The 57,671-nt window shown below is 42.1% G+C and carries 48 protein-coding genes (1 of these 48 running past the window's edge); 25 read left to right on the top strand and 23 right to left on the bottom strand.

Annotation, left to right across the window (positions count from 1 at the left end; genetic code table 11):
• Positions 1–181 precede the first annotated feature (181 nt).
• Positions 182–481 (top strand): hypothetical protein, encoded by a 300-nt coding sequence (locus H6G92_RS41225; RefSeq protein WP_390666756.1) that lies wholly within the window; start codon positions 182–184, stop codon positions 479–481.
• 31 nt (positions 482–512) lie between these two features.
• On the opposite strand, the gene H6G92_RS24045 is transcribed toward H6G92_RS41225, so the two are convergent.
• Positions 513–2,204: a M3 family oligoendopeptidase gene (locus H6G92_RS24045; protein ID WP_190896491.1), complete on the bottom strand. Its 1,692-nt coding sequence runs from the start codon at positions 2,202–2,204 to the stop codon at positions 513–515.
• A 329-nt stretch (positions 2,205–2,533) separates the two neighbouring features.
• Between H6G92_RS24045 and H6G92_RS24050 the strand changes: the two genes are divergently transcribed.
• Positions 2,534–3,016, top strand: a complete 483-nt coding sequence (locus H6G92_RS24050; RefSeq protein WP_190896493.1) for a hypothetical protein — start codon at positions 2,534–2,536, stop codon at positions 3,014–3,016.
• A gap of 62 nt (positions 3,017–3,078) precedes the next feature.
• Here H6G92_RS24050 and H6G92_RS24055 read toward each other — a convergent pair whose 3' ends face one another.
• A complete protein-coding gene (locus H6G92_RS24055) occupies positions 3,079–7,743 on the bottom strand; it encodes a GAF domain-containing protein (RefSeq protein WP_190896495.1) in 4,665 nt (1,554 codons plus the stop codon).
• 225 nt (positions 7,744–7,968) lie between these two features.
• Here H6G92_RS24055 and H6G92_RS24060 point away from each other — a divergent pair, with 225 nt between their 5' ends.
• The 5 genes from H6G92_RS24060 (at position 7,969) to cbiE (ending at position 13,964) form a co-directional block, all read left to right on the top strand.
• On the top strand, positions 7,969–8,292 hold the full coding sequence (locus H6G92_RS24060) for a YnfA family protein (RefSeq protein ID WP_190896497.1): 324 nt from the start codon (positions 7,969–7,971) through the stop codon (positions 8,290–8,292).
• A 546-nt stretch (positions 8,293–8,838) separates the two neighbouring features.
• Entirely contained in the window at positions 8,839–10,191 is a 1,353-nt protein-coding gene (locus H6G92_RS24065) for an ammonium transporter (RefSeq protein ID WP_199344952.1), read from the top strand.
• A 114-nt stretch (positions 10,192–10,305) separates the two neighbouring features.
• Positions 10,306–11,172: an SGNH/GDSL hydrolase family protein gene (locus H6G92_RS24070; protein WP_190896501.1), complete on the top strand. Its 867-nt coding sequence runs from the start codon at positions 10,306–10,308 to the stop codon at positions 11,170–11,172.
• A 110-nt stretch (positions 11,173–11,282) separates the two neighbouring features.
• Positions 11,283–12,491, top strand: coding sequence for a 4-hydroxy-3-methylbut-2-enyl diphosphate reductase (locus H6G92_RS24075; RefSeq protein WP_190896503.1), 1,209 nt, complete (start codon positions 11,283–11,285; stop codon positions 12,489–12,491).
• A 252-nt stretch (positions 12,492–12,743) separates the two neighbouring features.
• Complete coding sequence (cbiE, locus tag H6G92_RS24080) at positions 12,744–13,964, top strand: precorrin-6y C5,15-methyltransferase (decarboxylating) subunit CbiE (protein ID WP_190896505.1); 1,221 nt, start codon at positions 12,744–12,746, stop codon at positions 13,962–13,964.
• A 62-nt stretch (positions 13,965–14,026) separates the two neighbouring features.
• On the opposite strand, the gene H6G92_RS24085 is transcribed toward cbiE, so the two are convergent.
• Positions 14,027–14,758 (bottom strand): ABC transporter ATP-binding protein, encoded by a 732-nt coding sequence (locus H6G92_RS24085; protein WP_190896507.1) that lies wholly within the window; start codon positions 14,756–14,758, stop codon positions 14,027–14,029.
• A 177-nt stretch (positions 14,759–14,935) separates the two neighbouring features.
• On the opposite strand from H6G92_RS24085, the gene H6G92_RS24090 reads away from it, so the two are divergent.
• Positions 14,936–15,799 (top strand): DUF4351 domain-containing protein, encoded by an 864-nt coding sequence (locus H6G92_RS24090; RefSeq protein ID WP_190896509.1) that lies wholly within the window; start codon positions 14,936–14,938, stop codon positions 15,797–15,799.
• A 2-nt stretch (positions 15,800–15,801) separates the two neighbouring features.
• Here the strand turns inward: H6G92_RS24090 and H6G92_RS24095 are convergent, their stop codons facing one another.
• From H6G92_RS24095 to H6G92_RS24125, 7 genes are all read right to left on the bottom strand, one after another.
• The gene (locus H6G92_RS24095) at positions 15,802–16,593 is read right to left on the bottom strand and encodes an ABC transporter ATP-binding protein (protein ID WP_190896511.1); all 792 of its coding nucleotides are present in this window, start codon (positions 16,591–16,593) and stop codon (positions 15,802–15,804) included.
• Between the two features lie 9 nt (positions 16,594–16,602).
• The gene (locus tag H6G92_RS24100) at positions 16,603–17,541 is read right to left on the bottom strand and encodes a branched-chain amino acid ABC transporter permease (protein ID WP_190896513.1); all 939 of its coding nucleotides are present in this window, start codon (positions 17,539–17,541) and stop codon (positions 16,603–16,605) included.
• Positions 17,508–17,684, bottom strand: a complete 177-nt coding sequence (locus tag H6G92_RS24105) for a hypothetical protein (RefSeq protein WP_390625492.1) — start codon at positions 17,682–17,684, stop codon at positions 17,508–17,510. The genes H6G92_RS24100 and H6G92_RS24105 overlap by 34 nt, the downstream gene beginning before the upstream one ends.
• A 14-nt stretch (positions 17,685–17,698) precedes the next feature.
• Positions 17,699–18,649: a branched-chain amino acid ABC transporter permease gene (locus H6G92_RS24110; protein WP_190896515.1), complete on the bottom strand. Its 951-nt coding sequence runs from the start codon at positions 18,647–18,649 to the stop codon at positions 17,699–17,701.
• Between the two features lie 7 nt (positions 18,650–18,656).
• The gene (locus tag H6G92_RS24115) at positions 18,657–19,919 is read right to left on the bottom strand and encodes an ABC transporter substrate-binding protein (RefSeq protein WP_190896517.1); all 1,263 of its coding nucleotides are present in this window, start codon (positions 19,917–19,919) and stop codon (positions 18,657–18,659) included.
• 260 nt (positions 19,920–20,179) lie between these two features.
• Positions 20,180–20,503 (bottom strand): DUF6464 family protein, encoded by a 324-nt coding sequence (locus H6G92_RS24120; protein WP_190896519.1) that lies wholly within the window; start codon positions 20,501–20,503, stop codon positions 20,180–20,182.
• A gap of 205 nt (positions 20,504–20,708) precedes the next feature.
• Positions 20,709–21,194 (bottom strand): hypothetical protein, encoded by a 486-nt coding sequence (locus H6G92_RS24125; protein WP_190896522.1) that lies wholly within the window; start codon positions 21,192–21,194, stop codon positions 20,709–20,711.
• Between the two features lie 802 nt (positions 21,195–21,996).
• Between H6G92_RS24125 and H6G92_RS24130 the strand changes: the two genes are divergently transcribed.
• Complete coding sequence (locus tag H6G92_RS24130; RefSeq protein WP_190896523.1) at positions 21,997–23,343, top strand: erythromycin esterase family protein; 1,347 nt, start codon at positions 21,997–21,999, stop codon at positions 23,341–23,343.
• Between the two features lie 110 nt (positions 23,344–23,453).
• Here the strand turns inward: H6G92_RS24130 and H6G92_RS24135 are convergent, their stop codons facing one another.
• Positions 23,454–23,642 carry a hypothetical protein gene (locus H6G92_RS24135; protein ID WP_190896525.1) on the bottom strand — a complete coding sequence of 63 codons (189 nt, stop codon included), beginning with the start codon at positions 23,640–23,642 and terminating at the stop codon, positions 23,454–23,456.
• A gap of 14 nt (positions 23,643–23,656) precedes the next feature.
• Here H6G92_RS24135 and H6G92_RS24140 point away from each other — a divergent pair, with 14 nt between their 5' ends.
• Together H6G92_RS24140 and H6G92_RS24145 are read left to right on the top strand one after the other, a co-directional pair.
• Positions 23,657–24,118, top strand: a complete 462-nt coding sequence (locus H6G92_RS24140; RefSeq protein WP_190896527.1) for a GNAT family N-acetyltransferase — start codon at positions 23,657–23,659, stop codon at positions 24,116–24,118.
• Positions 24,119–24,590: 472 nt separating this feature from the next.
• The gene (locus H6G92_RS24145) at positions 24,591–26,480 is read left to right on the top strand and encodes a transketolase (RefSeq protein WP_190896529.1); all 1,890 of its coding nucleotides are present in this window, start codon (positions 24,591–24,593) and stop codon (positions 26,478–26,480) included.
• 150 nt (positions 26,481–26,630) lie between these two features.
• Here the strand turns inward: H6G92_RS24145 and H6G92_RS24150 are convergent, their stop codons facing one another.
• On the bottom strand, positions 26,631–27,659 hold the full coding sequence (locus tag H6G92_RS24150; protein ID WP_190896531.1) for a 1-acyl-sn-glycerol-3-phosphate acyltransferase: 1,029 nt from the start codon (positions 27,657–27,659) through the stop codon (positions 26,631–26,633).
• Positions 27,660–28,436: 777 nt separating this feature from the next.
• Here H6G92_RS24150 and H6G92_RS24155 point away from each other — a divergent pair.
• From H6G92_RS24155 to hpxZ, 3 genes are read left to right on the top strand one after another with little or no spacing between them, the layout of a single operon-like run.
• Complete coding sequence (locus tag H6G92_RS24155; RefSeq protein WP_190896533.1) at positions 28,437–28,691, top strand: helix-turn-helix domain-containing protein; 255 nt, start codon at positions 28,437–28,439, stop codon at positions 28,689–28,691.
• A gap of 1 nt (position 28,692) precedes the next feature.
• Positions 28,693–32,451: a PAS domain S-box protein gene (locus tag H6G92_RS24160; protein ID WP_190896535.1), complete on the top strand. Its 3,759-nt coding sequence runs from the start codon at positions 28,693–28,695 to the stop codon at positions 32,449–32,451.
• A 7-nt stretch (positions 32,452–32,458) separates the two neighbouring features.
• Positions 32,459–32,845 (top strand): oxalurate catabolism protein HpxZ, encoded by a 387-nt coding sequence (gene hpxZ, locus H6G92_RS24165; RefSeq protein WP_190896537.1) that lies wholly within the window; start codon positions 32,459–32,461, stop codon positions 32,843–32,845.
• 26 nt (positions 32,846–32,871) lie between these two features.
• Here the strand turns inward: hpxZ and hisC are convergent, their stop codons facing one another.
• Complete coding sequence (gene hisC / locus H6G92_RS24170; protein WP_190896539.1) at positions 32,872–33,942, bottom strand: histidinol-phosphate transaminase; 1,071 nt, start codon at positions 33,940–33,942, stop codon at positions 32,872–32,874.
• A gap of 243 nt (positions 33,943–34,185) precedes the next feature.
• The gene (locus tag H6G92_RS24175; RefSeq protein WP_190896541.1) at positions 34,186–34,434 is read right to left on the bottom strand and encodes a hypothetical protein; all 249 of its coding nucleotides are present in this window, start codon (positions 34,432–34,434) and stop codon (positions 34,186–34,188) included.
• Between the two features lie 146 nt (positions 34,435–34,580).
• Between H6G92_RS24175 and H6G92_RS24180 the strand changes: the two genes are divergently transcribed.
• From H6G92_RS24180 to H6G92_RS24200, 5 genes are all read left to right on the top strand, one after another.
• Entirely contained in the window at positions 34,581–34,973 is a 393-nt protein-coding gene (locus H6G92_RS24180) for a hypothetical protein (RefSeq protein ID WP_190896544.1), read from the top strand.
• Between the two features lie 236 nt (positions 34,974–35,209).
• Positions 35,210–35,536 carry a DUF3040 domain-containing protein gene (locus tag H6G92_RS24185; RefSeq protein ID WP_190896546.1) on the top strand — a complete coding sequence of 109 codons (327 nt, stop codon included), beginning with the start codon at positions 35,210–35,212 and terminating at the stop codon, positions 35,534–35,536.
• Between the two features lie 16 nt (positions 35,537–35,552).
• On the top strand, positions 35,553–37,634 hold the full coding sequence (locus tag H6G92_RS24190; protein WP_190896610.1) for a dynamin family protein: 2,082 nt from the start codon (positions 35,553–35,555) through the stop codon (positions 37,632–37,634).
• A 56-nt stretch (positions 37,635–37,690) separates the two neighbouring features.
• Complete coding sequence (locus H6G92_RS24195; protein WP_190896548.1) at positions 37,691–39,937, top strand: dynamin family protein; 2,247 nt, start codon at positions 37,691–37,693, stop codon at positions 39,935–39,937.
• Positions 39,938–40,055: 118 nt separating this feature from the next.
• The gene (locus H6G92_RS24200; protein ID WP_190896550.1) at positions 40,056–40,730 is read left to right on the top strand and encodes a DUF305 domain-containing protein; all 675 of its coding nucleotides are present in this window, start codon (positions 40,056–40,058) and stop codon (positions 40,728–40,730) included.
• A 160-nt stretch (positions 40,731–40,890) separates the two neighbouring features.
• Here the strand turns inward: H6G92_RS24200 and H6G92_RS24205 are convergent, their stop codons facing one another.
• The 7 genes from H6G92_RS24205 to H6G92_RS24235 all read right to left on the bottom strand — a co-directional run bounded on the left by H6G92_RS24205 (position 40,891) and on the right by H6G92_RS24235 (position 47,625).
• Entirely contained in the window at positions 40,891–42,372 is a 1,482-nt protein-coding gene (locus H6G92_RS24205) for a site-2 protease family protein (RefSeq protein WP_190896612.1), read from the bottom strand.
• A gap of 400 nt (positions 42,373–42,772) precedes the next feature.
• Positions 42,773–43,795, bottom strand: coding sequence for a spore photoproduct lyase family protein (locus H6G92_RS24210; protein WP_190896614.1), 1,023 nt, complete (start codon positions 43,793–43,795; stop codon positions 42,773–42,775).
• Between the two features lie 103 nt (positions 43,796–43,898).
• The gene (locus tag H6G92_RS24215; protein WP_242059296.1) at positions 43,899–44,267 is read right to left on the bottom strand and encodes a hypothetical protein; all 369 of its coding nucleotides are present in this window, start codon (positions 44,265–44,267) and stop codon (positions 43,899–43,901) included.
• Positions 44,268–44,458: 191 nt separating this feature from the next.
• A complete protein-coding gene (locus H6G92_RS24220; RefSeq protein WP_199344950.1) occupies positions 44,459–45,229 on the bottom strand; it encodes a lipoate--protein ligase family protein in 771 nt (256 codons plus the stop codon).
• Positions 45,230–45,329: 100 nt separating this feature from the next.
• On the bottom strand, positions 45,330–46,541 hold the full coding sequence (coaBC, locus tag H6G92_RS24225) for a bifunctional phosphopantothenoylcysteine decarboxylase/phosphopantothenate--cysteine ligase CoaBC (RefSeq protein ID WP_190896552.1): 1,212 nt from the start codon (positions 46,539–46,541) through the stop codon (positions 45,330–45,332).
• Between the two features lie 111 nt (positions 46,542–46,652).
• Positions 46,653–46,865, bottom strand: coding sequence for a protein IsiD (isiD, locus tag H6G92_RS24230; protein WP_096539503.1), 213 nt, complete (start codon positions 46,863–46,865; stop codon positions 46,653–46,655).
• A 154-nt stretch (positions 46,866–47,019) separates the two neighbouring features.
• The gene (locus H6G92_RS24235; protein ID WP_313889992.1) at positions 47,020–47,625 is read right to left on the bottom strand and encodes an alpha/beta hydrolase; all 606 of its coding nucleotides are present in this window, start codon (positions 47,623–47,625) and stop codon (positions 47,020–47,022) included.
• 571 nt (positions 47,626–48,196) lie between these two features.
• Between H6G92_RS24235 and H6G92_RS24240 the strand changes: the two genes are divergently transcribed.
• The 5 genes from H6G92_RS24240 (at position 48,197) to H6G92_RS24260 (ending at position 56,325) form a co-directional block, all read left to right on the top strand.
• Positions 48,197–49,273 carry an iron ABC transporter substrate-binding protein gene (locus H6G92_RS24240; protein WP_190896554.1) on the top strand — a complete coding sequence of 359 codons (1,077 nt, stop codon included), beginning with the start codon at positions 48,197–48,199 and terminating at the stop codon, positions 49,271–49,273.
• A gap of 155 nt (positions 49,274–49,428) precedes the next feature.
• The gene (locus H6G92_RS24245) at positions 49,429–50,439 is read left to right on the top strand and encodes an iron ABC transporter substrate-binding protein (protein ID WP_242059297.1); all 1,011 of its coding nucleotides are present in this window, start codon (positions 49,429–49,431) and stop codon (positions 50,437–50,439) included.
• Positions 50,440–50,442: 3 nt separating this feature from the next.
• On the top strand, positions 50,443–52,080 hold the full coding sequence (locus tag H6G92_RS24250; RefSeq protein ID WP_190896556.1) for an ABC transporter permease: 1,638 nt from the start codon (positions 50,443–50,445) through the stop codon (positions 52,078–52,080).
• Positions 52,081–52,140: 60 nt separating this feature from the next.
• A complete protein-coding gene (locus H6G92_RS24255) occupies positions 52,141–53,181 on the top strand; it encodes an ABC transporter ATP-binding protein (protein WP_190896558.1) in 1,041 nt (346 codons plus the stop codon).
• Positions 53,182–53,691: 510 nt separating this feature from the next.
• Positions 53,692–56,325: a sensor histidine kinase gene (locus H6G92_RS24260; protein WP_190896560.1), complete on the top strand. Its 2,634-nt coding sequence runs from the start codon at positions 53,692–53,694 to the stop codon at positions 56,323–56,325.
• Positions 56,326–56,431: 106 nt separating this feature from the next.
• On the opposite strand, the gene H6G92_RS24265 is transcribed toward H6G92_RS24260, so the two are convergent.
• Together H6G92_RS24265 and H6G92_RS24270 are read right to left on the bottom strand one after the other, a co-directional pair.
• Positions 56,432–56,860 carry a hypothetical protein gene (locus tag H6G92_RS24265; RefSeq protein ID WP_190896562.1) on the bottom strand — a complete coding sequence of 143 codons (429 nt, stop codon included), beginning with the start codon at positions 56,858–56,860 and terminating at the stop codon, positions 56,432–56,434.
• A gap of 72 nt (positions 56,861–56,932) precedes the next feature.
• Positions 56,933–57,181: a hypothetical protein gene (locus H6G92_RS24270; protein WP_190896564.1), complete on the bottom strand. Its 249-nt coding sequence runs from the start codon at positions 57,179–57,181 to the stop codon at positions 56,933–56,935.
• 375 nt (positions 57,182–57,556) lie between these two features.
• Here H6G92_RS24270 and H6G92_RS24275 point away from each other — a divergent pair, with 375 nt between their 5' ends.
• Positions 57,557–57,671, top strand: partial view of a hypothetical protein gene (locus H6G92_RS24275; protein ID WP_190896566.1) — the 5' end (the start) only. 239 nt of this gene lie beyond the right edge of the window; only the first 115 of its 354 coding nucleotides appear in the window; the start codon lies at positions 57,557–57,559; its stop codon lies off the right edge, out of view.

Here is a 57,671-nt window from a genome sequence, read left to right on the forward strand (position 1 = left end):
CGCCTCTGGAGACATCGACCTCTGCATTGGTGGGGAAACTCCTCAATGTAAGCCGAGTCGTGGAAAGAGGAAACCCAAAGAGTGATCTTTGGAATCACCGTGGCTAAAGCTACAGTGAGGATGTCAACAAACTCTGCGGGTTGAAGTAAAGAGCAAATAACAAGACGTTCGGCTCCGGCTGATCTTTACTTGCTGCCACCCAGCACTGGCGATCGAGGCACAGGTTGCTTTGACGCTGGGGATGCTAGGCGAACTTGAGACGGATGAAATTGCGCGGGCGTTTCTCGTACCCACGGCAACGATAGCGCAACGCTTTGTGCGTGCCAAGCGCAAGATTCGGGATGCAGGTATTCCCTATAAAGTGCCGGACACAACCGATCTGTCTGTGCGGGTAGACGCAGTGCTGACGGTGATCTATCTAATTTTTAATGACAGCGAACGCCGCTTTCTGGAGCGGCGGCTACGCGAAATTCAACCCTAAGTTTCTGATAGCTTTCATCAGCTTTGCTCAATCAGCCAACCTTCAAAGTTTGACGCACTTTTTCAACGACTTTAGTAAGTGCGCCAGGTTCAAACGGAGAAATGAGATTTGCCGATCGCACTAATTCTCGAAAGGACGCAGAACCACCGCGATCGCATAACGCAATATAATCCGCTAGCGCCTGCGAATAATCTTCTTCTGCTTTGATCCAAAACTGCAACGCGCAACACCCCGCCAAGGTGTAATCTATGTAGTAAAACGGCGAACAGTAGATATGCTGTTTGTCTTGCCAGAGTCCGCCTTTGTTGAGGTAGTTCAAATCTCCATATTGCCGCCAAGGCAGATAACGAGCTTCCATCTGTTGCCACATTTGATGTCGTTCTTGGGGGGTTGCTTCTGGGTTGGCATAGACCAAATGCTGAAAATGATCCACTGCCACGCCATAAGGCAGAAACAGAATCGACCAAGCTAGATGCTGCCGACGAAATCGCTCGGCTTGATCGCCGAAAAACTTTTCCATCTGCGATCTGGTGAGAAACTCTAAGCTCATGGAGTGAATTTCACATGATTCTAGGGTGGGCCACAGGTAATCGAAAACTGGCAAATGGCGACTTCGCCACATTTGGAAGGCGTGACCGATCTCGTGAACGAACACCTGCACATCGTTTTTTGTCCCATTGAAATTTGCGAACACGTAGGGCATGTCATAGGTTGCAAAGCTTGTACAGAATCCGCCTCCTGCTTTTCCCGGACGGTTTTGCAAATCCAGTAAATGCTGCTCAACCATCATGCTGAAAAAACCACCTAGCGATGGATTCATGGCATCAAACATTTTTTGTGCCCGTTCCAACATCCAGTCATGATCGCCAATTGGAGCCGGACTGCCTTCTGCATCAAAGACGGACTCATCCCAGAAATAAACGGTGTCTAGGTTGAGCCGTTGAGCCTGTTGCCGAATTAGCTTGATCGCTAAGGGAACGACCTCTTGAACCACTTGATCTCGATAGCGCTCGACATCGGTTTGATCGTAATCCACCCGCCGCATTCGGCGATATCCTAGCGCAATGTAATTCTCATAGCCCAATTTTTTTGCCATGCGATCGCGCAGTTTCACCAACCGATCAAACAGTTGATCGAAGCGGTCTTGATTCTGCTCAAAAAACTGCCAGCGACACTGTTCTGCTTGGTGGCGAATGTCTCGATTTTTACTTTGCAGATAGGGTTGCAAACCCGATAAATTCACCTGCTCACCCTGGAACTCTAACTTTGCCAAGGCGATCAGTTCGGTGTACTCATTGGTGAGTTTGGATTCTTCGACTAAATTTGCCGCGATCGCTTTTTCAAAAGTCGTGATGTCTGCTTCCCACAGCAAAAAGGCTTGTCTTCCAAAACTTTGTTCTAACTCGGCGCGATCGGGGCTTTGGATCAGTTGCCGTTTTAGGTCTACTTCAAGGGCGGTCAGAGATGGCGAAAGTTCACTGCAATAGTCCAAGGCAGTTTTGTACTCTGGGTTTTGCGTATCTTGGTGAAAGTGCAGTTGTGTGAGTTCCCTCCACGTACTGAGTCTGCGTCGCAAGGCATCCCACTGCTCTATCACGATCTTTCGTTGCTCAGAGGTTTGAGCCTGGTTCAACTGCGTCTGAATAACTTGGTATTCGGCGGTCACGCTTAAGAGCGTTGGAGTTTCTGCTGTGATGTCGGCAAAATCTACTGGAGCTTGCATCAATTATTACCCTCAGTGATAAGACATTCAGTGATCAGGCGACTTCTGGAAAGTTTTTATTTGGGGAAATCGCCAACTTTCATTTTTTCAAAAATCTATTAAGACATCAACAATGAAATCTAAGTGCCTTAATAAACAGACCTTCTTTAATAATGTTACTCAAAGTATTCGCTCACCTTATTTAGGCATGACGCTTAATGAATTCGCGGCACTAATACAAAGCCACAAACATCAAGTTCAGGAGTGTTAGTACAAGCTTGCCTGACTGGAGCTAGAAATATTCAAGCCCAGATACTGGAATTTAAGTAAATAAATATACTGAGGATTTATTGCCGACTGAGATAGTAAACTATTCAAAACATCAAAACAAAACTAATGAAAAAACTATTTGCACTTTTAATATTTTGGTATTTTTATTGCCCTTAACTGCTGTAGCTAGCAGCCCAGATGACGATTTGTCATTCTTCGAGAGCAATAAAAATTTGATTATCGCACTGGACAACAAGACTAATACTGCATGTTCTTTCAACACCAAGACTAATTCAGTCGTTAAAATGTCTGGCGTTAAGTTTACTAATACCCGAATGATTGGGGCCTCTTACTGGTGGGGAAAACTAAGCGGCAACTTGAACAATTTTCTTAATCCTAAAACATTAAAGATTAGCGAAATTAAAGGTAAATGGAGTGACAACAACGTAATGTTAATTAAGATACAATATTACAAAGACCACGGTGCTTACACTGAAAGCCTCGGTGCAACTTGTGTTAAGGAAGGCGGGTTAAACGAATTAGCTAAGAAGATGAGAAGCTAAGTTAGCTTATGGCGAAAAGTAAAACTACGGTGAAAGCTTACTGAAGGTAGTTATTGGCGAGACTACAAAGCTAAAAAGTCTTGAATGCAGTTGACAAATTCTTTTAACTCTAAAATTAACTTACTAGCATCTCTAAGCTCTTGATGGTAAGCTAATTGTTCTAATTTGTCAGCTGCTAAGTACATAGCTGTGGCTCCAATGTTGGCACTAGCGCCTTTAAGGTGATGAGCTTCTCGCACAATTTGCCCAAAGTCATGAGCCGCGATCGCTGCTTTAATTATTTCTAATCGGGGTTTAATATCTTCAACGCATACTTGCAATAGATTTAATTCAAATTCTCTGTCATTTCCCGATATCCGATGCAAGTGTTCCCAATCAATTGCAAGTTCAACTGTACCTTTTTTTGTGGTGGAAAATGTCTGTTCATACACAACTGCCTCTTCTTGCGAGAGGATCACGCCTGTCCAATGCTCTAGAGTCGCAGCCAATTTTTCTTTAAATACTGGCTTACTCAGATAGTCGTCCATTCCAGCATTGAGACACATTTCTTCGTCTTCTTTCATCGCATTAGCCGTCATCGCAATCACCACAGGACGACGACGTAGAGCAAAAGTGTCCTCTTGCCAACGATGAATTTCTTTTGTGGTTTCCAAACCATCGAGAATTGGCATTTGACAATCCATTAGAATCAAATCGTAAGGAATTTTTTCTAATAACTGCAAAACTTCCTTTCCATTAGCAACAACATCGGCTTTATAGCCCAAACTCTGGAGTTGCCTCAGGGCTACTTTCTGATTTACCAAATTATCTTCAGCTAACAGAATTCTTAACTTGGATTTATTAGCGGGGTTAGGGGAAGAAATAAGAATGTTTGAAGTTTCTATACTCTGGATTTCTTCAGTAGCCTCTAGCTTCCAGTCTTTAGCCCCTGGTTCTGATTCAGACTGAGTTTCTAAAATAGTCATAATGGCATCTAGGAGTCGTGATGGCTTAATGGGTTTAACCAAATAAGCAGCAAATCCCATTTTGAGCGCCTGCTGTACTTCATCCCGTTGATTAGTAGAGGTGAGCATAATCAAAGGTATGTCAGCAATTATAGAATTGGCTTTAATTTGTTCTCCTATTGTCATGCCATTTTTTAGATCAACCAAGGCGACATCATAGGATTTCCCCTGCTCATAAGCTTTCTGAATAACTTTGAAGGCAGCAGTGATACTGTCAGCTTGATCTACCTGCATTCCCCAATGAGTAGCTTGATGGGAGATAATTTTGTAATTAGTAGCGTTGTTATCCACCAATAACAAGCGGCGATTGTTCAAAAGTCCGCGTTCGTATTTTGGCAAAACAGGCTCAATTTGCTTCGTAAAAAGCACCTCAAACCAAAACTTAGATCCTTTCCCCATCTGACTTTCTACCCCAATTATTCCTCCCATCAAGGTTACTAGTTGTTTACAGATGGCTAATCCCAAACCGGTACCACCATACTTACGAGTGGTCGAAGCATCTACTTGGGTAAATGGCATAAAGAGTTTGCGTTGGTCTTCAGGGCTAATGCCAAGACCTGTATCTGTAATGGCAAAATGGATGGTGGCTGTAGTAGAGGAAAGCGAACGTAATTCGGCTTGCACAAATACTTCGCCAGCGCTAGTGAACTTGATAGCATTGCTGATTAAGTTCATGAGAATTTGCCGCAGCCTACCAGCATCTCCTTTGACGTGGGTGGGAACGTTGTGCTCAATCAGTGTGGCAATTTCTAATCCCTTGTTATGGGCTGAGGGAGCTAATAATTCCACCACTTCTTCCACACAAGTGGATAAATCAAAATCTAGAGTTTCGAGAGCCATCTCTCCAGCCTCAAGTTTAGAAAGATCCAAAATCTCGTTGATTAAACTTAAAAGAGCGTCTCCACTACTACGAATTATTTCAATAAATTCTCGCTGTTCTGGGTCTAAGGAAGTATCTAACACCAAACTGGTCATTCCTAATACAGCGTTCATCGGAGTGCGAATTTCATGACTGATATTTGCCAAAAAGGCACTTTTAGTCTGAGAAGCTAATTCAGCTTGGCGACGGGCAATTTCAAGTTCTTGTCGCTGACGAGTTTCTGCTTCTAATAGTTGGGCTTGGGCTAAGGCAATACCTACTTGGTCGGCTATTTGCCGCAAAAGATGAGTTTCAAAGCTAGACCAGTGGTGGGAATCATCGCATTGATGAACTATGAGCAAACCACGAACTTCTTCTTTGACAAGAATAGGCACAACCAAATTGACTTTGACCCCAAACTGTTGCATTAATTGCAGATGGTTTTGTTCAACTTCTAGCAGATCCAAATTAGCCAGCCCTAAAATCTGTCCTTGACGGTACTGCTGTAAATAGTGTTGTTGTAGATATTCCGCTTGGAAGTAGGGATGAGTAATGCTTTGCTCTTTGATTGCTGGTAAGCCAGAAACTACTGCTTCAATCACGGTGGTTGCAGGCTCATCTGGTAAAAGCTGATAGATTAAAACTCGGTCAGTCTTGAGAATCTTTTGTACCTCCTCGACGGTGATTTGGAGAATTTCTTCGATTTGCAAAGACTGGCGAATTTTGAGGGTGATTTCGGTAAATAATTGCGATCGCAAGTTTTGGCGTTGTATTTCTTCTTCAGCCTGTTTACGCTGGATAAATTGCCCCACTTGCTCACCAATCGAATTCATCGTTTTGATCAAATCTTGGTCAGGCGGTTGGATCTCACGGTTAAAGCAGGTAATCACACCAAGGATTTTTTGTCCGCTGCGGATCGGAAAACCAAAAGCTGCGTGTAGTCCTACTTCAGCAGCAATTTTGAAGTTAGGCAAATTAATATCTTTAAGGATGTCAGCGAGCCAAACAGGTTCAGAAGTCGCCCAAACCCGTCCAGGGAGTCCAATTCCTGGTGCAAAAGTGGTTTGCCGCTTCAGTGCTTCAAACTCTTGCACATCAAGAGATGCCTTATGCCACATATCGAGAAAACGCAGCACATTTGCTTGCTGATCTACTATCCAAATTTCACCCAAATCCCATTCCAAACTCTCGCAGATCCCTTGCAGCATTTTGCGAGTAGCTTCGCCAGTCGTGGCGGACTCCGCTAAAACGCGGGTTGCAGCATATTGTACAGTCAGATGCTTTTGGGCGCGTTTGCGTAAGCGAAGCTCGTTGGAGACATCGGTGATATCAATGCCAGTGCCAACAATGTATTCTACTGATCCCTCATAGTCTTTTAAGAAGGTATTCGACCAAGCAATCAGTCGCCGACTGCCATCCTTCATTACCCAATAGTTTTCGTGTTGTAAAAAGTTTCTACCAGTTAGCAATTGCTCAAAAACTGCTTTGACTGACTCCACCTCTTCAGGAAGTAAGAACAAGTTCCAGAAATATCTACCCCTCACCTCATCGAAGGAGTAACCTGTTGTTTGCTCACAAGCTTGATTGAAGCGAACAATTTGCCCCTGGGAGTCAGCAACTATTACTAAAGCGCTGGCTGTATCCAGGACTGCTGAGATAAAGTTGCGTTCCTGATTTAAGGTTTCTTCTGTCCTCTTGCGCTCAATCACCTCACGATAGATGAAGTAGTAGACTACAGCAAGAACGATAAAACTTAGGCAGATGGCGATCGCAAGTGTCAAAATTGTATTGCGACTCATGGCTTTTTTTGCTTGTGACTGCTGCTGGAGTTGTCCCCTTTCCTCGTTTTCTATCTCATTGATCACCTTACGGATATCATCCATGAGATTTTGTTCATCATTTCTCTGTAGTACTTGCAACGCCGTCTCTAATCCCTTGTTCTGACGCAAGTCGATAATCTGTTTGAGTTCAGTAAATTTAGCCGTTATCAGAGATTCAAGGGTTGTTATCTGCTGTCGTTGGTTAGGTCGATCTGCTGCTAAAATCTTCAGCTTGGCAATTTCTTGATCGACGTTAATAAGTGCTACTTGATAAGGTTTGAGATAAATTTGTTTTCCAGTGAGGATGTAACCATTTTGTTTTATCTCAGCATCTTTGAGGTGAGACAGTAGTTTTTCTAAACTGGTGATTTTTTTATAAATATTTTTGACTATACTGCGATTATTAGTAGTTACTCTAGTATTTTGATAAGAAACCACACCAATCAAAACTAAAATTGCCGACGCTAAACCAAAACCTACTGCAATCTTTTTGAAAAATTGCTTGCGTACTCTCTGTGCCTGTTTGCCTTTCTTGGTCACAAGTACCAAACTTGCTAAATTTCGGCGCAATTCTAGTTGCTTGATGACATGACGGCCTAAGGTTCGTAATGCCTCTATCTGATCTGGAGTAAGTTCTCGTGGTACGTAGTCAATTACACATAAGGTTCCTAGTGCATATCCCTCAGGATTAATCAGAGGTACACCAGCATAAAACCGAATATTTGGGTCAGATGTTACCAGTGGGTTTGTGGCGAACCTTTCGTCATCTGTTGCATCAGGCACAACAAGAACATCAGGCTGGAGAATAGCATGGGCGCAGAATGCAAAATCTCGATGTGTTTCTAGGGCTTCCATTCCGACTTTTGATTTGAACCACTGGCGATTTGTATCAATTAAGCTAATTAAGGCAATAGGAGTCTGACAAATATACGAGGCTAAACGGGTGAGGTCGTCAAAGGCGGCTTCAGATGGCGTATCGAGAATTTTATACTCCAAAAGCCTCTCGATTCTCTGTGCTTCGTTATCAGGTAATGGTGCTTTCATCCTTAAGCCTTATCTACATTTTGGGGATTGGGGAAGAAGCAGAGAGAGGGGCAAAAGGGCAGTGGGAAAGAAAATAAATAACCAATGCCCAATGCCTAATGCCCAATGCCTAATGCCTAATGCCCAATGCCCAGTTCAACAAACTTACTTTAATTAATGACAATAGTTTAGTTAAAAGCGTTAGCGTAATTTCACTGAGTTCGACCTTATTAAAAAATCTGTCAAATGATTAAGTCCCTACTGTATTTTTTGTGGGCTGGTTTATTTGAAATCGGGGGCGGCTACTTAGTCTGGTTGTGCTTGCGCGAAGGTAAGCCGTTTTGGTGGGGAATATTGGGGGGAATCGCTTTAGCGTTCTATGGAATTATTGCAACTCTCCAATCGGCAAATTTTGGCAGAGTTTATGCTGCTTACGGCGGCGTGTTTATCGTAATAGCAATGCTTTGGGGGTGGAAGGTAGACGGGGTAACTCCAAATCGCTACGACTTAATCGGAGCTTGTTTAGCTTTAGTGAGTGTTTTAATTATTATGTTTGCACCCAGGGCTTGAGTAAAATTTCTATATTATTTTCGGCAAATAACTTTTATATTATTCCCTTTTAAACAGATAATAACTTCACAGAAAATGGCAAAGTTTTTTAGCAACTAAGCTCTGAGAAGCAGCTATGTGGATATCTACGCGTTTATGCGGAAGATATCAAGATAACTCCTGACATATTTGTAGAAATTCTCAGAGAATACTGGCGATAATTTCCAATACTTGTCAATTTTCAGAATTCTCTTGGTTTGTAACAGTAAGTAACTAAAAATTTTGAATTTTGTAGCGCTTGAATAAAATGCTTTTTTTCAAAAAAAAGATGCAATGATTGCATATGCACACCCTTATTCCAATCTTGGCAACTACAATCAGGATTATATTTTTGTTAACATTTTCAGAAATTTTAGGTTAAGTAACTTTCAAGACAAAAATGTGTAACTAAAAGTAATCAAATGTAGTTAAGTATACAAATCATTGGTGCTTAGGAAGAACAAACAAGTGTTGAAGAAAGTTGTGATGATCGGGGCTATCAGCCTACTGTTTTTGGGAGGCCCGTTAATGGGCAATGCTTTTGCCCAAACACCATCTGCTGCGCCTGCTGCTGATACAGGAGATACGGCGTTTATGCTGATTTCAGCAGCACTTGTGCTGTTAATGACACCAGGATTAGCGTTCTTCTATGGTGGATTTGTGCGATCGCGCAATATCCTAAACACATTGATGATGAGCTTTGTGTTAATGGCGATCGTGGGAGTTAGCTGGATTCTCTGGGGCTATAGTCTTTCCTTTGCGCCAGGGTTGCCATTCATCGGTGGATTGCAATGGCTCGGTTTGAATGGTGTCGGGCTAGAAACAACCGATTATCTTAGAGGGTCAAATCCGGTAGAAATTGTGTCTTATGCGGCGACAATTCCCCACCAGACATTCATGATCTACCAAGCCATGTTTGCCATTATCACCCCAGCCTTAATTTCTGGAGCGATCGCAGAACGGATGAGTTTCCGCGCTTATTGTCTGTTTGTGCTACTGTGGTCGACCTTTATTTACGCCCCCCTGGCACACATGGTATGGGCTAAAGGCGGATTCTTGGGTTTGGCTGGTGGATTGGGTGCCCTCGACTTTGCAGGTGGTACAGTAGTTCACATTAGTTCTGGCGTTTCAGCCCTGGTAGCAGCGATCGTCCTTGGGCCTCGAAGAACCCACCCTGACCGCCTTAGCCCACCACACAATGTTCCGTTTATTTTGCTGGGTGCTGGCTTGCTGTGGTTTGGCTGGTTCGGTTTCAACGCTGGCAGTGCCCTATCCGTTGCTAGTGGAACTTCTGGTAACTTAGTCACAAATGTGGCAACAACAGCCTTTGTCGCCACCAATACAGCGGCGGCGGCGGGTGCATTAATGTGGCTAATTTTGGAAGGGGTATTACGAGGTAAACCAACCGCCGTAGGAGCAGCTACCGGAGCAGTTGCTGGTTTGGTAGGTATCACTCCCGCCGCCGGATTTGTCACACCGCTATCAGCGATTTTAATTGGTTTTATTACTGCCTTTGTTTGCTTCTATGCTGTGAGTTTCAAGCATAAGACGCAAATTGACGATGCTTTAGATACCTATCCCGTACATGGCGTTGGTGGTACAGTCGGGGCCATTTTAACGGCAGTCTTTGCCACAACTCAAGTCAACGGAGGAGGTAAAGACGGATTACTGCGTGGTAATTTTGGTGAGTTGGGAGTTGAACTAGTAGCAATTGCCATTGCCTATGCGATCGCAGGTGTTGGTACGTGGATTATTCTCAAGGTTATCGATGCTACAGTCGGGCTACGAGTCAAAGAGGAAGCAGAATTGCAAGGTTTGGATATCAACGAACACGGCGAAGAAGGTTACAATTCTGAGTTTGGCGATCGTCCCACTTCGTAAAGAGGACTGAGTTAGGAGTTGGGATTTTTCTTTCAATACAAAATCCAAAATTGGGCTGATTTGCGATCGCTAGCGTTAAAATTTGATTCAAATAATTGGTAAATTCCGCTAGTCGTGTCTACATCTGCAAAAACCTTTCCTATCTGGGCATTTTTCTCGCTGTTAACCAACGGCATCCTAATGTTGGCGGTCATCCTGCTAATTTGGCAACAGCAGAGATTGGCCGCTTTTTTTGGGATAATAACATCCCCAGAACTAATCAGCCTGAACAACTCACCGCAAATTACTACACCTGATTTAGGTCGCCGTCACCAACTCACTTACCAAGAGTGGGTGGACATCCTCAAGCAAGAAGCCAAGGTCGCTGCTGACCAACGTCCTCCCAATTTAACCATCCTGGCGGGAGATTCTCTGAGTTTGTGGTTTCCCCCTGAGTTATTACCTGAAGGTAAAAATTGGCTCAATCAAGGAATTTCTGGCGAAACCAGCAATGGACTCTTGAAAAGATTGAAGATATTTGACCGCACCCAGCCAGAGGTCATTTTTGTGATGATTGGCATTAATGACCTGATTCGAGGGATGAGTGATGGGGTAATTTTAGATAATCAGCGGCAAATTATCAATTACCTACGAAAGACGCATCCTACAGCGCAAATTATTGTCCAATCGATTTTGCCACATGGGGCAGAAGAAGCAACCTGGAAAGGACGAGATAAACTTCTAGCTGTTGCCAATAGTCGCATTAGCAAGTTGAATCAGCAACTGCAAAGCCTTTGTACCAGAAAAGGAGTCAAATATCTCGATTTATATCCCTTGTTTACCAACAAGCAAGGAAATCTCCGCCGCGAATTTACTACTGATGGCTTACATTTAAGCCCTGAAGGCTATATAGTTTGGCGTTCTGCATTGCAGATTTATAGCGAGATCGAATTAAAACCCCAGCAAGAAAAAGAGGGAAAAAGGGAAAAGTTTAAAGGGTAAAAGGCATTAAATCCTTTTACCCTCTCTGGTAATATCTTTGAATACAAGTCTGTATAAATCTCGTCTTGGCGCGAGAAAATAAGAAATAGTGGTTTAAATAGACAAATCTAATGGATACAAAAGCTTTTAAACGCAGCCTGCAACATTCAGAAAATTACAATCGCAAAGGCTTTGGTCATCAAGCTGAAGTTGCGACCCAGTTGCAATCTGAGTATCAGAGTAACTTGATTCAGGAAATTCGCGATCGCAATTACACCTTACAACGAGGTGATGTGACAATCCGACTAGCACAAGCCTTTGGCTTTTGCTGGGGTGTAGAACGAGCTGTGGCAATGGCCTATGAAACCCGTCAGCACTTCCCTACAGAACACATCTGGATTACTAACGAGATTATCCACAACCCTTCTGTAAATCAGCGAATGCAGGAAATGGAAGTAGAATTCATCCCCATTGAAGGAAAGAATAAAGACTTTTCTGTTGTGGGAACTGGTGATGTAGTGATATTACCTGCTTTTGGGGCTAGCGTTCAAGAAATGCAGATACTTCACGATAAAGGCTGCAAAATTGTTGATACAACTTGTCCTTGGGTATCTAAAGTTTGGAATACAGTAGAAAAGCACAAAAAAATCGACTATACATCAATAATTCACGGTAAATATAAGCACGAAGAAACAGTTGCGACTAGTTCCTTTGCTGGCAAGTATTTGATTGTGTTGAATTTACAAGAAGCACAATATGTTGCTGACTATATTATCAATGGTGGAAACCGTGAAGAATTTCTGACAAAATTTGCTAAAGCTTGTTCAGCAGGATTTGATCCCGATCAAGATTTAGAACGAGTTGGCATTGCCAACCAAACTACGATGCTTAAAGGCGAAACTGAGCAAATCGGCAAGCTTTTTGAGCGGATTATGTTACAAAAGTATGGCCCCACCGAGTTAAATCAGCATTTCCAAAGCTTCAATACTATTTGTGATGCCACTCAAGAACGGCAAGATGCCATGTTGGAGTTAGTGGAACATAATTTAGATTTCATGGTAGTAATTGGTGGGTTTAATTCATCCAATACTACTCAGTTGCAACAAATTGCTTTTGAGCGGGGAATTCCTTCTTATCATATTGATACTGTTGAACGGATTAAATCAGGAGATTCCATAGAACATCGGCAACTAAATGGGCAGTTAATAACTACAGAAAACTGGTTACCAGATGGAGAAATTGTCGTGGGAATTACTTCTGGTGCTTCTACGCCAGATAAGGTAGTAGAAGATGTTATTGAGAAGATTTTTGCGATGAAAGCAACAGCAGCACTAGTTTAACAGTGAGCAGTGATTGATTTCATCTCTTGGCGAAACACCACACCAATATCAGTTATCAAGTAAGCAAGTTCGTAGTAAGGAATTTAGTCCTTACTACGAACTCTCAAAACTAGCTCGACAAAGTATTAGTATTCACTGCTAACTGATAACTGCATCGGCTAAAGCGTGAAGGCTGAAGCAGCAATATTCTGATCCAATTAGCGTCAAATCTTAGTTATGAAATAGTAATTATTAATTTAATCATGAATTAGCATGACAGAGAAATGGCTTTCTATCGTCGGCATTGGGGAAGATGGATTACAGGGGTTAAGCGCGATCGCTCTTTCCCTAATCACTCAAGCTAAAGTAATTGTGGGAGGCGATCGCCATTTAGCAATGCTCCCTACAGATGATCAACGTGAAAAACTAGTCTGGACATCCCCTATAAGCACTTCTGTAGAAGAAATCATCCAGCGTCGCGGTCAGTCAATTTGTGTACTCGCAAGCGGTGATCCCATGTGTTATGGCATTGGTGTCACCTTGATGCGGCGAATTCCCGTCTCTGAAATGACAATTATTCCCGCACCTTCAGCTTTCAGCCTCGCCTGTGCCAGGATGGGATGGTCTTTAACTGAGGTGGAAACCTTGAGTTTGAATGGTCGTCCATCCTCTCTACTCCAGTCTTACATCTATCCAAAAGCGCGACTATTGATTTTGAGTGAAGGGAAGGACACACCCGCCATTGTTGCCGAAATTTTGACAAATCGCGGCTATGGTAGCAGCAAAATCACCGTATTGGAGCGTATGGGCGGCACTCATGAAAGAATTGTGGAAGGTACGGCTGCATCTTGGAGTGAAACTGAAATTGCTGCTTTGAATGCGATCGCAGTTTATTGTATTGCTGATGCTGGGGTTGTCCCATTACCAAGATTACCAGGACTACCAGATAACGCCTATCACCATGATGGACAGTTAACTAAACGTGAGGTTAGGGCAATTACCCTAGCAGCTTTGGCACCCACGCCGGGAGCGTTGTTATGGGATGTTGGTGCGGGTTGTGGTTCAATTTCTATTGAATGGATGCGAAGCCATGCTCGGTGTCGAGCGATCGCGATCGAACAAAACTCATCTAGACTGCTTTACATTGCCGATAATGCCGCCACTCTCGGTACTCCAAATCTGCAAATCATTGAAGGTAAAGCGCCCTATGCCCTGAAAGACTTGCCTGCACCAGATGCTATTTTTATTGGTGGTGGGGTGACAGCAACAGGAATTTTTGATATTTGCTGGGAAGCATTGCGGCCGGGTGGACGTTTGGTGGCAAATGTTGTGACGGTACAAGGCGAGCAAACTTTATTTCAATGGCATGAACGAGTCGGTGGCGATTTGACTCGTGTTGCAATCCAGCGGGCGGAACCTATTGGTAAATTTTTGGGCTGGCGAGCAATGGCACCAGTGACGCAATGGATAGTTGTGAAGTCTGAAACTAAATGATCGCATTTGTAATTGTGCTTGTACCTCCCAAGTTTTCAGAGGGATACATGTCAATTAATTAATCACCCCAAATAAGCTTTTTTAACTCGTTCATCACTAATTAATTCTGATGCTGCGCCTGTTAAAGTTATAGAACCAGCTTCCAAAACATAACCGCGATCAGCAATTTGTAGTGCAAGATTAGCGTTTTGTTCAACTAACAAAATAGTTACGCCTGTATCACGAAGATTTTCAATAATTGAGAAGATTTCCCGGACGATCGCAGGTGCTAAACCTAAACTAGGCTCGTCTAAAAGTAAGAGTTGTGGTTTACTCATGACAGCGCGAGCGATCGCTAACATTTGCTGTTCACCGCCACTGAGGGTTCCTGCTAGTTGATTGCGTCTTTGTGACAAACGGGGAAATAACTCAAATTGGCGCTGAATATCTGCTTTTACCTCGGCTTGATTGGAGCGAATATAAGCACCCAAAAGTAAATTATCAAATACTGTTTGCCGCGCTAATACTCTGCGTCCTTCAGGACAGTGGGCGAGACCAAGTTGTACAACTTCGTGAGTTTGGCGGCGGGTAATATTATGTCCATTATAGATAATTACACCACTCTTAGGATTAACTACTTTAGATATGGCGCGGAGTGTAGTAGTTTTACCAGCACCATTAGCACCAATTAGAGTAACTACCTCGCCTTTTTGAATAATTAAATTAATCTTTTTCAGAGCTTGGATGCCGCCATAATTAACATCAAGTTCTTGAACTTCTAAAATTGTATAGTTTGGTCTACTATCGGCATTCATTGGCGGTTTACATCCAGAAATGTTGATTCAAAACCTAACATACATCAATCATACATTTCTTAAAACAGTGTGTAGGCGTACCCCATCGTAGAGATTGCTTCAACTTAAAAACCAACGCCAGAATAATGCAATCTTTGTGGTATACCATTAATTACTGATAAAGATATCAAGCGTCCTGTGGCAAAAGCAGCAGATATTGGTAGCAAGCGACTAATTAATTTAGCTCCCGATGCATGGGTACAGTGGGTAACACAACGTCCTGAAGTTGTGGCGAAAGAAATTCTCGGTTCTGAGTTTCAGTGGATTAGCCGCGAAACAGATGTATTAGTCAAGGCGTACAGTGCCACTCACGGAGATTTTCTAGTACTAAATGAACTACAACTGCGTTATACAACACATATGCCTCTACGGATGAGAGCCTATGCTGCCTTGGCACAAGAACGTTACCGATTGCCAACTTACCCAGTACTGATCAACATTTTACCGCCCCCATCCACCTTAACGATTGTCAGTAGTTACGAGCAGGAATTTTTGGGATTACGTGCCATTCAAGATTATCGCGTGATTAATTTGTGGGAAATCGATGCTGAGATAGTGTTTCAGCAACCACTACCATCGTTGTTACCCTTTGTGCCAATTCTGCGAGGAGGGGGAGAGGTATCAGTTGTGCAACGCGCATTGCAGGCGCTACGAACAGATGCACAGTTAAATCAATTAGAATCATTGCTGGCATTTTTTGCTAGCTTTGTGTTAGACACGCCTTTAGTTCAACAAATCATGAGGTGGGATATGGCAGTATTGCGAGAATCGCCTTGGTATCAAGAAATTGAGCAAAGAGGTATTCAGCTAGGTCTTCAGCAAGGTGTTCAACAGGGTGCGCGACAGCAGTTAATCCGAGTATTGCGACGACGCTTTGGTGAAATTCCTCAAGAGGTAGAAGCAAGGCTTGAGGGCGAAAGTGTGGAACAATTAGAAAATTTAATGGATAGCGCGATCGCTGTGAGTTCTTTAGACGAATTTGTGCAAATTTTGTCTACATAAATTCAATCATTTCCCAAATAAGCTTCAATTACAGCCGGATCATTTCTGACAACTGCTGGTTCACCCAAAGCAATCAATTGACCAAAATCTAACACCGCAATGCGATCGCACAAACCCATAACTAAGGGTACATGGTGTTCAATGAGGATGATCGTCAAATTGAAGCGATCGCGCAGGCTACGGATAAATTCACTGAGTTGCTGCTTTTCGTTGGGGTTCATCCCCGCCGCAGGTTCGTCGAGAAGTAAGATTTGCGGTTTTAAGGCTAAAGCACGGGCAATTTCCAGCCGACGCTGATCACCATAGGCAAAGTTTTTGGCTTTTTCGTCAGCGCGATCGCTCAAGCCAATCATATCCAATAAATCTAAAGCTTTCTGTTTAGTTTTAAGTTCTTCACTAGGCGCTGGTGGTAAGCCCAAAACTCCTGTAATCATATTACTTTTAGTGTGCAAATGCCGAGCAATTATCACATTTTCTAACGCCGATAATTCCCCGAACAAGCGGATATTTTGGAAGGTACGGGCGATACCTAAAGCAGCAATTTGATGGGGACGCAGTTGAGAAACTTCTGCACCTTGATAAATTAATTTACCGCTAGAAGGGGGAATAAAAGCGGTAATTAAATTAAACAGTGTTGTTTTGCCAGCACCATTAGGGCCAATAAGTCCAAAAATCTCATGTTTATTTACACTAAAAGATACATTGTTTACCGCCACTAGACCACCAAAACGGCGAGTCAATGCTCTTGCTTCTAAGACAATACTGCTGTTAGCTTCTGAAATACTGTATGACATTTTTGCATATTATTTATGAATAGTTCTTTTTTGGCTTTTACGTCTTTGAAAAATATCTGGAGTAATTAGCCCTTGGGGGAAAAAGATTGTACCTATTACTATTAGTAAGCCAAAAATAATTAATCTACCATCTCGCAAAAATTGTGCTAACCAATTAGGTAAACCACCAGTATCAGCGAGACTTCGCAGAATTTCTGGTAAGGCTGTAAATACCATACCTCCAATTACCGGCCCTAAAAAACTTCTCGAACCACCAATCAAGACAAAAGTTAAATATATAATACTGGCATCAAAAGTACCTTGGCGAGCATTCCAGGTATTAAGGAAGTGGGCGCTAATTGCACCTACAACTCCTGCAAGCATAGCCCCTAATGTAAATGCTAAAACTTTGTAATAAGTGGGATCAATTCCCATTGCACCCGCAGCTAATTCATCTTCGCGGATAGCAATAAAAGCCCTTCCTACGCGGATGCGTTCTAAACGATAAAGCAGCACCATACTAATTAATAGTAAGGGGAGAGCAATCCATAAATATTCAATTTGTGTTTGGAAAGGTTGAGGAATGCCAAAAATACCGACAGCACCGCCTGTGATATCTAGATTGAGGGAGATGACGCGTAGAACTTCCACAAAAGCGATAGTAGCGATCGCTAAATAAATTCCTCGCAACCTCAACGCAGGAATTCCGACTATTATACCCAATAAACCAGAAATTATACCAGCAATTAACATCTCCAATAACAACAATGGAATGGGAAATAAACCACTGCTAGATGTCAAAACTTTTGTGGATAAAATTGCTGCAATATACCCGCCTAAAGCATAAAATCCCGGACTAGCTAAAGACAATTGTCCTGTCATTAGCGGTAAGTAGAGCGATAACCCTAGTAGCGCCCCCAATACCATAGAGACAATTAGAGAACCGTAAGTAGCGAAAAAGTCAGCCATTTTAAAACATTTTGATTAACATCATGATTTCTCGTAGCACGCACTTGTGCAATTTCTCCATCCACAAGTTCATATAAACCTTCCTCTGGACACTGTTCTAAAAATTGCTCAAAAGTTAATTGTTGTTTGGTATATGTTTTCATGGCACTACGTATCTTCAAACTTTCTGGATAAATCTTCGTCCTAGCAAACCTTGGGGTCTAACTAATAGCATCATAAACAAAATTCCAAAGGCTACTGCGTCTTTATAACCAGAGAATTCAGCAGGGACAAACGCCTCCACTAATCCAATTACTAAACCTCCCACCACCGCACCAGGAATACTACCTAAACCACCTAAGACAATTACTGCTAAACCCCGTAACCCAAAAGCAATGCCGAAATATGGCCCTGCAATACTAACACTAGAGGCGACTAAAGTTCCTGCTAATCCTGCTAAGAAACTGCTGATGAAAAATGTTAGGATGATAAAGCGATCGCTATTAATTCCTAACAAACTAGCTGTAGTTGGATCTTCTGCGATCGCTTGCATTGCCTTACCATATTTAGTCCGATTTATAAAATAGGTAAGAATTGCCACAATCACAACTGATACACCAAAAATTACCACCTGGACACTGCGAATAGGAATTGGGTTTTCTGGACTACCAAAATTAAACGCAGGTGGCAAATTTCCGTAAGTATTTGCGGGGTATGTGTAACTTTCTGCGCCTACTAAATACTGGATTAAGTTCACAATTACTACTGCTACTCCCAAGCTGGAAACAACAGTTAGCAAAGGGTCAGATCCTTGACGGCGCAAAGGTTGAAAAGCAACGCGTTCCATCACTACCCCTACCAATCCCGCCAAGCTACTTCCTAAAATCAAGGCTATAGCAAAAGGTAATTTTATCGGTAGGGCTGCATTAGCCAGCAAGCCGTTAAATCCAAAGTTACCGCCCATGAGTGCATAAGTGAAATATGCACCCATGGTAAAAATTGCACCATGAGCTAAATTAATGATGCCCAAAATGGAATAAACTAAGGTATATCCTAAGGCAAAAATTGCATAAACGCTGCCTATGGATAACCCATTTAATAATTGCTGCAAAAATAGATTGATATTCATTTAGCAACTATTTTATAAATGTAAATTTACCTTGGCTTCCATCTTTTGGCATCTTGATTTGGGCTACATAAAAATCTTTTTGAACAACTTCACCTATGGGAGTAAAACCAATTTCACCTAGTGGTGTATTGTATGTTCCGGCAAGTATTTGTTTGTTTAATTGCGTCCGCAATTCTGGTAGCTGCAATTTGTTAACTTTGCTCTTTTTATCTAAAGCTTGGAGTGCTTCGACATAAACTTGCACGGCTGCAAAAGCTTGGGCGCTAAATTGAGGTGGTTCTTTCTTGTATTCGTCAGTATAGGCTTTACGAAATGCCGTGTTAATTTCACCTGGATGCTGTGGACTGTAAGCTTGAGCAATCAATACGCCATCACAAAGTGCATTACAAACTGTCAATATATTTGATGTATTTAGACCATTACCACCGACAATTAAGCCTTTATAACCCAGTTCTCGCAATTGCCGGATTAAATTACCACCATCAGCAGCTAATCCAGAAATAATGATCAAATCTGGTTTGAGATTAATGGCATTAGTAGCTTGGCTTTGAAAATCTGTATCACTGGTTTGGAACTTTTGCACTGTTACCAATTCCAGCCCTTGATCCTTAACTGTTTGTTGAAATATTTCCGTTTCTGACTTGCTAAATGCATCATTTTGAGCATAGAAAACTGCGACTTTTTTAATTTGGGAGTTTTGCTTAAGTGCAGCTTTCACCGAATAAGGTGCGACAATGGAAACTGGTGCGGAAACACGGGCAACGTAATCACCAATTTCGGGAATGTTTTTAGCAGTATTCGATGGCCCAAGAATTGGTACTTTTGCCCGTTCGGCAATAGGGTCAGCACTAAAAGCTTGCTGTGACAAAGTTGGCCCCACTATCCCAATAACTTTATCTTTATTAATTAAAGTTTGAAAAGCGTTAATTGCTCCAGCTTCATCACCGCTAGTATCTTGAAACACCAATTTAATTGGTGTGCCATTAACACCACCTTTACTATTGAAATACTTCTCGGCAAGTTTGGCTCCAGCAACTTGTTCTTGTCCCAGTAATGCTACATTACTAGTTTGGGCAACGGCAATACCGATGGGAATAGCACCCGACAATGTACCCGTTGTCGCTGCGGTGTCGGTTGCAGTGTTATTTGTGGTAGTATTTGGGCTATTATTTGGAGAACTAGTTACAGTGTTAGTTCCTCCACCACAGCCTGTTAGTAGCAAAGCGCAAGTTGATAAGAATGCTGTTGTCCGAGCGATCGCGTTGTTCATCGTTAGATAATCATGTAGTTATTAGATATTCGGCAAAAGCTAATAGTAAAGGTCATAATCTGCAAACAAAATTACGCAGATTTCCACTTTTGCACGAATTATATTAAATCATTCTTATTTGAACATGCAAAGACAAATATTCAAAGTGTTTGTAAATACAAATTATTATAAATAGCGATGATTTTATCATTCCCCGGTTCTATTTGGGAATGTGCTATGAAGTTGCTTTGCCAGTTCAGTTGAGTACTAAGTAAGGACTCTTAAGCCCTTTTTTCATCAGCTAATCCCTTAGGTTCGTAGTGACGACAACCATTACAAGGGCCTTCGGGATTGACAGCACAACGCATGTAGCCAGATCGGGCATTAAATTTGCAGCTGATGTCGCCAATTAGGTAACCCACCCCTTCTAAATAATAGCGATCGCTCTCAACAGGTCTAAGGTTTTGCCGTACCTGCACCGCCGGAAAATTCCTAGCTGCTTGCCTCATCCGTAAGCGTGACCGCGCCTGGGTTTTGCGGATTACCCACAGAGAAATCAGGGACGGTAAAAAACCAACGGCAATCACTAAAAGTGTCTTTAACACCTTCTTTTACCTCTTCTGTGCGCTGATTGATTGTCCCTGATGTTGCACTCTGGTGCAAATATTAGGGCAGTTTTGCCTAATTGCCACCAACTATGGTTGCAATTAGCAATGGCAATTTTGAGGAAGAAGTTCCTTTCCTTCTGCCACTTCAATCAGCATAACTTTTACAACCTGAGGGGTGATCTGCCGTTGAATGTTGATAATTTTAAGATTTGTTGACTAATACCTTTTTGAATAAGCCTTTTGTGTCAGCCTCAGCCCCACTCTTGTTTTTTCTGTGTCGCTGCGATGCTAATTTTTTTTTGGTTTGCTGACGAAGTTGCTGTGCTAGCAGTGCAGCTTCCCTTTCGGCTCGGAATAAATCAACTCTTCGCGTTGTCAGAATAAATGATTCGTCAGGCTTTCGTTTTACCCAAGGGACACTAACTGCGAAATACTGACAAATATTTTTGCATTTTAGAACTGGGTAACGTTTTTGAGCATTCAGTGTGTTAGCGATCGCCTTCAACTCTAATATCGCTGCTTCTAACTCTCCTGCCATCCGATTAACGCGTTCGATTTGTGCAATCAAGCGCTCCTGTTCACTAACGATTTTTTTATCTTGGGGTTGCAGTGGCACTATCGCAGTAGTTACAGATGTAGGCTTTAACAGCAAAATGGGCTTTTTGTCCGTGTCTTGGATTTTTTTCATACTACCTCAAGCAAGACTAGCTGACTTTTAAGGCATTTTAGCAGCAAAATAGTATATTTGTACTATATAAATTGTGTATATGTTGAATCTGAGGAAAATCCACAACTAAGCAAATATGTCGATGTTGATTATTGACCTTCACACGGTTATTGGTAAGGGCACAAAGCTTTGACCTTTTTTAATTAAAAATTAAAAGTTAAAAATTAGTGAAGAAGAATAATTTTTAATTAATTAATTAATTTTGGGTACAGAACCTTTTCCCCTTTCCCTTTTCCCGACTTATGCAAGAAGTCTAATCAGTGGTGGGTTCAGAGCCAACACTGATAGCGCCGGCGGCAAGCGAGTCCGCGAGCGTCTTGCAATTTTTAATTTTACATTTTTAATTGGAGCGTTCGCGCAGCGTCTCGTAGAGAAGCGACTTGACCTCTTGTATTGCTCCTCCCATAGAGATATCGATGGATCAGGCATCATGCACCATTAGCCAGATGGAAGAGGTATGTGAGATTTTTAAGCTGAATTTAGGGACTTACAAAAAACAATTGTGCTTGTGGGGTGAGCGTTTTGCCCGCCCATAACCAAGGGTGGACAAGATGCCCACCTCACAAGATTGGATAATTTATTTCTTGGTAATCCCTTAGCAGGCTAAAAATTTATCGAATAGGTACAAAACCGGATCAACCTTCGCTCATGTGATGATCTGGAATCAAGAACCTGTCAACATAATTCGTAATTCAATTGTTTTAGCTTGCTTCTGCGTAGTGATACTACGAATTACTAATGATCTAGTCACTACTTTCGAACTATGGTAGACGCAACGATAACTAATCTAGTCGATGTGGTACGTGAGTCTGCATACCGACTGACAGGTGCAGCCGCAGACTACGACCCATTGATGAACTTAATTGGCGATGCCCGTATCGTCTTAATTGGCGAAGCTACCCACGGGACGCATGAGTTTTATAAGCAAAGGGCTGAGATTACCAAGCGACTAATTCAAGAGAAGGGTTTTACAGCCGTAGCAGTTGAAGCAGACTGGCCGGATGCCTATCGCGTGAATCGCTATGTGCAGGACGCAAGTGAAGATCCCACCCCTGCGGAAGCACTTTCCGGTTTCCAACGTTTCCCCACTTGGATGTGGCGCAACACAGATATGCTAAATTTTCTGAACTGGCTACGTGAATATAATGATGCTATCCCAGAAAATGCAGTCAAAGTTGGCTTTTATGGGCTAGACCTTTACAGCATGTATGCCTCCATAGAAGTAGTTCTCGAATATCTGGATCAAGTTGATCCCGAAACCGCCCAACGTGCCCGTTATCGTTACTCATGCTTTGAGCATTTGGGTGAAGATGCCCAGACTTATGGCTATGCTACCAGCTTTGGACTGACAAAATCCTGTGAAGAAGAGGTGGTTAATGTACTAGAGGAACTGCAACGTCGGGCTGCCGAGTACATTCAAAAAGACGGAGAGGGAGCAGCGGATGAATTATTCTATGCCCTGCAAAACGCTCGGTTGGTGAAGAATGCCGAGGCTTACTACCGCTCAATGTTTCAGGGTCGGGTATCTTCCTGGAATATTCGCGATCGCCACATGGCAGAAATGTTAGATCAGCTAGTTGCTCATTTTGAACAACAGGGTAAACCAAGCAAAGTAGTTGTCTGGGAGCACAACTCCCATCTAGGAGATGCACGGGCAACTGATATGGAGGTAATGGGTGAAGTAAATGTGGGTCAATTAGTGCGCGATCGCTATGGTGATGATGCGGTGCTGATTGGCTTTACTACTTATACAGGTACAGTTACCGCTGCTTCTAATTGGGGAGGAACTGCCGAACTCAAGCTAGTTCGTCCTGCCTTACCAGGAAGCTATGAAGCCCTATTCCATCAGACTGGAGTACCCCAATTTTTGCTCTTACTAAAGGATAATAATCCAGCAATTACAGGACTCAGAGAAGCACAATTGGAAAGAGCGATCGGTGTCATTTACCAACCAGAAACTGAGCGCATCAGTCACTACTTTTATGCTCGTCTTCCAGACCAGTTTGGTGCGGTGATCCACATAGATGATACAAAAGGCGTGCAACCTCTAGACCGCACTGCCTACTCGGATATGGAAGAAGCACCAGAGACTTTTCCCTTTGCTGTCTAGTCACGAGTCGGGAGTTTTGAATTATTGATCACAATATGGGTCTACAAGCCAGATAATAAGCCTTTTTTCCTTCTGAATTCTAAATTCTAGCTCCTGACTCCTGAATTCTGCTATCTAACGCGCAAAGGACTGTACTCGGAAGTTGAAGTAGTCCCGGCAGCGCTGATAATATTTTTAATAGAGTTATAGCGGTTCTCGTTTACGTGAGGTACACCCGTAGGGGCACGGCAGTGCCGTGCCCCTACACCTCGTGATGTAATGTTGTACCGCATCTGAATGGGAACCGCCATATTTATCATTAATTACCTTCCTGATGAAATTACGAATATACGAAATAGCTGATACCGAAGAAATTATGAAATTGTTCTACGACACTATTCATGAGGTGAATATTCACGATTACACACAAGAACAAGTAGATGCTTGGGCACCAGCAAAGATGGATATTGACGTTTGGATTAAAAGTTTAGGAAGTAAGTTTACTTATGTAGCAGAAGAGCAAGGTAAAATTATTGGTTTTGGGGAATTAGAGGCTAATGGTCATATTGACCGTTTTTACTGTCATAAAAATTTTCAAAGAAAAGGGATCGGTAAGAGAATTTTAGAACAGCTTGAATCAAAAGCAAAGGCTTTAGGAATTGAAAAGTTATTTACAGAAGCCAGTATTACAGCTAAACCTTTTTTTGAAAGACATAATTTTATTGTGATTAAACAGCAAGAGGTAGAACGAAGAGGGCAAAAACTGATAAATTTCATCATGGAAAAACCAATTTAATGATTACTCAATTGATTTGATTAAAAGCAGAGATTTGAGTGTAAAATTCAGACTTCAACTATCAAATATATGCAAGTTTTTTAACAAAACAGTAGTTTTTTCTCGTTGTGCATATCTAAATTTGTGGTATTTTCCACAAATAAAATACTTAACTAAGTGTAATTATTCTTGTATACCCTAAGGAATAAACGTTAGTTATTCCATTAGAAAGAAGCGACTGTAGTTCCTACTATCTAAAGTAAACCCAGAGGCAGCAAAATAAATCTCTGAGCAAGTTTAGTTAAATTTGTATGTGCCTCTGGTTAGAAAAGACACTAGCTATAACAAAGTCAAATTTAAATAGAATAATCTTTCTTTTTATCTATAACGTATTGGCAATTTATTTCGGAAAAATAGCCAAGTCTAGCCAAACACGAGTTATTAGATAAAGAATTCGCCGCAATACCCTTGATTTTTATTGAGGAATATAATTATGACGACACAGGAGCAACTACAACAATGGCATGAACTAGCACAACAGTTACGTGTCGATAGTATTCGCGCTACAACTGTCGCCGGTTCAGGTCATCCTACTTCATCCATGTCACCCGCTGATTTGATGGCGGTTTTACTTTCCAAATATCTCGGCTACGACTTTGATAATCCACATAACCCTAATAGCGATCGCTTCCTTCTCTCTAAAGGACATGCTGCACCTCTGCTCTATGCTATGTATAAAGCAGCGGGGGTAATTACCGATGAAGAGTTATTGTCACTGCGGAAAATTGGCAGTCGTCTAGAAGGACATCCCACACCAGTTTTACCTTGGGTTGATGTGGCGACTGGCTCATTGGGACAAGGATTACCAATTGGTGTAGGGCTGGCTCTAGCAGGTAAATATCTAGATCAACTTCCATACCATGTCTGGGTGTTGCTGGGTGATAGCGAAACATCTGAGGGGTCTGTATGGGAGGCTTTTGATCATGCCTCACACTATAGTCTAGACAATCTGATCGCCATTATCGATGTCAATCGATTAGGCCAGCGAGGTCAGACTGAACTGGGCTGGAACATACAAGCCTATGCTGCGCGTGCTAGAGCCTTTGGCTGGCAAGCGATTGAAATTGATGGTCACGACTTGACAGAGATTGATCAAGCCTTTAGCGCTGCTTTGAGCATCAACGATCGCCCCACGGTAATTATTGCCCGCACAAAGAAAGGCAAAGGTGTGGCTTCTTTGGAAGATTTAGGTGGTTGGCATGGCAAAGCCCTCAAACCCGAAGATGAAAAACAAGCGATCGCGGAGTTAGGTGGTGAACGCCACATAATAATTCAAGTAAACAAACCCGAAGAACAAGGCCAACCAGCGACAACAGGTAATCCTCAACCACTGCAACTTCCCACCTATGATAAAGGTGCAAAGGTCGCAACCCGTCGAGCATATGGTGATGCTTTACTCGCATTGGGAGCCGCTCAACCTGATGTAGTTGTCCTTGATGCCGAGGTGAGTAATTCCACTTACGCCGAAGATTTCGCCGAAGCCTATCCTGAACGCTACTTTGAGATGTACATTGCTGAACAACAAATGATTGCAGCAGCAGTGGGGTTGCAGGTGCGAAAATATAAACCTTTTGCTTCCAGCTTCGCCGCCTTCTTGAGTAGAGGTTACGACTTTGTAAGGATGGCGGCTATCTCTCGCGCCAACATTAAATTAGTGGGTTCTCATGCTGGGGTATCCATTGGTCAGGATGGCCCTTCACAGATGGCACTGGAGGACTTAGCAGCCTTCCGGGCAGTGTGGAGTAGTACTGTACTCTATCCCAGTGATGCCAATCAGACGGCTAAACTAGTGGCGCAGATGAGCGATCGCAGTGGTGTTGTTTACCTCCGCACCACCAGGGAAAGCACACCTGTAATTTATGGCTCTGATGAAGAATTTCCCATTGGTGGTAGCAAAGTAATCTGTAGTTCTGAGCGAGATCAAGCCACTGTAATTGCGGCTGGTATTACACTACATGAAGCACTTAAGGCTTGCGATCGTCTCAAAAACGAAGGGATCGCGGTGCGTGTCATAGATGCTTACTCTATCAAACCCATTGATGTACAGACAATTCATCAAGCTGCACAAGATACCAAAGGTAATTTAGTCGTTGTTGAAGATCACTGGATGGAAGGTGGGCTAGGTGCGGCTGTGCTTGATACCTTTGCTGGTACTAATATTATTCCTACTTACAATGGGCCTCAAGTGCGGCTAATTAAGTTGGCAGTGCTTGATATGCCAGGTTCAGGCACCCCAGAAGAATTGCTCCATGCTGCCAAAATTGACGCAGATGCCATTGTTGAAGCGGTGAAATCGCAAGTCAGACAGCCAGTAGGGGTATAAGACAATAGATTCGATGAGATAAGGGACTTCCAACTAAAAAAATATCCCATCGCTTTCTTGGCAGGGGAGCAGGGAGCAGGGAGCAGGGGGGAGCAACAGTCGTGTTGAGTCCAGAAATTAGGATAATTTATTTTTTGGAGTTCCCTAAGCTTAAATTTCTTTCAAGCAGTGATTAATTTTAATTTGCAGTTTTTCTCGTAATTGTTGTGCCTGCCGATAAACCACTGTAAGCCCTTTGTTTGAATTGGACAATTCTTTTAGTTCTAAAGGCTGAATAAAGTAACGCAGGCGAGTTCTCATTGCCCAAATTCCCATTGAAGGAAACAAAATTAAGACAAGCATTAAAGGTGAGAAAGGCAAAAATGGTAATTTGACTAGTCGTTGCAATTTCTGGAAATTAACAGCCCAAGGATGTAAAGATTCACTGCCAATGCAAACTACTGGGAGAATGGAAATTTGATAGCGATCGCTCAACTTAATAAAACTCACATCAAACTTTTCTATTTGATAGCGTCTCCTCCAACCTTTTAGAGGGCCGCGGATGCCTTCGGGTGCATATAAGATAATTTCACCTTGGGCAATAGCTGCTTCAAAATCGTCTAATTTTGCTCGCACACCACCCAAAACCTGTGACCATTTGGGTGGTAACCACCAAATTACCCAAGGATGCTCAAATAATGCTGGACTTGCTACGGGTTGTATTACCCATCCTCTAGTTTCACCTAATAAGTAGCCCAAGGTCAAAAAATCCCAAGGAAAACACATGCCTGCATGATTCATTGCCACAATCAATGGCCCTGTTTGCGGCAAGTTTTCGACTTGTTGTAATTCTCCACGAAAATAGTATTTAACGATCGGACCGAGAACTTCTTGGCGAAAAGCTTGTTGATATTTGGGATCAAATTCACCAACTTCTGTACGGGGTGAACGAAAACCAAGACGCAACCAACGAATCAGTATCGCCAGATAAAATCCGCCAGGAATTAAAAATAATCCATATTCCAGCCAATTCCAACCGTCTAAATCTGTGTGATAGTGCTGCCAATGGCGGTTGAATAAAATTAGCCAGCCTGGAGGATACCAAAGACAAAACCAATCAAACCAGCTAAATATATAGCCTTCACCTGGTGCATTTTCCAGTTGAGTGTTGAGGAGGTTTTCAGAGTGTTGGTTAATCAAAATAGTGATATAGATTAGGCAAAAATTTTGATTTAAATCTTATCATAGCTTTACAGCTTGGCTATTGGCATCTCACCAAAGAAGTAAAATTAACTACATATATTGAGAAGCATTTTAGATAATTTTGCCAAAATTAGGGATAATTTGGAAAAACTTATCAGTACAAAGTATTACAAAAAACTAATGTATCCAGAGTAACTTTATAGCAATTCTCATTTAAATAAGGAATACAAAAATATTGTGTCCCTACGAGTATCTGTGTTCATTGTGAAAATTAGTTTGTTTAACGTAGACGCATAGCGGCTTGCCACAGGCTACGCACAGAGCACTTACTCCTACGATGAAGCAAGCTACGCGCAGCATCTCGTAGAGGAGTATAGAAAAAGAAGATTTCAGAAATGATTTAAAATTGCTGTTTATAAATATGACAATGTAACGCATCACCCATAGATTTTTGGCAGTGTGTGATGCTTGAAAATGCTCAAAACTCTTAAGATGATACTATTCCCCCATCAAATATGTAGCAAAACTTAATATTTATTTTATAGTTAACTTTTACAGTTCTTCTGTCCCAACAAATGTTGGTTGCACCATCTTAAAATAGTAGCCAGTTATCAGAAGTATGCTGGAAAACTTAAATCAGTGAACAGTAATTAATGAAGCTAATAACTAATATCAGTTTTCCACCAAAAGATGAAATTGATAACAACTAATGACTGTTTAAATTCTTCCTCAAGCTGGAGACAAATGGCGAGACATGTGTCCTAACCTTCCTATATGGAAGTAGAAAAACCACTAAAAATTTCAGATTTCATCCGTGAACTTCGGCAGCAACTCGATCTGTCTCAGGAAAAGTTTGCAGCCAAGTTGGGAGTTTCCCTGCGAACAGTCAATCGTTGGGAGAACGGATCTACAGTGCCTTCACAGATGGCACTAAAGCTAATTGAAGAAATGTTACAGAAAATGGGCGAATCAGGCAAAAGACTACTGAACGAGTATCTCCTAAAAGCGGAGCAACGGGAGGACTCTTAAGATGATCGTGAAAGTACCCGAAAAAATTTTGATGATGCGTTCTTGGTTACTAACCTATGGTGTGATGATTCTGGTAGTCATAGCGGCGCTGCTGCTGACGCAACTATTGCTGCCAGTCTTCGAGCCGAACGTATTTGCATTATTTTATGCTGCCGTGGCAATCAGTGCTTGGTATGGTGGCATGGGACTTGGAGTGCTAGCGATCGCTCTTTCTGTTACAACTTCTCTCTATTTTTTGATCGAGCCAGTCTACTCGTTCGATTTCCTCAGCCTGCATGTCTTAGTACAATTAACTACATTCTCACTAGTTTCCTTCTTAATTACCGCCCTCTCTTCAGAGTTGCGAACTGCTAGACGCAAGGCAGAGACAAGCCTAAAATTGTTGCAAAATAGCGAAATGCGGTTTAGCCGACTGGCAGAATCCAACATCATTGGAGTTATCGTCACTGACATGAAGAACGGCTCCATTATAGAAACCAATGATGCTTTTCTAAAAATGGTCGGCTATACGCGAGAAGATTTATCCGCTAACCAGATGAACTGGCGCGAGATTACCCCGCCTGAGTATCTTTTTTTGAGTGAGCGTTCAGTGGAAGAACTTAGAACGGTCGGAGTCTGTAAACCCTTTGAGAAGGAATACATCCGCAAAGATGGTACAAGAGTTACCGTTTTGCTTGGTTCTGTGCTGTTAGAAGAGACCAAAGAAACGGTTATTGGCTTCGTTGTTGATTTGAGCGAACAGCAAGCTGCGCTACGCGAACGCCAGCAAGCCGAACAAAGTTTGCGGGAGAAGGAAGAACGCCTAAGATTAGCTAACGAGCGTTTTGAGTTAGCAGCATCTGCGGTTAATTGTCTGATTTATGACTGGAATATAGAACAGGATACAGTTGATAGAACCGAGGGTTTAACCAGAATATTGGGCTATTCCCTCGATATTGCTGAACCAACAGGTAATTGGTGGCGTGAGCTTGTTCATCCAGAAGATTTACAGCGTGTACAAGAGGAGGCGGCGATCGCTTTAGCAAATGGCGATCGCTATGCTGCCGAGTATCGCATTCGCAACCAGGATAATCAGTACATCTATATATTGGATCAGGGAATAGTCGCGCAACGGGATGCTGAGGGAAAACCAATCCGTTTAGTTGGCAGCACTACAGATATCAGCGAACGCAAGCAAGCAGAGAAGGCAATTCAAGCAAGTGAAGAACGCCTCAGGAGTTTTGTCAAAGCGAATATAGTTGGCATTCTCTTCGGTGATGTCAATGGTGGTATAACTGAAGCCAACGACGAGTTCTTGCGAATTGTAGGCTATACCCAAGCAGATATCCAGGCTGGTAGACTACGCTGGACTGATATCACACCTCATGAGTACCAATATTTAGATGAACTGGCGATTGCCGAAGCAACAGCGAAGGGAACCTGTACTCCATATGAAAAGGAATGTATTCGCAAGGATGGTTCCACTGTCCCAGTTGTAGTTGGCTACTCTCTGTTAGGAGAATCTCGGCAGAACTCAGTTGCATTCATTCTTGATATTAGTGATCTCAAGCAAGCTAAAAAAGCTCTGAGTCAGAGTCAAGAGCAATTTCAAGCTTTTATGGACAATATTCCAGCCGCAGCATGGATTACAAATGCAAACGGACGTGTACTTTACCTCAGTCCAACTTATCTGAGCACATTCAATTTAGCAACAAATAAGGCGATCAATAAAAACATTTTTGATCTATACTCAGCCCAAATCACTCAACCCTTCCTCGATAACATTAGAATGGTTGCCCAAACAAATCAGGTTGTGGAAACGATCGAGTCTGCCCCACGCATAGATGGCACCCTCGGCGAATTTTTGGTATATAAGTTTCCCATTGCAGATGCATCTGGGCAACGCCTAGTAGGAGGGGTTGCAGTTGACATCACCGAACGCGAACGCGTCCTGCGTGAACGCCAGCTTGCAGAACAAGCTTTGCAAGAGCGCAGTGAAAGACTCAAACTGCTCTCTGAAACAACCAGTGATTTGCTTTCAACTGAGCGCCCCTTGGATCTAATGAACAGCTTGTTTAGCAAACTCTCGGCGCAGATGGATTTGCATTTTTTCTTCCACTATCTAACTGAGACGCACGAAAATAAGCAGAAACTTCGATTAGTGGCTTGGAATGGCATTACTGATGAAGTATTTCAAGCAGTTGAATACCTGGAATTTAATCAAGGGATGTGCGGACTAGTAGCGCAAGAACGCCGTCAAATCGTCGTCAATGATGTGCCGCACTCTACCCATCCAAATGCCCAGATCCTCAATGCTTTGGAAATCACAGCCTATGCAGGTCAACCGTTAATTGCTCAGGGAAAGCTGCTTGGTGTCCTCTCCTTTGCCAGTCGCACCCGTACTCACTTTACTTCTGGGGAAATTGCCCTGCTGCAAGCAACTTCCGATCAGGTGGCGGTTGCTCTAGAACGCGCTCAGTTAATGGATTCGTTACAGCAGCAAAAAGAGCAATTGGTTCAAGCTAATCGGATCAAAGATGAATTTTTGGCGGTGCTTTCCCACGAACTTCGCACGCCGCTAAACCCGATCCTGGGATGGTCGAAGTTACTGCAAACTAAAAAATATGATGAAGCAACCACCACTCGCGCTCTCGAAACCATTGAGCGTAATGCCAAGCTTCAGACCCAACTAATTGAAGATTTGCTGGATGTCTCTCGCATTTTACAAGGTAAACTTAGTCTGAATATTGCTCCTGTGAATTTGGAAACTGCGATCGCATCTGCAATAGAAACTGTGAGTCTAGCCGCCCAAGCCAAATCTATCAATTTGCGATTTACGATTTTAGATTTTGGATTAGAAAATCCTGACACAAATTTAGAATCTATCGATTTTAACCAGCAAGCTGACAATCTAAAATCCCAAATCCAAGTTGCGCTTCCAGCGTACCAAAGGTGCGGCTCAAAATTCTTAGTAACTGGTGATTCAGGTCGCTTACAGCAAGTTATCTGGAATTTACTTTCCAATGCTATTAAGTTTACGCCCCAAGGTGGAAAGGTAGAAATCAGTTTACAGTCACTTGGTTCTCAGGCTCAACTGCGAGTTAGTGATACAGGGAAGGGAATTAGCCCAGATTTTTTACCCTATGTATTTGACTACTTCCGACAAGCTGATGGTGCAACTACCAGAAAATTTGGCGGACTGGGATTAGGATTAGCTATTGTTCGTCACATCGTAGAGCTACATGGCGGCACAGTTAAGGCAGAAAGTTTAGGCGAAGAACAAGGAGCAACCTTTACAGTCATGCTACCGCTGATCGAGATTCATCTCAATAACCAACAGATTGATAAACAACTTGATGATTCGCCCAATCTAAATGGGGTGAAAGTTCTGCTTGTAGATGATGAGCGTGATACGCGAGAGTTAATTGCTTTCATTCTGGAGCAGTCTGGCGCGGTAGTAATTCAGGCAGCATCAGCTATGGAAGCATTACAAGCTATGCCTCAGTTCCAGCCAAATCTGCTGTTAAGCGACATTGGAATGCCGGAATTAGACGGCTATATGCTGATGCGTCAAATTAGAGCTATGCCACCAGAGATGGGAGGGACAATTCCAGCGATCGCTCTCACAGCTTACGCCGCTGAGGCAGATTACCAACAGGCAATTGCCGCAGGATTTGGGCAGCATATCACTAAGCCAGTGGAGCCTGCCAAGTTACTTCGAGCGATCGCTAACCTAATTTATACTAGCAATCTGCAAACTAGTACAACACGCTGTAAATAGAGTAACCATGACTAACGTAAATGACTCTGCCGTTGTAGCTGAAGTAACTGATTTGTACCTCAAATATGAAGAAGCTCTTTGTAATAATAATTTGGAAGTGATGGATACCTTGTTTTGGGATGCGCCCGACGTAGTGCGGTTCGGGATCTCAGAAAACCTCTATGGCGGCGATGAAATTCGTAACTTTCGCCAGAATCGTCCAAACCCAAAAATAGAGCGAGAAATCTCTAATCTCAAGATTGTAACCTTTGGGAAAGATTCAGCAACAGTGACTTTAGAGTTTCGTCGCAATATTAATGGTGTAGAGCGTTACGGGCGACAAAGCCAGACTTGGTACAGGTTTACTGAAGGATGGAAAGTGGTTTCAGCGCATGTTTCATTATTGCCAGTATGAATTTAAAGGTTTTAGATTCTCTCGTCTCAATCTCCCTTGTCCCCAGTCTTTAACAAATAAATTAGTGCCTCTATTAAAGCCTGATTTTGCTCATCAGTACCAACAGTAATGCGTAATTTATCATCTAATTCAGGCTGTTTGAAGTAGCGAATTAAAATTCCCCGTTCCTTCAACTTTTGATAGAGATATTCTGCATTTCCTTCTCTTGGCTGTGCCAGCAAAAAGTTAGCTTGAGAATTCCAAACATGAAAACCTAATTGTTTCAAGTCTGTTGCTAACTTAGTCCGTGAAGCCTTAATTTTTGCTACACAAGCATTTTTATAAGCTTGGTCAGTGATGGCAGCCGTGCCAATTGCACAAGCGATCGCATCAATGTTATAGCTATCCTTTACCTTAAACAATCCCTGCAACAGTTTGGGATTTGCGACTCCAAACCCCAGCCGCAATCCTGCCAATGAGTACCCTTTGGAAAGTGTGCGAATTACGATGACGTTTTCGTATTCCTTGACCAAAGCCAATGTATTCTCTTCAGTAAAATCTACATATGCTTCATCAATCACTAAAACTCCAGATAACTGGCTGGCTAATTTTCGCAGTTCATCTGTTGCCACCACATGCCCTGATGGACTATTTGGCGACGCAATGAATGTCACACATCCATTGGCAGCAACCAGTTCTTCCAAAGGTAAACTGTAGTCTTGGCTGTAGGAAATCTCAGTAATTTCCGCGTCTTGTGTTTCTGTTAAGGTTCGATATAGCACGTAAGTTGGCATTGGATAAACCACCTTTTTGCCAGGTTCTGCACAGGCTCGAATTACTACGCTCAACAATTCGTCACTGCCATTTCCTACAATGATCCAATCGCTAGGAACTCCTAAAATTTTACTTGCAGCTTGACGGAACTCCTCCCCGAAAGGTTCTGGATACCGCCGCAACCGCTCCCCATCAATATTTTGTAGCGCGGCAAGCGCCGCAGGCGAAGGAGGATAGGGATTCTCGTTGCTGTTAAGTTTGATAATCTGTGTACCGCGTTGGGGCTGCTCACCGGGAATGTAGCTAGCCATTGCATTAACATTGGAGCGAAAGTAGTTGGTCATAGAGCATGGAAAAAGATGACTGATGACTCAATACGGTTCGGATAAGGTTTTTTGATGAAAGTTATAGATCACAAAGACGCGATAAATCGCCGTCTTTACAATAATCAGTCCTTTGTAGAGACGGCGATTTATCGCGTCTCTTCCCTTAACCGAACCATATTGACTGATGACTGATGACTGTTAACCGTCAACCGTCATCAGTCTTTCGTATTATCCCATCCTGTTTTAGAGGTGGGGATGAGCTTAAAAGTCTGTTGGTTCACAACACAAGTCTGTTGGTTCACAATACAAGTCTGTTGGTTCACAACACAAGTCTGTTGGTTCACAACACAAGTCTGTTGGTTCACAACACAAGTCTTTTGGTTCACAACACAAGTCTGTTGGTTCACAACACAAGTCTGTTGGTTCACAACACAAGTCTTTTGGTTCACAACACAAGTCTGTTGGTTCACAACACAAGTCTATTTGTTCACAACACAAGTCCATTCTCAACGATTTATTGTCTTGCGTTGTATAATTACTGACCTAACAATCCAATCTTATTAAAAAAAATACCTTTTTTTGCCAGTTTTACTGAACCACAACATTGTCCTATTGAGACACTCTAGAAAGATAGGTTTAGTAAAAAGTATACATAGATGCCACGCAAAAAAAGAAGCTCTCCTGTGCTGGAAAAAACTGAACAGAAAGTAATCGGATTTAAATCAATAGATTCCAGCCTTGACTTTGGTGATTCTATCAGTTTAAACAATTTAACCCAGTTAACCGGGCGACTCCGCAACCAGATTGACCAGTATAATATGATGCTCACCGCCCTTGACTCGGCAAAGGCAGAAATAGAAACCCTTGAAAAGACTATTCGGGAAACTTCAGAACGCTTAGTCTGTGGTGTGGCGTTGAAGTATGGCAAAGACAGCCGGGAATATGAGATGACAGGTGGGGTACGCAAGAGCGATCGCATTCGTAAAGCCATCATTACCCGGTTAAAATCGACCGCAGACTCAAAAGCGGCTTCTCAACAGACGGCGTAACGGGCAACAAATAGGCATCATTTACGGTAAATGATGCCTATTTCTTAGTAGTTGGCGCTTCGCTTTGGTTCTGGGAAGCAGGTGCATTTTGTGGTAGCTAACTCCAGCTTAAATTTAGCAGGCAATTAAAATAGTAATTTTACTGGGGTTATTAAATATTTGCGTAAGTTACGATACAGCATGATTAACGAGTAAATGCTGACATCTTTTCATTGTCTTAGACGGGGTGGATACCGATGACATCTGAAAGCGATCGCCAAAAGGAACTTGAACAACGGGAACGGATATTACGAGAACGAGAAGTTGAATTGCGACTCCGGGAAATAGAAACTAACATCCATACTACCGATGCGGCTTTTCATCAAACTGTGAAGCATCAGCCAGAAAATTCCCAGAAACCTTGGATCAAAAAAGCGATTCTGGCTGGAAAGCTGTTTTCTCTTGGTGTAGTAACACTAGTTGCAGTGAGAATAGCCTCAGTGTTGGCTGGGTTTATTATTGTTGGTGCGCTGGGGTGGATGTCTTACAAATTATTTTTGGAATCTAAAAAAACCAATCTTTAATAAAGGTGTAACTATGATGACTGATAAAGTAGCAACTGATAGATTTATCCAAGATTTAGAGCGTGTTGCTCAAGTGCGATCGGAAATTTCTGTATGTTTGAGTAAACTAGCTGAAACAATTAACAAAGCTGAATTGGTTGGAGACTCTTCATCAGGTAAACTCAGTTTAGAACGAGATATTGAAGATATTACAGTAGCTAGTAAAAACCTTCAGAAAGGTGTCTTTCGCCTTTTGGTATTGGGCGATATGAAACGGGGAAAAAGTACGTTTCTCAATGCCTTAATTGGGGAAAACTTATTACCGAGCGATGTTAACCCTTGTACCGCAGTGTTAACAGTTCTACGCTATGGCCCAGAAAAGAAAGTCACTATTCATTTTAATGATGGTAAGAGTCCACAACAGCTAGATTTTCAGAATTTTAAATATAAATATACTATTGATCCGGCTGAAGCTAAAAAATTAGAGCAGGAGAAAAAACAAGCCTTTCCAGATGTAGATTATGCAGTAGTCGAGTATCCCTTAACATTACTAGAGAAAGGAATTGAAATTGTCGATAGTCCAGGATTGAATGATACAGAAGCGCGAAACGAATTATCTTTGGGTTATGTAAATAATTGCCATGCAATTTTGTTTGTGATGAGAGCTTCTCAACCTTGTACCTTGGGTGAGCGTCGCTACCTAGAAAATTATATTAAAGGTCGAGGATTGACAGTTTTCTTCTTAGTTAATGCTTGGGATCAAGTGCGAGAATCATTAATTGATCCTGATGATGTAGAAGAATTAAAAGCATCTGAGAATAGATTACGGCAAGTATTTAACGCTAATTTAGCAGAATATTGTACTGTAGAAGGTCAGAATATTTATGAAGAACGCGTGTTTGAGCTTTCCTCAATTCAAGCACTCAGACGACGGTTGAAAAATCCCCAAGCTGATTTAGAGGGGACAGGCTTTCCGAAGTTTATGGAAGCGCTTAATACTTTTCTTACCAGAGAACGTGCGATCGCAGAACTCCGTCAAGTCAGAACCTTAGCAAGACTTGCCTGCAATCATACCCGCGAAGCAGTTGCAAGACGCATACCATTACTTGACCAAGATGTAAATGAATTAAAAAAACGAATTGATTCAGTAGAACCAGAGTTTAACAAACTCACTGGTATTCGGGATGAATTCCAAAAAGAAATTATCAATACAAGAGACACTCAAGCAAGAACAATTTCCGAATCTTTTCGCAGCTACGTTTTAAACTTAGGTAACACCTTTGAAACCGATTTCTTACGCTATCAGCCGGAATTAAATTTGTTTGATTTTCTCAGTAGTGGTAAACGAGAAGCATTTAACACTGCATTGCAAAAAGCCTTTGAGCAATATATTACCGACAAATCTGCTGCTTGGACATTAACTGCTGAAAAAGATATCAATGCAGCTTTTAAAGAACTTTCTCGCAAAGCTTCACAATATGGTACTTCTTACAGTCAAGTCACAGATCAAATTACAGAAAAGCTCACCGGACAAGATGTAAAGGTAAACACCACTGCTACTACTGAAGAAGATAACTCTCCCGGCTGGGCAAAATGGGCAATGGGCTTGTTATCGCTGTCTAAGGGAAATCTTGCTGGTTTCGCACTAGCCGGGGCCGGCTTTGATTGGAAAAATATCTTGTTAAACTACTTTACTGTAATTGGTATTGGCGGGATAATTACAGCAGTGACAGGGGTTTTGCTTGGGCCCATCGGGTTTGCGCTGCTAGGTTTAGGAGTAGGATTTTTGCAAGCAGATCAAGCGCGTAAAGAGTTAGTTAAAACGGCGAAAAAAGAGTTAGTTAAACACCTACCCCAAGTCGCGCATGAGCAATCTCAGGTTGTATACAATGCCGTTAAAGAGTGTTTTGACTCTTACGAAAGAGAAGTGGGTAAGCGGATTAACGATGATATTGTATCTCGTAAGGCTGAATTAGATAATTTAGTCAAGCAAAAACAAACCCGTGAGATAAATCGTGAGAGTGAGTTAAACCGTTTAAAAGAATTACAGGAAAATGTAATAGCTCAGTTGCAAAAAATCGAGGCAGCTTATAGCAACTTATTAGCTTACTATAGCTAATATATTTAATTACTCTCGTTCCCAGCTTCTAGCTGGGAACGAGGAATAGGGGAACTATGCAACAACAGTATGAAGGTTATAAGGATTTAGCAGATTCTCTCAAATCTGCATCTACGTTACTGAATTTAGAACGAAAATCGCAACTACATCAAGATATAATTACCATTTGCAATCATCTAGTTAATCCTAGTTTTCGCATTGCAGTATTTGGCCCATTTAATCATGGCAAATCTACCTTACTGAATGCCATGCTAGGGAATCGCACCTTACCAATTGATTTAATTCCCACTACCGGTGCGGCAATTACTGTCAAGTATGGCTCTGATGTGCGAACTCGCATCATGTTGGTAGATGGTACAGAAATCTATCGCAGCGGCACAGAAGTTTTACAGCAATTTGCAATTCTTGATGGCAATAGACAGATGCGAAAAGATGTAGCATCTGTGGAAGTTTTTTGCCCACATCCCTTTTTAGAAACGGGTGTAGAATTTCTCGATTTACCGGGAACAAATGATCGGGATGAACAAGATAATTTAATCCAAGAACAATTATTAAGTACAGATTTAGTTATTCAATTATTAGATGCACGTAAGTTAATGACTTTGGGTGAGCGAGAAAACTTACGAGATTGGCTATTAGATCGCGGTATTAAAACAGTTATATTTGTTGCCAATTTTATGAACTTACTCGAACCCGACGAGCAAAAACAGGTACAAAATCGTCTGCTGTTTGTTGCAGAAAGCTTTCGAGCCGAATTACCTCCAGGTTTTAGTAATTTATATCGCGTTGATGCTTTACCTGCCTTAAGAGCTAGATTAAAAGGCGATGTTGCTGCTGCCAATAGTAGCGGTTTAGCGGCTTTTGAAACAGCTTTGCAACATATTGTGGAGATTTTTCAACCAAATCGTGGTATTGTGCGTTTGCCAAGAGTGCAAGCGATCGCTTCTCAAATCCAACTCTCATTAACAGCTAAAATTGACCCGATTGCTCTTGAAATAAAATCTTTTGATGATAAACAAAATACTAAAATTGAAATTAAACAAAAAGCAGCCAATTTAATTTATAAAGGTTTTGCTTCTAGCGTCAGAGAATTACGCGATTGGCTAGCATTACCTAACCTACTCACAAAATATCAAGCTGATGCGGCAGTTGCATTGGCAGAAAATAAGTTTAAAACTTGGCAAACAAATACTCTTAAAAAAGACCTGAACGAATTGCAATTGGCTGCGATGAAATGGCTTTATCAAGCTTACGAGTTTTTCCAAGAAGAACGACCGCAAGATTTATTAATTCCCTTTCCCAGCGAACCACAAGTAACACTACCCCCAAAGTCAAGTAATACTGATGATTTGAGTGAACCTGGTTCTATAGCTGTTGGTGGCGGTATTGGTTGGTTGTTAGGTGGCCCGGTGGGTGCTGCTGTCGTCGGGAGTATTTCTTATTTGTTAAACAAGAATATCCAAAAGCAAGACGAACAATTGGCAAAGGAATCTTATCATCAAGAAGTTGCTAAACTTTGTATCACTGCAATTGAAGATTATTTATCTATTTTCAGCAGTCAAGGGTTATCACTTTTGACTGAATATGAACAAAAAGCTGAAAAAGTAATTTGCTTTGAATTTAGTCAAGAACCGCTAGAAATTACTAATAAACGGGAAAAGTTGCAGCAGTTACAAAATGGTTTTAATCACTTGCTACGAGAGTTAGAAAAAGTCAAAATACTCTCCAATCATCAAGTTTATAAAGAAATACCTACATATAGCAACACTAATAGAAAATATTCACCACAGCCAGAGAGAGTTCAAACTTCTCCTAAAAAAGATACTAGTGTTAAGCAACAACAGGAAAATACTGCTAAAAATAGTGAGACAAGAGTAGAATCTGTTTCCCCACCACCACCGCCAAAAGCTTCTCCCTCTCCCCGTCCAGAAGAGCTGGAGGCGAAATTTCGTGATTGGGAACTTAATGAAGAAATAGCACGAATGAAAGCAGAAATGCGTAGCCCTAAGGCTTGTCGTCAGACATCGCCTGGTTCTCAAACTAGCAAACAGCAAAATGCAACTCAAAGCAATAAAGCACCCAACCAACCCAAAACCCAGACACAAAAAGATAAAATTACTCGTGCCTACAGCATTTTAGGATTGCAAACAAATGCTTCTCAGACTGAGGTAAAGCAGGCTTATCGAACTTTAGTAAAAAAATGGCATCCAGATTTGTTTGTTAATCAGCCGCAACTACAAAAACAAGCTCAAGAAAAAATGCACTTAGTTAATGATGCTTACACAATTTTGAGTGAGAAATGAACTGTAATATACCCGACTCATCAAAAAAGCCGGGGATTCTTAGATTTCATCCTAATTTCATTTCTGACTGCAAAGCTAAGAAGTAAATATAGAATTAGGAAACTGTTAGGTGAGATTTATGCAACTGCTATCTTTGAGGAACGGCTTTTTGGCGTTAACCTTGACTGCGATCGCTTCAGGCGGTGGGTTAATCACAGGCTGTACCAGTACTGCTTCCCAGAACCAAAGCGAAGCGCCAAAGGCAACCACCACCAATGCTAACAACAATCACATGAATCACAGCATGGCAATGGATTTAGGCCCAGCCGATGCTAATTTTGATTTACGATTTATCGACGCTATGACACCGCACCATCAAGGGGCTGTGGAAATGGCTAAAGAAGCGCAGCAGAAATCAAAACGTCCTGAAATCAAAAAACTAGGAGACGATATCATCAAATCGCAAAACCAAGAAATCACTCAGATGAAGCAGTGGCGACAAGCTTGGTATCCCAAGGCGGGAGATAAACCAATGGCTTATAACAGCCAAATGGGTCACATGATGGAGATGTCATCTGACCAAATGAAAGCCATGATGATGAGTCAGGATCTAGGTGCAGCTGATGCTGAATTTGATCTGCGCTTTATCAATGCGATGATTCCTCACCATGAAGGGGCTTTAACAATGGCACAAGATGCCTTGAGTAAGTCTAAGCGCCCTGAAATTAAGCAATTAGCCCAAGAAATTATCAAGGCACAAAATACAGAGATTAAGCAAATGCAGCAGTGGCGAAAAAGCTGGTATAACCAGTGAAACTAACTTTCACAATCAGGGCAGGTCGTATTTTGGCAGTACTCATACCAATTCACAAAAATCCTGATACATATAGATTTCTCGTAGGGGCATGGCATTGCCATGCCCTTACCAGCTCGAATTGCAGATATTGCTTATTTGGGTGTTGGCTCCATAAGCACTATCCTATTCCCAAACGCCCAGCCAAGCCGGGAGTTAAGGGTAGAAGTGTGGTAATCATTAAGAATAGAGCCAAAAGCCCTAAAGCAGCTCTGGCATCATCAGGTTCAGTGATTTCATTCAAGCTGGGGCGTTCTTGATCCCGTTGCAAAAAGAAAATCACGATCGCCCAGTACATGGCAAGAGTATTACCGAGAGACACTAGCGCCAGTAAAATTAAAGTTGCGATCGTTGCCCGTCCTGCGGTTTTGCGGCCATAAATCGCCTGGACAATGCGCCCACCATCTAGTTGTCCTGCGGGCATTAAGTTCAAAGCGTTAATAACTAACCCCAACCAACCAATTATCACTAAAGGATGAACACTTACCAAGGACGACTGTAAAGACGAACCAAGGACAACTCGCGCCAAACTTCCCACCAAAATCGACCCTTGGAAAAACTGATTTGGCAATTGAAATAAACTACCTGGGTGGGAAAGCAGCAAGCCCGTCACCAGCATTACCAAAGAAACGATACCACCTGCGGCTGGCCCTGCCAAGGCGATATCAAATAATACCTTGCGGTTGGGCAACAGAGATTCAAAACGGGTAATTGCACCAAAGGAACCAATTTGCACGGCCGGCAAAAAGAAAGGCCAGCTAAGGCGGATTTGATGACGCCGAGCAAGTAACCAATGACCAATTTCGTGAGCTACTAAAATCGCAAATATTCCAGCACCTATAGGCAAAGCTTCTTTAAACCGCCCTGGATTGCCAAAGAAATCAAAATTCAGCAGTAATCCCGCAGCTTCTAAACTTGTGGCAATGGTCGCTACCAACAGAATACCTGCGAAAGCTTTTTGCGATAACAACATCGGCCGGGGATCATTGCGGCTTGGCAGGACAATCACCACTGGTCTGCCATCTGTGTTTTCCACTAAAAACAAACGATATTGATCGCCAAGGCGTTGCTGCAAACTTGCAGTTAGACGGTTGTGAGTCTCTTCTGGTTCTCCTCGGAGATTGCCTTTGAAAATGGCTCCATCTTGGTAGGCGATCGTTTCTGTGGCAAAAAACGTATCTATACCGAAAATGCCTTTAATTGCATTCAAGTCATCTTCCGGTATCGGCGGGATCTCCGGTTTCAGTCCTGCTGCTGCTGGTTGTGAGGAATTTGCTTCAAGTGAGGAAGCAGCCGCAAGTCTTTCTGTTGCGCGTTGCTTGAGGATAGCATCTTGCCCAGCTGCGCGTAACTGGCTGCCCAAGTAGATGTACAATCCAGCGGAAGTCACTACTAAGAACAATATACCCGCTATATTGATGTAAATCCCTGCGGCAAACAATCCAAAAAACAGGAGCCAGGGAGTCATCAACACCACCGACTGTAACCAGGCTAAGATTCCCAGCTTACCAAAAGGTCTGGCGCGATAAAAGCCCCAGCCCAAAATGCCTAAAGCTAACAGTAGGATTGCCGCCAGGATAGAAGTTTCTGATAAAGTAAACATCTCCAAACCTTTGCTATTGAGACTAAGCCAGAACAAGTCCGGTATTGCAGATACACTTATTAATGTATAACGCCGCCTGTAATCTGCCCAAATTATCCCGTTTTGTGCGTAGCCCAACCCAGGAATTGGGGCAAGTTTAACTTGCAATCGCTCGACTTACAGCAGATTTCAGCTTGCTGTAGTAGACAAACTAGATTTCAAAGGTAAGAGACCATCTATATAGAAATAGAGCGGTAACATCACGAGGTGTAGGGGCACGGCACTGCCGTGCCCCTACGGGTGTACTTAAGCCTAACCCACCAGCTTTTGAGCAACCTGAAAAGAGAGCGATCATTTAGATGCGATCGCTCTCTTGTGCAATAATTAATTTGCTCAAACTGTATTTGAGCGAAGTGGTCTTTTAAGTCCAATAAAGAATTTCAGCATTTGGAAAGCGTCTGGTAATCTCACTCTCAAAAAAGCAACGCAACGCCTTCATGGTGTCCTTATCATAAACGTACTTCGTCCCACCAAACTTATTGCGCTTGATACTGCGTTTTGCCTCATCCATCTCTAACTTTGATTGCGGATACCAAGTTTGTAACACTTCTTTTGACCCAGGCGTGAACCGATGGGAAATTAACTCAAAGGTAAGATCACAGTCAAAATCCAGTGCCTCGTTTATCTGGTCAAACAAATAACTATAGTGCATCTGCCAATCGTCTATCGGCATAATTGGCGCGATCACCAAGCCTACAGGATATCCGCCACCGCCACGTTCTTTTGGTAACGCCAACCGTCGCAATGCATTAAGTCTGGATGCTACGGATGCGGTACCACCTTCAAACTTGCCAGAAATTGGTGCTGCATTAACACTCATCCGACAGCGAGTATTCCCATTGTGTGGTAAGTCGAGTAATCCATCCACAGCATCAAACTTCGATACCCAGCGTAGATGTGCATTGGTACGAGTGCCAAAGTAACGGATACATTCAGCAAGACTGCCAGTTAAATGCTCAATACCCAATGGATCTGTGTAACAGCTAACTTCAAAACTTGTGTTTTTACCCTGTTGCTCGTAGTTAGCTAAGTTCTCTAATATCTGCGGTAAGTTAGCAAAAACGCGGATTACAGGTGGCCCCGATAAGCTACCAGCTAGGTAGCAGTATTGACAGTGAGCCGGACAACCTTCGGCAAGGTGAAACTGCCAATCCGCAGAAGGTGGGATAGGACTCAGTTTAAAAGAACTGGGTGGTGCAGTAACCACTGCTAAGGTACGCTTGGCGATGTTGTAAGTATCCCGCTCAGATTCACCGCGCAGTCCCTTCAGACGGTTCTGTGATAATTCTTCTATTGGTAAGTTGAGTGACTGCACACGTGCAAGAATCTGCTGCCCCCAAACCTCATCTAGGGCAGCAGGTGTAAACAGTACCCGTTCAGGTATCCACAATCTTGGTGATTTTGTTTGTGTCTCTGATACTGAAACTTGGTCTGTAATTGTATTCAGCAATATCGTTCTCCGTTATTTAGTTTGCTGATTTCTGCAATTAATTTTCAAGGACTTGCTTAATTCGTCGCTCTAACAAATCAAGATCCAAAGTGCCTTCATCACGGCTAATTCGTCGCACAGTCGAATTAACATTACCCAAATTTACCAATAAATCTTGAAGAATTTCTTGCTGCTGACGGGCTTGAGTAACCTCGCGTGGCTCCTGTACTAAATCACGCACGATGGTATCTTCAGCACGAGAGGCGATAATTGGATCGCTTTGCCCTTGAATGTGAACAAAGGTTCTTCGCCCTGGGCCTCGCTCTTCTTCTATTGGTATAACTGCTGTTACTTGGTCAGAACGAACATATTTGCCAAATCCCAAATGGACTAGCTCTGATGAGAGTATTTTCATATATTGAAGCATTATTTTTATGTCTTACTTATATTGTAAAATCTATAAAAGTGACTTAAAGCCATAGACCATACGGGTTATACGCAATTCAAAGTAGTAGTTTCCTTTTCCAATTGCTGCTTAATATCTCTAGTCAGTCACACTATTTCTACTTTCTACATAACCTAACTTTTTGGAATAGGCGATACCTACGGTGAGCTACGCTAACGCACTTCATACAGCGATCGCAATTCGAGGATATCTTGCCATTCGAGATCAGTAAATGGTTGGGTAACTAGTTCTATGCCAAAGTACTGTTTGGCTGTCTCTGTCAGTGTCTCCACAATCTTTACAATCCAGCCATCCTGTTCCTCTGTGTTACAAAGCGAGGTATTCCACGGAGCCGATTGTTCAAAGATTTCCTGAAATAAACCTTTGTCTGTAGACAAAATCATCGAGCCGTGTTGAAGAATTGTATTTCTTCCCTTACGTTGGGCACTACCAATAAATTTACTACCATCGGCAGTAACTAAGTCAGCCGCTGTTGCTGTATTGAAGCAACTGGGATTGTGAATGTAACCTCGTCCAGCAGAACCATAATTTAATTCAATACCTAAGGTTTCCCAGCCTTGGATCAAAAAGTTACAGATGTTTTTATAAGTATCCCAGCTTTTTCCACTACTTACTGAAGTAATCAGGGCGTAGCTTAAATCTCCTTGGTGAAGAACAGCTCTACCTCCCGTTGGCCGACGAACTAGATCGAGTTCCTGTCCCTGGTAAATCAGATTATGCCACTGGGCAGGCCATTGTTTTTGCAGATGTCCCAAGGAGAGCACATGGGGATACCAAGTATAAAAACGCAAGGTAGGCGGATGTCGTCCCTTTTCACATTGGTTGAACAACCAAGCATCGATCGCCATTTGTACTGCTCCTGATGTCTGAAGCATTGGGATGAAACGCCAAGTGGATGGTGACTCGGTTGCTAATTCTTTCATAGATTTCGGACTTTGCCAGAGGTTGGCCAAGTTGTTGAGGAGGGTTCTGAAATCGTTACTCTCGAATCGGTTAAAGCAGTAACAGAGTTAAATTTAAAATCTAAAATTCGTTGGTGAGAAAATCAAATAACTGATGCGCCATTTCTAATTTAGAACAAGGTGCAATTTCCAATTTATTTCCTTGGCTATCTAAAAATATTGCTTGATTATTATCACTCCCAAAACCACCATCAGGTTGATCGATGGGATTAGCAACGATCGCATCTAATTTTTTCTTCTGTAATTTTTCTAATGCGGGCTTGACAATATCTCCAGTTTGTGCTGCAAAACCAACTAATATCTGATGCGGCTGTTTAAGTTGTGCTAATTGGGCGACTATATCCGGTACAGGTTCCAGAGGTAGGGCTTGGGGGAGCGATCGCTTGGGTAATTTCTCTGTACTATAATCTTTTGGCTTCACATCTGCTACGGCTGCTGACATGACAATTGCATCAGCGTTGGGTAGATATTCCAGCATGGCGTGCTGCATTTGCTCGGCACTAATGACGGAAATTGCTTGTACTCCTAATGGTACATCCCAATTAGCTGGGCCATGTACTAGGGTGACACTTGCGCCTCGGTGAAGTGCTGCTTGCGCTAAAGCTAATCCCATTTTACCTGTGGAAGGATTACCAATAAATCTTACTGGGTCAAGATACTCTCGTGTTCCCCCAGCGCTAATTAACACTCGTTTACCTACTAAATCTCGTTTACCTTGAGTGTGTAACAACGATTGGATGTGAGCCAAAATTTCTGGAGGTTCTGCTAATCTACCAGCACCGATGCGATCGCACGCTAATAATCCTGATGCTGTATTCATCCCATGATATCGACTATCGATCAATAGCTGTTGCCAATTTCGCTGCACTGATAGCTGTTCCCACATATCCGTATTCATTGCGGGTGCTAACAGCACGGGACAAGTAGAAGCTAGCACGGTATTTGTGAGTAAATTATCAGCCATCCCGTAGGCTAACTTGGCTAATGTATTAGCAGTCAAGGGGCCAATTACCATGACATCTGCCCATTCACCCAACTCAATATGCAAAGGACGAGAGTGAGTTGGTTTCCAGAAATCATCATCTGTGTAGGCAGGATGACGAGATAGGGTGGCTATTGTTAGAGGCGTGATAAATTCTTGCGCCGAACGGGTGAGGATAACTCGGATTTCCACCCCAGTTTTAAACAGCGTCGAAACCAATTCACAGATTTTGTAGGCGGCGATACCGCCACCTACACCAATTAGAACTCTGTTCAATTTTGGATTAGTCATAGTAAAAAGTTAGGAGTAAGTAGTAATTTAGGAGCAAGTAGTTACGAATATTAATTTCCAACTCCTAACTCCTGTACAGACGCGATTAATCGCGTCTCTCCTAACTCTCAACTACGCTTCATCGTAGGGTTCCAAGTCTAAGAGGTAGATATAGGGTTCAACTAACTCTGGACGCTGAAATGCGATCGCTCGCAATAGATGCCAATCATTTAAACCCTCAAAAGCATTACTATAATTATCTAGCTCCAGACGTGTAGCCAGTTCTTCTACTTCTGCCGCAGTCATGGCAGCAATTTCTTTCCTGGAAATGCTTAGAGTTGTCATAATGTTCGCCCCTCCCTTATGCAGCACTCGCCTTCAGCATGGGTTAAGTTGCGCTGAACGCAGCCACCCAATATATATTACTCATTAGAGGTCATTAATTTCGTGAAAAATGTCAGAATTTGTACCAGAATTTATAAAAAATTCGTAATGCTGACTAAGCAATTGTATTTACAACGAAATTTCGTAGCACCTCTAACGTTTGTGGATTTATTTCATGCCCCATATCAAATTCGTGGTATTCTACTGCCACTGCTAGAGACTTGAGAGTTTCTCGTGCCTTCAAAGCAGCTTGCAGGGGCACAACTTCATCATATCTCCCGTGGCTGATTAAAGTAGGTGGAATCCCACTTTGATCTGCCTTTAGTGCGTCAGGATGTAAATATCCGCTCATGACAACTAAGCCTGCTAAGGGCAATTTTGAGCCGACATCTAAAGTCATCGCTCCGCCTTGAGAAAATCCACTCAAAATTGTGCGTGACAAAGGTACGCCAGTGGTACTTTCTAAAGATTGTAAGAAATCTGTTAGCAGTTGCCGACTTTCTGTCAATCCTTGATACATATTTTCCACCCTCAGGTCATACCATGCCCTCCCTACAGGGGAATAGGGATAAGGATAAGGTGCATCAGGTAATACAAATTGGTAATTAGGTAAGTTGAGCAAGGGTAACAATGATGCTACATCCTCAGCATTAGCTCCCCAACCATGCAAAGTGACAATTAAGCCTGCGGGGGGTTGAGAAGTTTCTCTCTTAACGGTAATAGATTGTAAAGACAGAGGTTTACTCCTAAAATTTTACTCTTTTAATAGATCCTATCTGCTTGCCCAAAAAATACCTACGTCGTTATGGTGCTAGCAAGCAAAAGCCAGATGGTAATTTTGTCTGAAAACATTTTTTACCAATTTATATACAAGAATAATTCCTATCTATAAATTATTCGCTTTTAGCCATTTTTTTAATCTAATACAAATAATTATCAATTACTTTTTAGATGATTATTCTCATGAATGTCATTCATATGGATAATTAATTATCCTAACAACTAAATAGCTTCTATAGGACTAGTATTTGATTTTTGAAAAGATACGTAGGGTGCGTTAGCGACAGCGTAACGCACCATTCTTAAGGCTTTGGTGCGTTACGGCTTACGCCTAACACACCCTACAAATACTTAGATTTTTTCAGAAATAAAATATGATTCCTATATCTATTGAATTAGTAAAATATCTTAGTCTGATTTTACATTAAAATGTCACTATGCAAGCTTACTAAATTAATAGTAATATATTTCAATAAACTTATTAATAGTGTGTGTTTTACTGGAGAAAACTTATGAAGCGCCGCAAATTTGTCTATATAGTGGGACTAGCAACTGCTAGTGGTGGATTAGCGATCGCTTGTAATTCTAATCAAACTCCCACAGATACTGCCCAATCGCCATCAACGCAGGCTACACCAGCTACGGCTGCTAGCGGTGTATTAGAAAAAGAGCTAGTAATCTACTCAGGACGCAACGAAAAACTCATTGGTGAGCTTATCAAACAATTTGAGCAACAAACCAATGCTAAGGTACAAGTCCGCTACGGCGATACTGCTGAGTTAGCATCAGCAATTTTGGAAGAAGGGGCAAACAGTCCCGCAGATGTCTTCTTTGCCCAAGATGCTAGCGCCCTTGGAGCTATTCAAAAAGCAAATAGAGCAGTAGAGTTACCAACATCTCTTCTCAATCAAGTAGATAATACCTACCGTTCACCAGAGGGGAAATGGCTAGGTATTTCGGGGAGAGTGCGGACAGTAGATTACAATTCTAAATCAGTAAAACCGGGGGAATTACCATCGTCTATTTTTGGCTTTACTGAACCGAAGTGGAAAGGTAAAATTGGCTGGGCACCTACAAATGGTTCCTTTCAATCCTTTGTCACCGCTTTACGAGTTGCAGAAGGAGAAGACAAAGCTAGGCAATGGTTAGAAGGTATTAAAGCTAACAATGCTAAAGTTTATCCTAATAATACTGCGATCGTAGAAGCCTTATCTCGCGGCGAAATTGCTGTGGGATTTGTCAATCATTATTATCTAGAACGAGTCAAACAAGATAATCCTCAAGTTCCTGTGGAGCATCATTTTACCGATGATGTGGGTTCCTTGGTAAATGTTGCAGGTGTAGCAATTCTTAACAGCACTAAACATCCGAATATTGCTCAAAAGTTTGTCGAATTCATGCTGAATGAAAATGCCCAAAATTACTTTGCTAATCAAACCTATGAGTATCCTCTAACTTCGGCTGTTGCACCCAAAGGTAAACTAAAATCTCTCCAACAAATTAAAAAACAAACTCAAAAAATTGATTTAAGTAATCTGAGCGATTTAGAGACAACACTCAAGCTCATGCAGCAAGTACAAGTTATATAACTTGCTATTGGCTGGAATGCATCTGACAAAGGTAGGAAAAATCTAAATTTTTTGAGAAAGTTTGTTGCTTACCAGTACAGGTTAATGGTAAAGGTTGAGAATACCAAGATTATTGCAAAAACTTCCTGGTAAGTATTAAGGTGGAGGATTGGAAATTGAAAAGTTTACCATTGCTGAAAGTTTCAGCATTAGCTCTAGCTGTAACGCTCGGTTGGGGAATCGGGGTGGCTGTAAATGCCCAAACAAAAACCCTCGTAATCTATTCAGGTAGAGAAGAAAAACTAATTGGCCCCTTAATAGAGAAAGCAAAAAAAGACTTGAATCAGGATATTCAAGTGCGTTATGGCGATACTGCTGAATTAGCGATCGCACTTTTGGAAGAAGGGAAAAATAGCCGTACAGACTTGTTTTTTGCTCAAGATGCTGGTGCTTTAGGCACTTTGGAGAAAAAACAGGTAACACTACCAATAGCCTCTAAACTGCTAAACAAGGTTGATTCCCGCTTTCGTTCTGCTAAAGGGCATTGGCTAGGAATTTCCGGTCGCGCTCGTGTCATTGACTACAACACCAAGTTAGTTAAACAAGGGGAACTACCGACATCAATTTCGCAGTTAACAGAACCGAAATGGCGCGGTAAAGTCGGCTGGGCACCCACAAACGGCTCATTTCAGTCATTTGTTACGGCAATGCGAGTCTTAGATGGCGATGCAAAGACTCTCCAATGGCTCAAAGCGATGAAAGCTAATGGTGTCAAAGATTACGGTAAAAATTCTGCGATCGTTGAAGCTGTGGGACGTGGAGAAGTTCATCTTGGTTTAGTGAATAATTACTATTTGTATCGCTTCAAAAAAGATAATCCGAACTTTCCTGTTGCCCACCACTACACAAGCAAAGATGCAGGATCAATGATTAATGTGGCAGGAGTAGCTATTACGAAAACCACAGATCAAAAAGCTGATGTAGAAGCTTTAATTGATTATCTGCTCAAACAGAGTTCACAAAATTACTTTGCTCAAGAAACTAACGAGTATCCTTTAGTCAAAGGAATCGCAGCGCCATCAAAACAAGTACCAATCAGTAAGCTAAATCCACCCAATGTTAACTTGACAGATTTAGATGATTTGCCAGCAACGTTGAATTTATTACAGCAGGCAGGAGTTTTGTAACAGTTGAAAGCGGTTCGCCCTCCATTATTTCTCACATTATCGGCAGCGGTAGTGGCAGTTGCCATTGCCCTGCCATTACTATACTTAGTAATTCGCACCGCAGGTATTGGCGGGGAAGAGTTCTGGGAATTGATTTCTCGTCCCCGCAATATTATGGTTTTTTTCAACAGTGCAGCGATGGCGGCAACGGTGACGTTATTTTCCACACTAATTGCCGTACCATTGGCGTTTTTAACTGTGCGGACAGACTTACCAGGAAGACGTTTTTGGTTAGTGGCAACAACATTACCCTTAGCTGTTCCTAGCTATGTAGGCAGTTTTGCGCTGATTGCAACTTTGGCACCACGAGGTAGCTTTTTGCAGCTGTTGCTTCAACCATTAGGAGTAGAAGAATTACCTTCAATTTATGGTTTTCCTGGGACAGTTTTGGCAATCACTTTGTTTACCTATCCCTATATGCTGCTGAGTGTGCGTTCTGGATTGCAAGGTATTGATCCATCTCTAGAAGAAGCATCTCGTAGTTTGGGCTATGGTAGTAGAGAAACCTTTTTTAAGGTAGTTTTGCCACAGTTGAAACCATCACTGATTGCAGGTGGATTATTAGTAGCTTTGTATGCTTTGCGCGACTTTGGTACACCTTCGCTGATGCGCTTTGATGCCTTTACACGGGCAATTTTTTTACAATATAAAACTAGCTTTAATCGGAACTCAGCCGCAGCCTTATCTTTGATGTTGGTGACATTAGTACTGCTGATTTTGTGGTTAGAATATCGAATGCGATCGCGTGCAGCTTATTATAGTCGTGGTTCCGCTTCTCTACGTCCACCAAAAATTGTCAAATTGGGAATTTGGAAATGGCCAGCTTTCGGCTTTTGTCTGCTAATCACTAGCTTTGGTGTAGTTTTACCAGTAGGTATCACCCTATTTTGGCTGATTCGCGGACTTAACGGTGGCTATACTTTCCCCAATTTATTCCCCACCATTCTCAACTCCATTGGCGCGGCTGGATTAGCGGCTTTAGCTACCACCATCTTTGCTTTACCAGTAGCAATTTTAGCAGTCAGATTTCCAAGTAAAATCACCGCCATAATTGAACGCTGTTCTTATATAGGTTTTGGAGTTCCGGGAATAGTTGTTGCCTTATCTTTGGTATTTTTTGGTGCCAACTATTTGCCAGCACTGTACCAAACTCTGCCGATGCTGATATTTGCATATTTAGTTTTATTTTTACCGCAATCAGTGGGAACAGTCCGCAGTTCGCTTTTGCAAGTCAATCCCCAGCTAGAAGAATCAGCCCGTAGTTTAGGTAGGAATGCTTGGCAAACTTTAAGAGAAGTTACCCTACCTCTGGTACAACCAGGTGTGTTGAGTGGTGCGGTGCTGGTATTTCTCACAGCGATTAAAGAACTACCCGCCACAATGCTGTTAGCGCCTATTGGCTTTAGTACTTTAGCAATGCAAATTTGGCAAGCTACAGAAAATGTAGATTTTGCCGATGCGGCGGCGGCTTCATTAGCTATGCTACTAGTTTCTATGGGTTCAACTTTATTGGTGCTATCTCAAGAGAACGTCAAAAAAGAGCAAGTCTTGAAGGAGGTAGGAGGCAGGGGACAGGGGGCAGAAGGAGTAAATCACTTATAGAATTCGACCCCTTAATTTGAAGCTTTTCAAGTAATTGAACTATACTACTTCTCACTCCCTATGCAACAAGTAATTTTAGATTTACAAAATGTCACCAAGCGGTTTGCAGAAAGTGCCTTCCCTGCTGTAGATAACGTATCTTTGACGTTGCAGCAAGGAGATATATTAGGATTGCTTGGCCCATCTGGTTGTGGTAAAACTACCCTGTTGCGAATGATTGCTGGTTTTGAGCGATCGCAAGCAGGAGAAATTAAAATTGGTGGGCAGATAGTTTGCGATAATTCTACTTGCATCCCAGCTGAACAGCGCGACATCGGTGTTGTTTTTCAAGATTATGCCCTGTTTCCCCATTTAAATGTGGCAGAAAATGTGGCTTTTGGGTTGAAACATTTCAGTAAACAGCAAATACAAAAACGGATAGCCGAAGTCATTACTTTGGTGAGACTCGAAGGCTTAGAAAAACGTTACCCTTACGAACTCTCAGGTGGACAGCAGCAGAGGGTTGCACTCGCCCGCGCTTTAGCACCCCAACCCCAACTCATGCTTTTAGATGAACCCTTAAGCAATCTTGATATTCAAGTTAGATTGCGTTTGCGAGAAGAAATACGCGACATCCTCAAAGCAGCGGGTACTTCAGCAATTTTTGTTACCCACGACCAAGAAGAAGCATTAGCTATTTCAGATATAGTGGGTGTCATGCACCAAGGACATTTAGAGCAACTAGGCACACCAGAAGAAATTTATACTCATCCAGCATCAAGATTCGTTGCCGAATTTGTCACTCAAGCTAACTTCCTTCCCGCCTATCGCCAAGGTAATTTATGGAAAACAGAAATTGGTAGTTTTGAGTTAACAGCAAACCACATCGATGATAGTGGTGAAATCATGATCCGCCAAGAAGACTTTATATTAAAGCCAGCCACAGATGCGCCCGTAGTCGTCCGCACCCGACGATTTTTAGGACGTGAGTACCAATATTGTTTACAAACTCCATCTGGTAAAGAACTCCATGCGCGGACACTGAAAGATATAGCGTTACCTGTGGGTACGAGAGTAGAGTTATCTATAGCCAGTGATACTATAAAGTTTTTTCCGCAGTAGATTTTGCTGTTAAATCGCAGATTGTACGCGCCACAAAAGAGCGTAGATGCCATTATTTTAGAGTAGGGGCACGGCAGTGCCGTGCCCCTACACCTGGCGATATAATGTTGTACCGCATCTGAGTGGGAACCGCTATACATATCTGCAATGACTGTAGCTAATTGTCAAAAGATGATGTGTGATTACCTATTTGGAGTTTAGTAATTGCACGAAATCCACCGCTATAGTAGCGACTTGATCACAGTCGCTACTATAGCAGTTCTCGAATTGCGAATTGGTTTAATTACCGCTCTCATCTAAGTACTCAATACTTAGTACTTAGTCGCTTTAAAGATCGCAATATTTGACTGTTAAAATCTACAGGTGCAGCTAACTAAACGTTTTGTTGTTTTGCTAGAAGTGGTATATTGGCACTTGACCCGGCCGAGTACAAACTATGCATAAGCCCACAGGACAGGAAACTCGAAGTATTGTACTCAGTACTACAGGACAGGAAGGGGAAGTGGGCAGATGAACAAAAATCTTGAGCAAAGTGGTGTTTTTTCCCTGTTTAAAGGCGTACCCCTGCGTCGCATTCTGGTAGCGTTGTTTCTGCTGCAAATCTTGCTAGCTGTAGGATTAACTACATACTTATCAATCAGCAATGGGCAAAAAGCAGTCAATGAGGTAGCCAGCGAATTACGTCATGAAGTCGCCAATCGGGTTGAGCAGAATTTACAGGCTTATCTCTCAACCCCGCGCCAAGTACTACGCAGTAATCAAAATGTGATTGACATCGGGTTGCTGAAGATGGAAAATCTGGCAACCTGGGAGTCATACTTAATAAAACAGTTAGAGATTTTTCCTGATGCAATTGCCTTAACGGCAAGTAATGAACAGCAAGAACACCTAGCGGTGGAAAAGCTCAACGATCGCCAATTTTTGCTCAGAAAAGCCGACAAGTCAACTGGGTACGACCTCTACACTTACAAAATTGATCGTCAAGGTCAACGTACCCAACTACCAGAGGTGATTAAAAACTATGATGCGCGATCGCGTCCTGATTATCAAGCAGCAGTTACCGCCAAAAAATTCAGCTTTAATCAGATATTTACACCCCTCACTGAACCAACACTTCTAATTAGTGCATCTCAACCTATATATAACCCCCAAGGTCAGTTACTCGGAGTCAACAGCACTCTAACTTACATATCACAAATTGGGGATTTGCTGCAAAATATTAAAGTTGGCAAGTCTGGGCAAATTTTTATTATCGAGCGATCGGGGCTATTAGTAGCAAGTTCTACAACAGAAGAACCATTCCGTTTACAAAATGGTAAACCCATTAGGTTAGCAGCTTCCCAAAGCAGGAATTCTTTTACTCAAGCAACCGCTAAATATTTAGAAACTAAATTTAGTAACTTAGACCAAATTAACAGTTTACAGCAACTAAATTTCTCCTTTGACGGCAAACGGCAATTTTTAGAAGTTAGACCGTTACAGGGCAAACCAAATATCAATTGGTTGATAATAGTGGCTGTCCCAGAAGCAGATTTTATGGGACAAATTGATCGCAATACTCAAACCACAATTTTTCTTTGTCTGGGAGTATTGGGATTAGCTATTTTATTGGGAATTATCACCGCCCGTTGGATAACTCAGCCTATTCTATACTTCAGCACGGCAACAAAAGATTTAGCCAATTTTCCCAATGGCGAAGACTCAGTGGTGATAGTACAAGGTATTAAAGAACTAGAGATGCTGGGTGGATCTTTCAACGAGATGATGCAGCAATTACGCAAAACCTTTACTGCACAGACTACCAAAAATGAAGAGTTAGAATTGCAACTTCAGCAGCGAACTCAAGAATTACAGCAAGAGATTCAAAAAGGTAGTAACAGCGAGCAAAAACTGTGCCAGCATAATCGAGTACTAGCAGAACTGGCAAATCACAGATCAATTTCAGAAGGAAATCTGGAAACAGCATTCAAAATCATCACCGAGAAAGCAGCGAATGCTTTAGAAATAGAACGAGTCAGTGTGTGGTTATTCAATGGCGAACGCACCAAACTACAATGTATAAGTCTCTACGAACGTAGTAATCAGAGACATTCGGCGGGTTTAGAACGCAACCTTGCAGATTATTTAATCTACTTTAAAGCTTTAGCATCTGCCCGTACCATCATTGTCACCGATACTCGCACCGATCCACGGGTACAAGAATTAAGGGATGAATTACTAGAACCAAATAACATCCTATCTCTAATTAATACTTCCATTTGGGTTGGGGGTGAAGTTGTAGGAACGGTATTGTATGAGCAAGTTGGTATTCCCCGGACATGGGAATTGAGTGAGCAAAACTTCGTTAGTTCAATAACTGAATTTGCCGCCCTAACTTTAGAAGTATGCGATCGCAAACGGGCAGAATCTGCTCTGCGTGAGGCTAAAGAAGCTGCCGAAGTGGCAAATCGTGCCAAAAGCACCTTTTTGAGAAACATCAACCATGAACTGAGGAATCCCTTAGGCTCCATTCTTGGAATCACAGAAGCACTCCAAGAAGGAGTGTACGGCCCTGTAACTGAACAACAGCGCCAGTTCTTAAATACCCTCGAATCCAGCGGTAAGAATTTACTAGAATTGATTAATCAAATTCTTGAGCTTACCGACATTGAATCCAAAAAGATAAAACTGCAACTAGCTCCCATTTCGATCCAAGGATTGTGTGACTCTAGTCTAAGTTTTGTCAAACATTTAGCGTTTCAGAAAAATATCCAACTGAGTCTACAAATACCTGAAGAACTCGAACCCATCCAAGTTGATGAGCGTCGTATTCGCCAAGTATTTATTAACCTATTAACTAACGCGATCAAGTTTACTCACGACGGAGGCAAAGTTTGGATTGAAGTCCAACCAACTTCCACAAATGAATATATCTTTATCAGCGTGGTTGATACAGGTATTGGTATGCTTTCCGATGACCTTTTCCAATTATTTCAACCTTTTGTGCAAGTTGAAAATCCCTCCACCAGTCCTTCCGCAGGCACTGGTTTAGGATTAGTAATAGTGCAAAAAATTGTCGAGTTACACGGTGGTAAAGTCCATGCCGAAAGTCAGCTAGGCAAAGGTAGTCGATTTACAATCAAACTCCCTTGGAAAAAGGTCTAATAATGGCGAGTAGAGAGCATAGTTTACTATTTCCTCGTTCCCATACAGAGTATGGGAATGCATTCATTGAGTCTCTGACTCAATTCTGACTCAATTTACCAACAATTTATTCTGCGATCGCTCCATCCAGTCCACTAAGAGATGCAGTTTTAGTATTCTCACTAGCTGATTCTTTTGGAGTCGCCCTTAAGCGTGTTGCTGTGCTTTTACGAATGCGATCGCTTTTGCGAACAGCACCCGCCATTTCATATTCACGGCTATCTTTGCCGTATTTAAAAGCAACTCCAATGAGCATTTTCTCAGTTAGGTCACTTAAACTTTTGTCCAATTCATTCATTTCAGTTCTAGAAGAGTCAATCACGGCTAGAGCAGTATTATAAGCATCTATCTTGGTACGGTATTGCTGAATTAGTTGTGCCATGCTTTCCAAGTTGCGCCCATCCCCAAAATCCATAGTAGGATCAATGGCTTTAAGTCCCGCCGTTCTTAATTCAGCTTTTTCTAAAACGCGATATGTACGTTTTTGACTAGGCATAAATGTATCCCTTTCATTCTGCTTTAGAGCCAGTTTGCCTTATTAAAGCTGGATTTTAGCTCAGTGAAGTCCTCATAAATTAGTATCCGAAGTGATGTAAATATCAGTAATTGTCGCAAAAATAATGATTTTGTTGATGAACAGGATGATTTTGTTGATGAACAGAATGATTTTGTTGATGAACAGAATAATTTTGTTGATGAACAGGATGATTTCGTTGATGAACAGAATGATTTTGTTGATGAACAGGATAATTTTGTTGATGAAAATTGCCATTTTATACTTGCCTCGTTCCCAGTGTCCAACTGGGAATGCGATCAACTTGGCTCTGCCTCCCGTCAAAGCAGGATACAGAGTTTACGTGAGGTACACCCACACCCGTAGGGGCACGGCATTGCCGTGCCCCTACACTTCGTGATGTAATGTTGTACTATAAAATTGGCTATAATCGCATTTTTCAGTTGCAAAAGAAAACTGCTGTAAGTGCGATCGCTTAGAAACTAAACCAGATAATTCTACAGTCTAAAGTGATACAAAAGTTATAACTTGGCAATGTCTAAAACAGTACGAATCATTGACGAGCCAAGTATATACACAATACAATTATTGTAGTAGAACCTCACGATAGAGTTAATTCAAATCATTTTCCCAGAGAATAATAAACAAGCAATATTAAAGATAATTTGGACAAAAAAAATGAACGCCAAAATTATTGCTTTCTTGGGGATTACGGCAGCCTTTGCAAACTTAGGAAGCCAAGTCTACGCACAGTTACCAGCATCAAGCTCAAATCCAGGGCAATACAGATTAA

This window comes from Nostoc foliaceum FACHB-393 (assembly GCF_014698505.1).
Taxonomy (GTDB): Bacteria; Cyanobacteriota; Cyanobacteriia; order Cyanobacteriales; family Nostocaceae; genus Nostoc; species Nostoc foliaceum_A.

Excerpts from the sequence above, each read along its gene's own strand:
- cbiE (WP_190896505.1), top strand. The coding sequence starts at position 12,744 with ATGACAGAGAAATGGCTTTCTATCGTCGGCATTGGGGAAGATGGATTA.
- H6G92_RS24155 (WP_190896533.1), top strand. The coding sequence starts at position 28,437 with ATGGAAGTAGAAAAACCACTAAAAATTTCAGATTTCATCCGTGAACTT.
- H6G92_RS24160 (WP_190896535.1), top strand. The coding sequence starts at position 28,693 with ATGATCGTGAAAGTACCCGAAAAAATTTTGATGATGCGTTCTTGGTTA.
- hisC (WP_190896539.1), bottom strand. The coding sequence starts at position 33,942 with ATGACCAACTACTTTCGCTCCAATGTTAATGCAATGGCTAGCTACATT.
- coaBC (WP_190896552.1), bottom strand. The coding sequence starts at position 46,541 with ATGACTAATCCAAAATTGAACAGAGTTCTAATTGGTGTAGGTGGCGGT.
- H6G92_RS24240 (WP_190896554.1), top strand. The coding sequence starts at position 48,197 with ATGAAGCGCCGCAAATTTGTCTATATAGTGGGACTAGCAACTGCTAGT.
- H6G92_RS24095 (WP_190896511.1), bottom strand. The coding sequence starts at position 16,593 with ATGTCATACAGTATTTCAGAAGCTAACAGCAGTATTGTCTTAGAAGCA.
- H6G92_RS24085 (WP_190896507.1), bottom strand. The coding sequence starts at position 14,758 with ATGAATGCCGATAGTAGACCAAACTATACAATTTTAGAAGTTCAAGAA.
- H6G92_RS24055 (WP_190896495.1), bottom strand. The coding sequence starts at position 7,743 with ATGAAAGCACCATTACCTGATAACGAAGCACAGAGAATCGAGAGGCTT.
- hpxZ (WP_190896537.1), top strand. The coding sequence starts at position 32,459 with ATGACTAACGTAAATGACTCTGCCGTTGTAGCTGAAGTAACTGATTTG.
- H6G92_RS24100 (WP_190896513.1), bottom strand. The coding sequence starts at position 17,541 with ATGGCTGACTTTTTCGCTACTTACGGTTCTCTAATTGTCTCTATGGTA.
- H6G92_RS24220 (WP_199344950.1), bottom strand. The coding sequence starts at position 45,229 with ATGAAAGAATTAGCAACCGAGTCACCATCCACTTGGCGTTTCATCCCA.
- H6G92_RS24115 (WP_190896517.1), bottom strand. The coding sequence starts at position 19,919 with ATGAACAACGCGATCGCTCGGACAACAGCATTCTTATCAACTTGCGCT.
- H6G92_RS24130 (WP_190896523.1), top strand. The coding sequence starts at position 21,997 with ATGGTAGACGCAACGATAACTAATCTAGTCGATGTGGTACGTGAGTCT.
- H6G92_RS24075 (WP_190896503.1), top strand. The coding sequence starts at position 11,283 with ATGGATACAAAAGCTTTTAAACGCAGCCTGCAACATTCAGAAAATTAC.
- H6G92_RS24265 (WP_190896562.1), bottom strand. The coding sequence starts at position 56,860 with ATGCCTAGTCAAAAACGTACATATCGCGTTTTAGAAAAAGCTGAATTA.
- H6G92_RS24190 (WP_190896610.1), top strand. The coding sequence starts at position 35,553 with ATGACTGATAAAGTAGCAACTGATAGATTTATCCAAGATTTAGAGCGT.
- H6G92_RS24065 (WP_199344952.1), top strand. The coding sequence starts at position 8,839 with ATGGGCAATGCTTTTGCCCAAACACCATCTGCTGCGCCTGCTGCTGAT.
- H6G92_RS24255 (WP_190896558.1), top strand. The coding sequence starts at position 52,141 with ATGCAACAAGTAATTTTAGATTTACAAAATGTCACCAAGCGGTTTGCA.
- H6G92_RS24145 (WP_190896529.1), top strand. The coding sequence starts at position 24,591 with ATGACGACACAGGAGCAACTACAACAATGGCATGAACTAGCACAACAG.
- H6G92_RS24125 (WP_190896522.1), bottom strand. The coding sequence starts at position 21,194 with ATGAAAAAAATCCAAGACACGGACAAAAAGCCCATTTTGCTGTTAAAG.
- H6G92_RS24200 (WP_190896550.1), top strand. The coding sequence starts at position 40,056 with ATGCAACTGCTATCTTTGAGGAACGGCTTTTTGGCGTTAACCTTGACT.
- H6G92_RS24180 (WP_190896544.1), top strand. The coding sequence starts at position 34,581 with ATGCCACGCAAAAAAAGAAGCTCTCCTGTGCTGGAAAAAACTGAACAG.
- H6G92_RS24105 (WP_390625492.1), bottom strand. The coding sequence starts at position 17,684 with ATGAAAACATATACCAAACAACAATTAACTTTTGAGCAATTTTTAGAA.
- H6G92_RS24135 (WP_190896525.1), bottom strand. The coding sequence starts at position 23,642 with ATGATAAATATGGCGGTTCCCATTCAGATGCGGTACAACATTACATCA.
- H6G92_RS24205 (WP_190896612.1), bottom strand. The coding sequence starts at position 42,372 with ATGTTTACTTTATCAGAAACTTCTATCCTGGCGGCAATCCTACTGTTA.
- H6G92_RS24045 (WP_190896491.1), bottom strand. The coding sequence starts at position 2,204 with ATGCAAGCTCCAGTAGATTTTGCCGACATCACAGCAGAAACTCCAACG.
- H6G92_RS24185 (WP_190896546.1), top strand. The coding sequence starts at position 35,210 with ATGACATCTGAAAGCGATCGCCAAAAGGAACTTGAACAACGGGAACGG.
- isiD (WP_096539503.1), bottom strand. The coding sequence starts at position 46,865 with ATGACAACTCTAAGCATTTCCAGGAAAGAAATTGCTGCCATGACTGCG.
- H6G92_RS24260 (WP_190896560.1), top strand. The coding sequence starts at position 53,692 with ATGAACAAAAATCTTGAGCAAAGTGGTGTTTTTTCCCTGTTTAAAGGC.
- H6G92_RS24110 (WP_190896515.1), bottom strand. The coding sequence starts at position 18,649 with ATGAATATCAATCTATTTTTGCAGCAATTATTAAATGGGTTATCCATA.
- H6G92_RS24140 (WP_190896527.1), top strand. The coding sequence starts at position 23,657 with ATGAAATTACGAATATACGAAATAGCTGATACCGAAGAAATTATGAAA.
- H6G92_RS24195 (WP_190896548.1), top strand. The coding sequence starts at position 37,691 with ATGCAACAACAGTATGAAGGTTATAAGGATTTAGCAGATTCTCTCAAA.
- H6G92_RS24060 (WP_190896497.1), top strand. The coding sequence starts at position 7,969 with ATGATTAAGTCCCTACTGTATTTTTTGTGGGCTGGTTTATTTGAAATC.
- H6G92_RS24215 (WP_242059296.1), bottom strand. The coding sequence starts at position 44,267 with ATGCTTCAATATATGAAAATACTCTCATCAGAGCTAGTCCATTTGGGA.